Here is a 57,671-nt window from a genome sequence, read left to right on the forward strand (position 1 = left end):
AGGGGTGTGCGTCCATTTTATGGAAAGACGCAGCCAAGGCAAGTGAGGCTGCTCGAGCTATGGGGATTACTGCGGAACGAATATATGAAAATAAATTGGTTGATATGGTGATACCTGAACCCTTAGGCGGCGCACATCGTAATGTTGAAGACATGACCCAAAGATTAAAAAAGATACTCATCAGCGAACTCCAGAAATTGAAGGGTATTCCCTTGGAACAACTGATTGAAATGAGGTATCAAAAGTTTATGGCTATGGGGGCTTGTGACTAAAGCTTTATTCAACTCCAGGTGGGTTTCCCATCTGGAGCAGTATAAGAAATTAATTGTAGGGTTTAGTGGTGGACTGGACTCTACAGTGTTATTGCATGCGCTTTATTCTCAATCTTCATTACGCAATAAATTACTGGCCGTCCATATTAACCATGGCATAAGTCCAAATGCCTTATTCTGGCAAAGCCACTGCGAGGCCTTTTGTGCTCATTCCGGTATTTCATTTAAATCTGAATCAGTTGAATTCGATCGCTCTGCCAATATTGAAGAGGGAGCAAGAAATGCCCGCTATGCAGTATTTAATTCCCTGTTAACCAATCAGGATTGTTTGCTTCTGGGACACCACATGGATGATCAGGCCGAGACAGTCCTTTTACAGTTGTTTCGAGGGGCAGGAGTAGACGGACTGGCCGCGATGATGGAATCAGGACGTTTCGGTTCCGGGAGATTGGCTAGGCCATTATTAAGCTGTACTCGTCAACAACTGGAGCATTATGCCGCTCAGCATGAGTTAACCTGGATAGAAGATGAAAGCAATCAGGACGTACATTTTTCTCGTAATTACATTAGACAAGAGATAATGCCCTCTTTAATTGCCAAATGGCCGGGTGTAGTGGGTAATATTGCCAGAGCAGCCAATCATTGCCAACAGGCACGAACTAATCTGGATGAGCTCGCGTTCATGGATAGTCCCCAATTATTATCCCAATCATCCGTTTTGTGTGTTGAGTCATTAAAATCTTTAAGCATTGAACGCATTTCTAATGTGTTACGTGTTTGGCTGAAACAAAATCAAGTGCAATTGCCTTCTGCTGCTACTTTTCAGCGGTTAATCCATGAAGCAGTGTTTGCAAGTGCAGATTCTATGCCATTGATTCGCTGGGATGAAGTACAGATCCGTCGTTATAATGACTCTCTTTATATTGTGCCAGTCAATGAAATCAAATTACCTCAACGCATTGAGTGGAGTCAATTTCCTCAACCTGTACGGTTGGGGGAAACAGGCTCATTTCTGGTTGCTCAAAAAACAGAGGAAGGTATACGAGTTTCCAAAGGTGAAAAAATCCATATTCAATTCAGAACAGGCGGGGAGCTGTTCGTTTGGCATGATCAGACGAAACGATTGAAAAAATTATTCCAGGATTGGGGTATTCCCCCCTGGTTAAGACAGAATATTCCATTGCTTTATATAAATGATCAACTCGCAGCAGTTATAGGCTATGCGATAAGTGATTTATTTTTTACAAACAATCCAGAAGAGGCCTGGTCGATATCGATGAATCGATAATTTAATATGCGGTGCACTTATGTTGTTTTGCCTGTAACAACCACTGATATGCAAGACCAACACTGTTGAACAAAATAGAATCAATGGCCTTGGGGCTGTCAAAAATTTCGTTTATTACACATTCAGCAACATACCTTGTTCGGGTTTAATTAATTTCACACCCAGGTCATTTTCCTGTGATAATTCATTCATGATCTGATGTGCCGTATCTTCCTTGGAACGAGCAATGTCACTCGATTTGGGTTTGATGTGAGTCACTACGATTGCCAATCCACGTAATGAACTTCTAAAGTCTAAAGGATCAACCATTGATGCTAATTGGCGCAGTTCTGACATAAACAAGCTTGGTTTTAAATGGCCAAATAATTTGTCATTGGGTTGCGAGTTTAAAAAAGAACATTCGAGCATGATGGCATGAAGCTGTTTTTTTCTAACGAGTGGCGCAATTTCTTTCCAGATATTCTTCATATTGGACGATTGTTCAATGCCATCAGGGCCAGTATCACCAAGATATAAGATGTATTCGTTTTTATATCGAATTAAGAAAGCACTGGATGCCATTCCACTATGGCTTAAAGGGAACGTTTTTACCCGTAGATCAGTATTGGGAATCGAAATCCATTCAAGTAAGGGTATTGATTGATATTGTTGATAATTTAAATGTGGAATCGCTCCTTTATCTCCAAAATTACCCCAAACAGACCAATTAAAAATATGATTTTGCAATGCTTGTATCGTTTCATCACGCGCCATAATGGTTTGTTGCTCCCTTAATTCGGGTTGCGCTATAACAAGACCGATTAGATGATCAAGATGTGCATGAGAAATGAGGTAAGCTGGAATATATTTTTGCAGCAAATTCTCAACACTTTTGTTGTGTATGGATTGTTTTTCTATTGCAACTTTAAGCCCATTGACCAAAGTACCCCCATCAAGGGCTGTATAGTGTTCGCTCTCGATGCTCTTTAATAAATAGGCTGATAAATTTCCATCGGTTAATCCACCATAGACTCCAAGAGGGATAATTTCAAAGACGGGTGCAGAAGATGCTGAAATGGTCATTGTAAAAATAACAAGGGCTATAATAAACTGACACATGATTTTATCCTTAACATGAGTTGAGCATTTTTGCGCAATAATACACTATTCTGTTGAGCTGTAATCACCGTATTTAAAGGTAATCAAATCGTAAGTACTAATGCTTAAAGTCAGTTGATAACCGTCACATGGTTTAGCCGAACAGGGAGGTGACGGAGATCTGCATTTCAGATTGCTTTTACCCGTGCTTCAACTTTATTTATGCACTTAAATTTATTTCCATCCTTCATAATTAACTAAAAGTTAATACATGTTAATCCGTAACTATATTTATTAAGTTATATTTAATTATTAAACTCTTTATTAAGGGGCATTACTATGCTTTTTCTGGAGAGATAAAATGGTTTATTTTCATATGGTCTGGTTATTAAGTTATATTTCAATCGCTTCCTTTTCTGCGACAATAATTACACCAGCGTTGCCTGACATTCAGCAACAATTTGGCTTACAGCAAGGGCAGGTGGAATGGATGGTATCCGCTTTTTTGGTGGGCTATGTCATCGGTCAATTAATTTATGGCCCTTTGGCTAATCGCTTTGGACGCATTAGCGCATTACGCTCCGGGCTGGTGATTAATATTATAGGTATTATTACCTGCCTTCTCGGTTTAAATCATCATTCATTCTTATTATTGCTTATCGGTCGCTGGATAAGCGCATTGGGGGCGGCCAGCGGATTGGCTTGTACTTTTATGCTCATTAATGAATGGCTTCCTGCTGAGCAAAGAAAAACAGCAATGGCCTATACGATATTATCTTTTACTTTAGGCATCGGTTTAGCCGTGATTCTAGGCGGGATTATTACTGAATACAGTTATTGGAAATATTGTTTTTATCTGCTGCTCGGTCATGGAATAATCATGTTTTATGGGACCAGAGTGTTCAGTGAAACTTTGAAAACTCCACAACAATTAAACTGGAAATTGATCCTGAATGGTTACCTGGAAGCGTTATCATCAACTACATTAGTCATCTACTCTATAGCCGTGGGTCTTTGTTCTGCAATCGGATATTGCTTTTCTGCCCTGGGTCCGCAAATTGCTAATGATTTATTTCATTTGACTCCTGCTGAGTATGGTTACTGGAACCTGTTTAATATGGCTGGAATGCTTGCTGGCGGATTGCTTGCTCGCTCCTTGTTGCATCGGTCTCCTGCTGGAACAGTAGTTTTGTTTGGAATGACAGGCACTGCTTTGGGATTGGCTCAGCTATTGTTGATCCCATATGTCCAAAATCCCTCAGTTGTCTGGTTTTTTACCAGCACGTTAACAATGTATTTATTCAGTGGGTTATTATTTGCCGGTGGTTCCCTGATCGCATCAAACTCGGTTATTGATAAAGCCAGTGGAGCGGCAATGATGAGTTTTCTGAATATGGTGACAGCGACGCTTTCAGTAATATGCTCAGGATGGATCAGTAATAATCCATTGATTGGTTTTATCTCTGTATTGGGTGGATTATGGATGATAGTGTTTTTTTTATTATTCGTTCGAAGTGTTTGGAATAAGTGGCTTGTGTCCTGCCAATGACGTTAAGGATTATTGTTCATTAATTCGAATGATTTGAAAAAGAGCGTATGAGAAGCGACAACACAGACGGTTAAGTTCCTCTGTGTTGTCGCATCATGTTGATGATATTTTCAATGAGTGGAGATTTAACACTCAGGCAGATTAACCGCTAATCCCCCCATGGATGTTTCTTTATAGATGCTTTGCATGTCCATGCCAGTTTGTTTCATGGTTTTAATCACTTTATCCAATGAAATCTGATGCTGACCGTCACCGATCAGGGCCATTCGTGTTGCATTTACGGCCTTAACTGAACCCATGGCATTACGTTCAATGCAAGGTATTTGAACCAGACCAAGCACGGGATCACAGGTCATACCCAAATGATGTTCCATAGCAATTTCCGCTGCGTTTTCAACTTGGGCAACTGTACCACCTAACACAGCAGTCAAGCCAGCAGCTGCCATTGAGGACGCCACACCGACTTCGCCTTGGCATCCTACCTCTGCTCCAGAAATTGAAGCGCCTTTTTTATAAAGTATGCCTATGGCTGCTGCGGTGAGGAAATATACGTACACATCTTCATTACTCATTTTATCATGAGCCTGCTGACAATATTTCAAGACAGCTGGAATAATACCTGCTGCGCCATTGGTTGGCGCAGTGACTATGCGTCCCCCAGCGGCATTTTCTTCATTAACGGCCATCGCATAGAGATTTAGGTGATTCATTATATCGGATTGTTCGAAAACGCTTTTGACCCCTTTTTGATCCATGAGTTTTTTATAGAGATCTGGCGCTCGTCTTTTTAAATTAAGACCTCCAGGCAAGATGCCATCATGATTACAGCCACTGGTAATGCAATCATCCATTACTTTGGCAATAGCTAAAATTCCCTGTTGGATTTCTTCTGTACTGCGCCAGGTTTTTTCATTAGCCATCATTAATTCAGCTATGGTCAGATTATTGGACTGACATAAATTTAATAGCTGTTCCGCTGTAGAAAATGGATAGGGTGGTGGGTCGGTATCTTCGCTGGGTTGGTCAAATTCTTCTTCGGTAGTGATAAAGCCGCCGCCAATAGAGTAATAAACCTGACTGAACAATTCAGTTCCCTGATCATCAAAAACTGAAAATCTCATTCCGTTGGTGTGTTTGGGCAGTAATTCTTTTTGTAAAAATAATAAGTCAGTTGCTTCGTTAAATGGGATATTTTTCTTTCCTGCCAGATTAAGAGTATGGGAGCTTAGTATTTCATGCATGCGAGGTATCATGGACTCGGGTTTAACCGATTCCGGTGCTTTATTTTCCAGTCCGTTCAGAATGGCTTTATCAGTGCCATGACCTTTGCCAGTTAGAGCCAATGATCCATATAATTCAACTTTGACTCTTTGCGTTTTATCAAAAAGGTCGCGTTCTTCTAGTAACAACAAAAAAGCATTGGCAGCAGACATGGGGCCAACCGTATGTGAACTTGAAGGGCCAATTCCAATCGAAAACAAATCGAATACGCTAATGTTCATATCGTTTCTATCTCTTGCTCTAATTAGTGCCAAGTTTAGAAGGATATTATCTGTTTGTCTATTTGTAATTAATTCATTGTTTATGACTGGTATTTTTATGGGAATTTAGGCAGAATGGATGAGCTATTTTACAATGTTCTATATCTTTCTAATTCAATTAGGGAAGATATGTACTTAAGAAAGACTAAAAGGGGATTGTTTATGAAGATGAAATTGGTCACTGCGGCCGTCTTGGGGCTGGCAATGTCTAGTGCAATGGCAACCGATGCCACATCCTTACCTACAGACAAAGATAAATTGTCTTACAGTATTGGTGCTGATTTAGGAAAGAATTTCAAAAATCAAGGTATTGATGTAAACCCAGAGGCATTAGCTAAAGGTATGCAAGACGGTATGAGTGGAGCTCAATTGATCTTGACCGAACAGCAAATGAAAGATGTTCTTAATAAATTCCAAAAAGATTTAATGGCAAAGCGTACATCTGAATTTAATAAGAAAGCAGAAGAAAACAAATCAAAAGGCGAAGCGTTTTTAACTGAAAATAAAAGCAAAACTGGTGTTGTAGTATTGCCAAGTGGTTTGCAATATAAAATCATAGACGCTGGCACAGGCGCTAAACCCGGTAAAACAGATACTGTAACAGTAGAATATACCGGCCGATTGATTGACGGCACTGTTTTTGACAGTACTGAAAAAACAGGCAAACCAGCAACATTCCAGGTTTCACAAGTAATTCCTGGTTGGACTGAAGCTCTGCAATTAATGCCTGCCGGATCGACCTGGGAAATTTATGTTCCTGCATCGCTGGCTTATGGACCACGTAGTGTTGGTGGACCAATTGGACCAAATGAAACTTTGATCTTTAAAATTCATTTGATTTCAGTTAAAAAATCCGCATCCTAATCAATAGTTAATTCACCCTGAATTCATTTATTCAGGGTGAACTCTGTTCCTCATTTACTTCGCTTCGAGATATCTTAATAATGAACAAACGTCTTTTTATCGTTTTCATTTTAGGTTTTTCTTCAGGTCTTCCCTTGTCTTTAATCAGCAGTACCTTACAAGCCTGGTATGCTTACAGTGGGATGTCGGTATTGGTAACCGGTTCTTTAAGCCTGGTAAGTCTTCCTTATGCCTATCGAATTTTCTGGGGACCTATTTTAGATCGTTATTCTTTATTTAATCTGGGAAAAAGGCGCAGTTGGATTCTGACCATGCAGTTTTTATTGCTGGTTGGATTTAATCTTATGGCTTGGCTTACTCCTGAGCAGCATCCTAAATTTTTAGCGTTTCTTGCTTTGGTTTTAGCCTGTTTTTCTGCGACGCAGGATGTCGCGATTGATGCGCACCGAGCTGAGTACCTGCCTGAATCAGAACACGCATTGGGTGCGTCTCTGGCTGTATTTGGATATCGTCTGGCCTTATTACTATCTGGGGGGCTGGCTTTAATCATGGCCGGGCACTTTGGCTGGGCATTCACTTATCGATTTATGGGTTTTGTAATGATAATCGGTATGGCAGCGACCCTATTCAGTAAGGAACCTTCAGTTGAAATTCAGGAAAAATCCAATTTTGCTTTTTCTTTCGTCGCTCCGGTTAAGGAGCTTTTTGGTCGACCTAAAATTATATACCTTTTGATGTTTGTTTTTTGCTATAAATTAGGTGAAGCGTTTACCACTACAACCAGCGGAATTGTAATGCCATTTTTAATTCAGGGATTGGGTTTTTCTCTGGATACTATCGGTTATATTAATAAAATACTGGGAATAAGTTCTATTCTGCTTGGAGGATTAACAGCCGGGTTCATATTACTGCATTGTTCTCTGTATCGCTCTTTGTTATTTTTTGGACTACTGCAAGCAGTCACTAATGTGTTTTTTGTGGCGCTGGCCATGATTGGGAAAAATACAATTTTATTAGCTGTAGCGGTGGTTTCAGATAATTTCGCAGCAGGCATGGGCTCCACTGCCTTGGTTGCTTTATTCATGCGATTAGTGAATAAGCAGTTCACCGGAACGCAATTTTCAATTCTGGTTGCTTTGTCGACTTTACCAAGGATTGTATCAGGTCCTGTAGCTGCAAGTATTCAGTTGAATATTGGTTGGGTTGGCCTATATCAATTATCCATACTCTTCGCTTTAGCTTTTATACCATTCCTCATATTAATCAAAGATCAGACTAATGGTAATCAGCCGCAGCAAGTCATGTTGAATGAAGATGAGGGATTAAAGGTTGTAAGGGAATAAATCATTACAAACTATAGAATCATCTTGTCTTAATGAACTCTTTCTTCCGCACAAGGAATTTGAATACAATGCCTGTTCGCGGGAAGGGGGTTGGTGAGAAGGAGTAGGATAAAGCTCGGTTAAGACACTATGCCAAGATTTTAGGAACGATATCAACAGAAATCAGAGCACCAAATATTCATGTTATCCCGAACAACTCCCTCTCCCGCGTAAGGAATTTGAATAAAATGATAATGCCCATTCGCGGGAAGAGGGTTGGGGAGAGGGAATTGGATAAAGCTGGATTAAGACAATATGCTAAAATTTTACGAAGTAAAAGTACTGATTCAGAAAACCGCTTATGGCATTATCTTAGAGCTAAGCGGCTAGGATTTAAATTTAAACGTCAGGTTCCTATAGGATTTTACATTGTAGATTTTATGTGTTTAGAAAAACGTTTAATTATTGAACTTGATGGCGGTCAACATCTTGATAATCAAGAGTACGATATGACTCGAACAGCCTGGTTGAATGAGCGTGGATACAAAGTACTTCGGTTTTGGAACAATGATGTTCTTCAACAAACAGCGACAGTTCTCGAGGCTATTTTACGTGAATTAGCAGAGTTCTCTTGATGGTTCATAATGATTTTTTTTACTGTGCGAATATTTTGGTTTGAGGAGTGAATTCTGTCAGTGAGTTCAGCTTATAGCATTTACAAGCATCAGTAATTTTCCCTCTCCCCAACCCTCTTCCCGCGAATGGGCATTATCATTTTACTCAAATTTCTTGCGCGGGAGAGGGAGTTGATTGGGGACTAGATGAATGTTTGGTGCCTAAATTAAAATTATGTTGCAAATAAAACAGTAACTTTTCAAAACATTAGGGAAAATGATTTAGATAAAACTACATACAGACAAAGCGCAAAATTTTTAGTAAAGATACCTGCATAATCAGAGCACCAAATATTCATGTTAACCCGAACAGCTCCCTCTCTCGCGTAAGAAACTAGAATAAAATGATAATGCCCATTCGCGGGAAGAGGGTTGGGGAGAGGGAGTTGGATCATAACTAACAAAAGACTGCAAAACCTTATAAGCTTGGCTTTAGGCAAGTTGAATTATTTTTAATTACAAAGAAAATTTAATAAATAATAGAAAATTTGTTTCGGGAGATTCAGAACCAATGAGAACTGTTACAAACAGTTTTATTGGTACCGAGGGTCGGACTCGAACCGACACGATGTCACCATCACCGGATTTTGAATCCGGCGCGTCTACCAATTCCGCCACCCCGGCACGCGCGGTCATTATAACAAAGATTAAGATACTAACAATGGATTTCACAAAATTATTTGTCTGGAATTCGATTTATCTTCATTTTCTCGCCATAACTGGATTTTGTATGAACTTTATGTTTAAAAAATCATTAATTTTAAACCTGTGGTCATAGCCATTTTTGAATTGAGTTTTTTATCCAGTTTGACATTTTGAACCACTTAATTAAATAATGACCTAAAATATGAGTAATAGTTGATTTGAAGTTTGTTGAATGAGGTATGCATGAATAAGTCCAGCTCTTTTGTTTTAGGAATAACTTTGTTCACCTTTAGTGTTGCAGGGTATAGTACCCATTGCCCCGATCCCAACACGACCTCTTTAAAATGGGGGGTTCCGCCATCTCCATGGGTAGAAAATCCTTTTTCTTTGAACAGACCCCAAGGTGACGAAAACACTCGTTTCGTAAAAGCAAATATTCTTGTTGCCCGATATGGTCAGGGAGTAACCTGCACTTATAGAAACTCTGTAGGTGATTACTCGATCTGGTGGCAGGTTTTGACAAAAATTCCAGCACGCTCTGATAACAGCTGGATAGATACATTAGGTGGTTATGTCTGTACAGAAGGATTAACTCAATGCCAGTTTTATGTTGCAGACACTTCTGAACGTTAATCTCTATTGATTGATTTGTAATCACTTGAGCCTGTGGCTATACTTAACTTGGATTATCGTATCGGAATCTGAATGAGGGTATACGTCGTGGATGATATAGATGAAGGAAGCCATTTAAACCATAGTGAGCAGGACAGGTCTGATGTTGTGCAACATCGAAAGGATGAACTTTCACCAAAAGATGAGGCGTTTAAAGAACTGGTTCTTCGTAAGCTCATAGATATCAGGGATAAAGAGGTGCAACCTCAATTATATGACAAGGATCGCCCTGAACGAAATCCACACATCCAAAGTGCAAACTTTATCTACGCTTTGATATTTAAGGTTAAAGATGATTTAAAAGCGCCAGGTGATGTGATGAATTTTGTTTTGAATCTGGAAGACCAGTATCCTCTGGCGGCTCCAACAATCACTGAAGTTAAGAAAATGTTGAACTTTTTACTTGTTGAATAATGGCTCAGGAGTTCATTTGTTTTAGTCAGAACAGTAAACAGGGCATATACGTTAAGTACACACCACTGTTCCATTGTGTAAAGCGAATTGTCTGGGATTAAATTCGGTCTTCTGTAATATTAATCATCATTTCCAGGGCTTTTTTGGCATTATCTATAACCCATTGCTGATCATTGACCGGAAGTCTGTTTCGGGTTCCTGTAAATTCGTTAACAACATCTCCTGCTTTAACTTCGTTGTAAGCCATGTTTTTACCCTGGCGCAGCAAATCAACTAAAGCAACCAAATGAGGGGGATCATTGCGTGACATGGTAGCACAACCGCAGCCTATGCCTTTTTCCTCATCCTTTTTAGGTGCTTCTGCCAGATTGACTACTTCGATTCCTAAACCTTTACAATATTGTTTCAGGTTGGCGACCATGTGATTTTCTGTGCCTATGGCATAACGTTTGGTGCCCGATCTGTCATTGACGACATGATCCCAAATAAATGCCGTAGAACCTGAATATTGAGCAACTCGAATGACTGCATTACGACACTCTGGATGCACAATGGTGGTATAGTCTTTTTCCTGCCAGTATTCACACATTTCTGGCTGATAATGTGTATGCACTGCACATTCGCTGGCAAATAAAATCAACTCCGCTTTATCGAATTGATCCAGAGTTTTCTTGTCTTGCTCCGCCAAAGAATAGCGTGCACCTGCAGTTCCACCAGGCCAATAAGCAAGATTATTAATTCCTAACCAATAAGCTACGTTTTCTCCCATATGTTGATCAGGGATAAACAGTATTTTTTTGTTTTGCTTTTGTGCCCATTGGAATATTTTTTTAACGTTAGAACTGGTACACACTGCTCCTCCTTGTGCTCCAGTCATCGCCTTAACTCGACCAGACGTGTTCATATAACATACTGGTATAATGTTTTCAGCGCCATAACGTTCATTTAAATCCATAAACGCGGGTTCAACCATAAAATCTTTGGCAAGCATTTCCATGGTACATCCTGATTTTGGATTGGTAATGTACACCTGCTGTGATTTGTTGGCGAGTATGCTGATGGATTCCGCCATAAAATGGACCGCCGATTCGATGATGACTGATTTTTCTGGATGGTTTGCAGCCATAAGGGCTAACTGATAGGAGTCTCCAATTTTACCGCCGAACTGTTCGATTAATCGAACAATATCCCCACCCATATAATAATGTGCAAGAAGCAGCATTTTATCGCCGAAATGATCCTGAGCTTTCTTAATATAGGGTTTCATCCATTCCAATACTGTGGTCAGTTTACGATCTGGAAGTGCCTGATATTCTTCGGCATAGGGTATGAACTCTTCCTGATACCAATCAATTGGATAATCGCTTTGGCAAATGCTCATATCATTTCGGATGTGCATCAAGGTTGCTTCTGGTTGGTAAATAGTCGAATTTTTAAACATCAAATCTACCTCAAATGTAATTGGGGACAAACATCATGTATTCATCAAGATCGAAATGGATCCCGCAATCAAGTTGCGGGAGGTCGATGTCGAAATTGCCAATAAACTCTAGCCTAAAGAATTATCTACCGGCCCAAGCTTGGCAATGCTTTCCTGAGCTTTTATGTTTTTACCTGGAAAATCTTCTCTAAAGTGGCCTCCCCGCGATTCCCGTCGTGCTAAGGCGGCTCTGACGATTAACTCTGCATTAAGTATTATATTTCTTAACTCGATGAAGTCTCGTGTAATGGAATGCTTCCAGTAATATTCTTCAATAATTTTCTTACGTTTCATTATTAATTGTAGTAGATCCTGAAGACCTGCTTCAGTACGCACTATTCCGGCATAAGAAGTCATTTCACCTCGTAAGCCTCTCCATTGGGCATTAATTTGACTGGCACGTCTGGCGTTGACTTCCCCGGGTGAACTCCAGTTTGGCACTGCATCCATTGGCTTAATTGGGGATGCTATGTCTTTTAGAGTGCATCGTGCCGCGTTTGCACCCATGACCAACGCTTCTAACAAAGAGTTACTTGCCAGCCGATTGGCGCCATGAAGTCCGGTAAACGCTACTTCACCTATAGCATACAATCGTTTCAGGTCAGTACGGCCATCAACGTCGGTTAATACTCCACCACATTGGTAATGGGCTGCAGGAACTACAGGAATCATGTCCTGGCTCATTTCTATGCCTATAGACAATAAAGTCGAGTAAATTTGGGGAAATCGTTTTTTCAGGAACGATTTGCTTTGGTGCGTAATGTCCAGATAAACGTATCCTGCCTGGCTTTGTTCTATTTCACTAAATATTGCTCGGGCAACAACATCTCTGGTGGCAAGTTCCATGTGTTCAGGAGCATACTGCTTCATAAACCGTTCGCCTGTTTCAGGATTTTTGAGTAATGCTCCTTCGCCGCGAACAGCTTCAGAGATTAAAAAGTTATTCAGGGAGTGGTGATGAAGAAGGGTGGGGTGGAATTGATAGAATTCCATATTGCCTACGCGAGCTCCTGCTCTGTATGCCATGGCCACACCATCTCCCGTTGCAACCATAGGATTGGTTGTATAACGGTATGTTTTTCCTGCGCCGCCAGTCGCCAAAATCACGCAATTGGCCAAAAAGGTATGGATGCGATTGTGTTGGCAATCCAGAATGTAAGCGCCTAAAACCTCTCCTTGATTATCGGTTCGGTGTGGAAGGTACTGAGTGATCAAGTTGACTGCTACGTGATGCTCGAAAAAGTCAATTTGTTTGTGTTGTCGCGCTAAATGGTTCAACGTTTGAGTTATTGTTAAACCGGTTTGATCACCGCAGTTGAATATGCGTCTGTGCGAATGTCCGCCTTCTTTCGCCAGATGAAATTCTCCATTTGTGTTCTGTTTGAATTTAACGGCATACTGTCCCAGTTGTTTTATTATGTCCGGTCCCTGACGAATAATAAATTCTACAGCGGGTTGATAACATAACCCATCACCGGCTAGCAGAGTATCGGAAACATGGGATTCGAGTGAATCCTCAGGGGAAAAGGCAGCAGCAATTCCACCTTGTGCATAACGGCTATTGCATTCAATTGATTCTGCCTTGCTGATTAATGCGATTTTTAATTGGGGCTGGATTTCCAATAATTGCAGGCAATAATGTAATCCAGCTAATCCGGTACCTATAACAAGAACATCGTATGTAAAGGCTTGCCCCTGTTGTGATAAGGTATCGTTCATGAAAAGGCCTTAACTAACTGTATCGCCAGACCTGTATAGGATTCTGGAGTCAGACAAGAGAGTTGTGCTTTTGCCTCCTGGGGAATGGACAGATTATTAATAAAATGTTTCAGGCTCTCTGCATCAATACCTTGACCACGTGTCAGTGCTTTTAATTGTTCATAAGCATCCGGCACGTTATAACGTCGCATTACCGTTTGAACTGCCTCAGCCAAAACTTCCCAATTCGAATTTAAATCTTCATCGAGGGCTGTTTTATTAATTTGTAATTTATCGTTACCTTTGGTGATGGAGTAATAGGCGATTAAACTGTAAGAAAAAGCCACGCCTAAATTACGTAACACAGTAGAATCAGATAAATCCCTCTGTAAACGTGATTGGGTCAGTTTATTGGAAAAATGGATGAACAGGGCGTTGGCCAGTCCCAAATTTCCCTCGGCATTTTCAAAATCAATAGGGTTCACTTTATGAGGCATTGTTGAAGAGCCTACTTCAGCGGCAATCGTCTTTTGTTTGAAATAACCCAGAGAAATATAACTCCAGATGTCTTGGGTGTAATCCAGGAGAATATTGTTGATTCGTACCATGATTTGCGATACTTCAGCGATACCATCATGGGGTTCAATCTGGGTCGTGTAGGGATTGAACGATAATCCGAATGAGGTAACGAAATTAGCGCAATGCTTACGCCAGTCAACCTCTGGATAGGCAATGAGGTGAGCATTGTAGTTGCCCACTGCACCATTGAACTTTCCAGGGATCAGCACTTCAGCCAATTGTTGCTGAGGTCTTTTAAGTCGGGCAACGAAATTAACCAGTTCCTTACCCATAGTTGTGGGCGTTGCAGGTTGACCGTGTGTTCTGGACAACATCGCTGCATCACAATGCTGTTTGCCAAGCAAGGTGATGCTGCCCATAATTTCAGCCAGAGTAGGTTGTATAACCTGAGCAATGGCTTGTTTTACCATAAGTGCATAAGCCAGGTTATTAATGTCTTCAGAAGTGCAGGCAAAATGAATGAATCCAACGATGGATTTGAGTTGTTCATGATTCTGAAACTTATCTTTTAAATAGTACTCAATGGCTTTTACATCATGATTTGTTTGCTTTTCTAATTCTTTAATCTTTCCTGCTTCAGCTTCATCAAAATGTTCAATAAGTGCAGCAAGAAATGCTTTTGAGTTCGCGTTTAATGGAGGTACTTCAGTAATTGTCTCATTTGCTGCCAAAGATTCAAGCCAGCGAATTTCAACCATCAAACGAAAATAAGTTAACGCAAATTCACTAAAATAAGGACTTAAGGACCTTGTTTTATTGATATAACGACCATCTATGGGGGAGATTGCGTTTAAAGCTGAAAGTGTCATAGGTAGCCTACCCAAATAAGAAAGCATATATAATATTAGATGCGAGGCAAGATGTGAATTAAAGTGAGAAATTTTATATCATAATTAACACATTTTTGTTCCATGTGCGTATAATAGTCGCAATTTCTAATAAGTTGGTTCCATTTTTATGAAAACTATTATCGAGTCCTACCAGGCTGGGTTATTCCAAAAAAAATATTGGCTACAAAATATTGTTTCTGGATTAATCGTTGGCGTGGTTGCTTTGCCCCTTGCCATGGCGTTTGCCATCGCTTCAGGAGCCAAACCGGAACAAGGTTTGTACACCGCTATAATTGCTGGATTGGTTGTTTCGATAATGGGGGGAAGCCGGTTGCAAATTGCTGGCCCCACTGGCGCATTTATCGTAGTGCTTGCCGGGATTACTGCCAAATACGGAATATCAGGATTGCAAATTGCCACATTAATGGCTGGTTTTATGTTGTTGTTTTTTGGTCTTGCACGCCTGGGCGGCATAATCAAGTTCATACCCAGCCCAGTCATTATAGGCTTTACCTCGGGGATTGCTGTCGTGATTTGGGTAGGGCAGTGGCAATATTTTTTGGGATTACCCCCAACAACCGGTGCACATTTTCATGAAAAATTGTGGTACCTGATCCAATCGTTTCCGCAATTAAACATACCTACCGCACTATTGGGGTTATGTTCATTATTCATGGTTATTTTTTCCAACAGAATCCCCGGATTAAAACGTGTCCCAGGCCCATTGATTGCTTTGGTAGTCGCAACGGTTTTTCAATCTGTATTTCATTTTGAAAGTGTTGCTACCATAGGTACTATGTTTGGCGGGATTCCCCAGGGTTTGCCTACTTTTGAATTACCTTCCATAAATCTGGATCGCATTATTGAACTGGTTGGTCCAGCTTTTACCATTGCCATGCTTGGCGCAATTGAATCTTTACTATCTGCTGTTGTGGCTGATGGTATGTCTGGTACGCAACATAATTCCAATAGAGAGTTGGTTGGGCAAGGATTAGCAAACATCCTGACCCCTTTGTTTGGCGGATTTGCTGCAACTGGTGCGATCGCGCGTACAGCAACCAATATCCGTAATGGCGGAAACAGCCCATTAGCTGGAATAATTCATGCTGTGACGTTAATCTTGATTATTTTATTTTTAGCGCCTTTAGCCGTAAATGTTCCGCTTGCTGCGCTTGCCGCTATTTTATTTGTAGTTGCCTGGAATATGAGCGAAGTTCATCATTTCGTTAAAATCATCAAATTGGCGCCAAGAGCGGATGTGGCGATTTTACTGGTAACTTTCTGCTTAACTGTTTTTGTCGATTTGGTTGTGGCTGTAAATATCGGGGTGATTATTGCCATCCTTTTGTTTATGCGTCAAATGACCTTAGGTGTGGAAGTACAGCAAATGTCACAGGCCGAACTTTCTCAGGAATTGTCACAACAAAACCTGGATGAATTACCTCCTGGCGTGTTGGTGTATGCCATTGAAGGTCCATTTTTCTTTGGGGCGGTAGAAATTTTTCAGAGGGCATTGGCATTCACCCATACAGACCCACGAATCTTGATTATTAGAATGCGATGGGTGCCCTTCATGGATGTCACCGGACTGCAAACTCTGGAGGAAGTGATTGCCGGACTGCACCAACGTGGAGTGCGCGTTCTTTTAAGTGGCGCTAATGATTCAGTTGAGAAAAAATTACGTAAAATAGGAATCCTCGCTATGATTGGTGAATCAAATTTCTTTAAAGATTTTTCCAAGGCTCTCGCTGCGTGCCATACGGATATAACTGGCTCAATAAAACAGGACAAATTTGAGGGTTCGGGTAATAATCCCGAAGTCGGTATAGGGATCTAGAAACGCTAAGACCATCTATTCTATTGATAAGGGCGCTTTCCGCCCTTATTGTTTAGTCATCCATAGATTTGAACTGATGGATTATATTCCCTGCGAGATGCTGGTAGGAATTTAAAGATAAACTGCTTTTTAATTCATTAAAGTTAATGTCGTTTATGGGAATCATTCTGATATTGGCTTCATTGATGCTACGGAAATAGATGGTTTTTGTACCGAGATCAAAAACCATACTCAATTGTGTAGGCGAAGAAGTTCCTGGCGCCTGTGCGACCTGTCCCAAGCTATTGAAGGCATAAGCTATATGTTCTTCATTCGCTACATAACCAGGCAATTTTTTGAGATAATGTGCGGCTCTTACAAAACGTGATTTGGAATCATATCCTCCGGGAAGAGGTTTATTGCCCCCGAACCCTCCATACTCATCAAGAACAGCCAGTGCTGAGGCATAGTCTATATTGGTTAGCACCGGAGGTATTAGATTATCCTGAGTGTGAATGACCAATTCGCCATTTAAATATTCAAGAACGGCGGATTTGCCTTCTGCATCGTTGATCATCAGGTGAAGATTCATACCCACATTACGGTAAGTATTGGGGAGCAATTGATAATTGGAACTGTCATCAAGTACTTCCTGTACATTTTGGAAATTATCCAGAACATACTGTACCCATTCAGACGTGCTTAATGCAGGTTTATCGCTACTGATTGAATAACGAGAAGAACTCAGGATAAGAGCTGAAGCGGTGAGTCCTTTTTCATTCATTCCATCTGCGGCAGGTCCTGATTTAAAGCGGTTTCCACCATGAAACACCACACTTCCGTAACGGCTCTTCCAAATGAGCGGGTGATATTGATGACTGTCAACATTGGAAACCATCAGAGTATCGCGTGGATGAATCACTACGGTACCTTCCCTGTATTTCCAGTCTAAATTGACTGCAACAGTTGCAGGCTTGTTTTTATTAAAAACCAAGGCAGAACAGGCTACGCTTGAAAAGGAGATCGTATTTAAAGATAAGGCAACAGAAATGAGTGCTATACGTTTAAACATGGTAACGTCCTTGTGATAATTGAACTTTTGAATAGGCTTAAGTGCACCTGTTCATCCTGAAAATTTACAGCAATTTATAGTAACGCACAATTAAGCTGTATTGACAATTCCGATTTCAAAATCACATTTTGTACGATTTCAACCGAAGAAGGAGCGGGGCGCGTTATTATTGTTGTCATGGGGCTGTTGACAATTCAAGTTTCGACGTCCCGCGACTTGTTCGCGGGATCCAATTCAATCTTTACAGGCGCAATATATTCTTGTTTTGAGCAAGATCTATCGATTCCGCGAACAAGTCGCGGAAAGTAGGCTTGAATATAATGAAATGTCAACAGCCCCATGTTTATTTGTCTTCAGTTAGAGCAACTTTCAAAGACATTGAAGGTTCTAATTCCAATAGGCTGACAATTTAAGTAGAATGGCTATCATTTTATGAATTTGGGGTTGATATGACGGTTAAACTACATACTATCGATTTGGCGCAACTTGGAATGCGGGACCTGGAGCAAGTAGGCGGTAAAAATTCTTCTCTAGGTGAAATGATCAGTCATTTATCCTCAGCTGGTGTTTCTGTGCCCGGTGGATTTGCAACTACTGCGGATTCTTTTCGGGAATTCTTATCTCGTGATGGCCTTGATAAGAAAATCTATGAACAATTATCTTCCCTGGACACAGATGATGTGTGTCAACTGGCTGAAGTAGGTAAACACATTCGAGAGTTGATAGTAAATACACCCTTTACCCCCGAATTTGAACAAGCTGTTCGTGCATCCTATAACGAGTTGGCCGATCGAATCGGTCATGATGATTTTAGCGTTGCAGTCCGATCCTCAGCGACAGCCGAAGATTTACCCGATGCATCTTTTGCAGGCCAACAGGAAACATTTTTAAATGTTAAAGGGATAGATGCTGTTTTAGATTCGATTAAACATGTTTTTGCGTCACTGTTCAATGACAGAGCTATAGCGTATCGTGTTCATCATAATTTTGCACATAGTGATGTGGCGCTATCGGCCGGGATACAACAAATGATACGCAGTGATATGGCTGTCAGTGGTGTTATGTTCACCATGGATACTGAATCAGGCTTTGATCAGGTTGTCTTTATCACTTCCTCTTACGGGTTAGGGGAAATGGTTGTTCAAGGAGCAGTAAACCCTGATGAGTTTTATGTACACAAACCGGGTATTATTGCAGGACGCCCAGCTGTGATTCGCCGTAATCTGGGCAGTAAAGCATTAAAAATGATTTATTGTGATGATCCCTCTTTGGAGAGACGAGTTAAAACTGTAGAAGTTGATCCGGCAGAGCAATTACTTTTTTCTTTAAATGCTGAAGAAGTTGAGCAATTAGCCCGACAGGCATTAATAATTGAAAAGCATTACGGACGTCCTATGGATATCGAATGGGCCAAGGATGGTAAAGATGGAAAATTGTACATCTTGCAGGCACGTCCTGAAACCGTAAAAAGCAGAGACAGCAAACAGGTTTTGGAGCGTTATACCTTACTGAAAAAAGGGGCCGTCTTGAGTGAAGGCCGCAGCATAGGGCAACGTATTGGTCAGGGCAAGGCAAAAATCATTAAAGACATTAGCGAAATGCATAAGGTGCAGCCCGGGGATGTTCTGGTTTCTGATATGACTGATCCTGATTGGGAGCCGGTGATGAAGCGTGCTTCTGCAATTGTGACCAATCGAGGAGGAAGAACCTGTCATGCGGCTATTATTGCACGTGAATTAGGAATTCCTGCAGTAGTGGGATGTGGGGATGCCACGAAAACCATTACTGACGGAGATGAGGTCACGGTCAGTTGTGCAGAAGGGGATACGGGAATTGTTTATGCTGGTCTCTTACCTTTTGAGCAAGTTCGACTCGATGTAGAAACTATGCCTGAATTACCGATGAAGGTGATGTTGAATGTGGGTAATCCTGATCGGGCATTTGCCTTTCAATCAATACCTAATTCCGGAGTCGGTTTGGCTCGGTTGGAATTTTTGATTTCCAATACAATAGGAATTCATCCCAGGGCTTTACTTGATTTTGACAGCTTGCAGGACAAAGAACTTAAGAAATTTATCTCTGAGAAAACTGTCGCCTATTCCTCACCTGTAGAATATTATATTGAACGGTTAAAAGAAGGGATAGCTACTATAGCTGCAGCGTTCTATCCCAAGCCAGTGATCGTTCGGTTATCTGATTTTAAATCCAATGAGTATGCTAATCTTGTTGGCGGCAAGTTGTATGAACCGCATGAAGAAAATCCAATGTTGGGCTTCAGAGGTGCATCACGCTATGTCTCCTCACAATTTGCCGAGTGCTTCGCTTTGGAATGTAAGGCAGTCAGACGAGTCCGGGAGGACATGGGGTTAACCAATGTTGAGGTCATGATTCCATTTGTAAGAACCGTTTCTGAAGCCAGTGATGTCATTCAGGTTTTAAAGCAACATGGATTAGAGCGTGGTAAACATGGTTTGCGGGTTATTATGATGTGTGAACTGCCATCTAATGCCTTATTGGCCAGTGAATTTTTAGAGCATTTTGATGGTTTTTCAATTGGCTCTAACGATCTGACGCAATTAACTTTAGGGTTGGATAGAGATTCGGGTTTGGTAGCCGGTCAATTTGATGAGCGCAACGATGCAGTCAAAGCGCTGTTGCATATGGCAATTGTTGCTTGTAAAAATGCAGGTAAATATATAGGAATTTGTGGACAGGGCCCCTCAGATCATCAGGATTTTGCTCAATGGCTTATGAAAGAAGGAATAGAGAGTGTCTCTTTAAATCCCGATTCTGTTTTGGAAACCTGTCTGTTTTTGGCTAAACAGTAGAGGCAGTATCTATGTCATCCCCGCATTGGCGGGGAGGCATGAAAAAATGGGGTACGACAATCTTATAAAATTGCAAATTAAGATGTATCAATGGGTGAGATTAAAAATAAGGATAGTTCAAACCTTTTAGGGGCTGTTGACAGTTCATTCTTTTCAGGCCTTTTTTTCGCGACTTGTTCGCGGAACCTCGAAATCTGAATTGTCAACAGACTCTGGTTGAATACGGATATCATCAATTACATGAAAGGGGGCCAGAATTATGCGCAGTTCTAAATGGTGGTTTTTTGCAGTAAGCATCTGCCCGATGATTGCATTTGCCGCAGGCTCTGAAGATCATGCTGATCCAGTAGCCTCAGTTTTGCTCGGTGTAACGTGCATTTTGTTCTTTGCCATCATGGGCAGATATATTGCTCGACTCTTTCATCAACCCGGAGTACTTGGTGAATTATTGATGGGTGTTATTGTAGGGAATGTGAGTTATTTTTTTGGCAACCAACTCATTGTTATTCTGCGAGAGGGCTCTTCAATTTTTAATGTAATGAAGGAAGTTTTAAATGGGGTTTCTATCGGACAAGCTGTCAGTTCAGTGATACCGAATCCATTTTATGCGCAGCAAATCACGCAGGCATTAAGCGGTGCTGAGGGAACGGAGTATCTTAAAATAGCCTACATAGTGGATATTTTTTCTCGCCTCGGTGTTATTTTTCTCTTGTTTATGGTCGGATTGGAAAGTTCCCTGGAGGAACTAAAGCATACTGGAAAAGAATCCATTTTAGTTGCTCTTATTGGGGTTCTGGCACCAATGATTTTGGGATTTCTGGCTGCTTATTTTTTAATACCCGCGTCACATGCTCAGGCAGATTTATTTATCGCAGCAACGTTGAGCGCGACCAGTATTGGTATCACCGCGAGAGTGCTCAAAGAAATGAATAAGCTTCGCACACGAGAAGCACGAACAATTCTTGGCGCTGCCATGTTGGATGATATTTTAGGATTGATTTTATTGGCCGTGGTTAGTAGCGTGGTAATTAGTAATGCTGTTGATTTTGGAGTGGTAGTACGAATTATTATATCTTCTCTACTGTTCTTTGCTGGTACTTTGGTCTTAGGGCCAATATTTTTACGTAAATCAGTTCATTTATTGCGTCGTCTTGAGCCCTGGGAATCAAAGCTGTTTATATCGTTCATTTTTGTGATGGCTCTTTCCTGGTTGGCTTCGTTTGTGCACTTGGCCGCTATTATTGGTGCTTTCGCAGCAGGAGTAATTATTCACGATGATTATTTTAAAACACAAGAATCCCATCAATCAGAGAATCGAAGCATTCATCATTTAATTTCTCCACTAGAGTCCATTTTGGCCCCTATGTTTTTTATGGTGATAGGTCTTCAGGTAAAATTAGAAACATTCTGCAGCTGGAACGTCATTATTTTATCCAGCGGTTTGATTCTTGCTGCAATCATTGGAAAATTACTCAGTGGATTAGGTGCGAATCGTAAAGATGACCGCCTGTTGATTGGTATTGGCATGCTGCCCCGTGGTGAGGTAGGACTGGTGTTTGCGTCCATTGGACGAACATTAGGCGTGATTTCTGATGAATTGTTTTCATCAATCGTGTTGATGGTTTTAGTAACTACTTTTATTGCGCCTCCCTTATTAAAAGCGCGATTTGCTAACAAGAACAAGGAACTAAAGGTTTGAAAATAGATTCGTTACAGGTAGCCTCCGATGTAAAGCGTGCTTTACTTGAGGATATAGGAACAGGTGATGTAACAGCAGCGCTGTTGCCTTCTCACCTTATCGTTGAAGCAGAGATTATTTCCAGAGAACCGATGTTAGTCTGCGGGCAACCCTGGGTTAATGAGGTTTTTGCTCAGATTGACGATAAAATTGAGATTGAATGGCTGGTTTCCGAAGGTGATTGGTTAGCCGCGCCTGCTTCTTTGTGCATTCTTCACGGTACTGCGAGCAGTATTTTAACTGCGGAGCGTACGGCATTAAATTTTTTGCAGACTCTTTCTGCCACAGCAACACAAACTCATCATTATGTAGAGAAACTTCGCGGAACTAAGACGCGATTGCTGGACACTCGTAAAACGATACCAGGCCTAAGATTGGCTCAGAAATATGCGGTTCATTGTGGTGGTGGAGTAAATCATCGTATGGGACTCTACGATGCCTTTTTAATCAAAGAAAATCATATCAAAGCGTGTGGGACTATAGCTCAAGCGATAAACCTGGCCAGAAAAACGAACAAACATTTATTAGTTGAGATTGAAGTGGAAACGCTCGACGAATTGCGTGAGGCTTTTGATGCTCATCCCGACAGGATACTGTTGGATAATTTTAGTCTGGAGATGCTTGTCCAGGCGGTACAAATGAATCAGCCTAAGTACTGTGAGTTAGAAGCTTCAGGTGGGATCAATAGTGATAATATTGCTGAAGTAGCACGCTGCGGTGTAGATTTTATTTCTGTTGGGGCTATCACCAAATCAGTCAACGCAATTGACTTAAGTTTATTAGTTAGGGAAGTATTATGAGCCAGAGTATTGTATTTACTGGAGGAGGCACAGCCGGACATGTCACTCCCAATATGGCATTAATTAAAGAATTTAAAGCAGAAGGATGGGAAATCAATTACATCGGTTCTGATGAGGGTATTGAAAAGGGAATGATCAAGAATCTGGGAATCCCTTTTCATGCGGTAAGTAGTGGAAAATTGCGTCGTTACTTTAGTCTGAAAAATGTGCTTGATCCTTTTAAAATAGTGATTGGAATTATTCAATCGTTTTGCTTGTTTCACAAATTAAAACCGGATGTAGTGTTTTCTAAAGGTGGGTTTGTTGCCTTTCCGGTAGTTATCGGTGCCTGGTTAAATAGAATTCCTGTGGTAGCCCATGAATCAGATATGACTCCAGGATTGGCTAATCGACTTTCTTTTCCGTTTGTGAATAAAATTTGCCTCACCTTTGATGCCGGTAAAAAGCACTTCAAAAATCAGGACAAGATTGAAGTAACTGGCACTCCGATTCGTGAACAATTATTTGCTGGCTCCAGGGCGAAAGGTCTGGAGTTGTGTGGTTTTAATAGCGAAAAGCCGTGTTTGCTGTTTATTGGGGGTAGTTTAGGCGCTGGATCTATCAATCAGAGTGTGAGGGCTTCTCTTGGGCAATTAACCCAACGATTTCAAGTCATTCATTTATGCGGCAAGGGGAAAATAGATCCTGCCTTGAATGAGATTGAAGGTTATTGTCAGTTTGAATATGCCAATGAAGAGCTTGCAGATTTGTTTGCGGCTGCTTCAGTTGTCATTTCCCGAGCAGGGGCAAATTCTTTATATGAAATACTTGCTTTAGGAAAACCGCATATCCTCATTCCAATATCTGCAACGGTGAGTCGAGGTGATCAGATACAAAATGCGCGTTATTTTCAGGGATTGGGTATCAGTGTAGTGATTCAGGATCACGCTTTGAATGCAGAAACGTTATTAGCTGCTCTCCAGGAAGTGACCAATAAGGCTAGTGATATTGATGATAAAATCAAAGCATTAAAAATTGAGTCTGCTACAGATAAAATTGTAGGAATAATCAAGGAGCAAGCACATGTTCAATCCCCAAGAACTGTATGATTATGTCAGTAAGCAATGGCAGGAAGAAATAATACCCAGTTTATGTGACTATATTAAAATTCCTAATAAATCACCTCACTTTGATTCCCTGTGGCAAGAACATGGTTATATGGATAAAGCCGTTGCTCATATCGCTCAGTGGTGTACCGCTCATGCGCCCAAAGGAATGAAACTGGACATTTTGCGATTGGAGAATAGAACTCCTTTAATTTTTATAGAGATCCCAGGCCAGATAGATGAAACCGTTTTACTTTATGGTCATTTGGACAAGCAACCGGAAATGTCTGGATGGCATGAGGACTTGGGCCCATGGAAACCTGTACTGAAAAATGGTCTTCTTTATGGGAGAGGGGGTGCTGATGATGGTTATTCTGCTTATGCCTCATTAACCGCGATTCGAGCTTTGGAAGAACAGAATATTCCTTATCCTCGCTGTGTATTGATTATTGAAGCTTGTGAGGAAAGCGGCAGTTACGATTTGCCTTATTACATTGAGCTGTTAAAAGAACGGATTGGCAAACCTTCTCTGGTTATCTGTCTTGATTCGGGTGCAGGTAATTACGAACAACTTTGGATGACTACTTCTTTGCGGGGAAATGTTGTTGGCGAGTTGACGGTTGAACTGATCAATGAAGGAGTACATTCTGGTAATGCCAGTGGTATTGTTGCCGACAGTTTTAGAGTAGCACGACAATTAATCAGTCGAATTGAAGATGAAACAACAGGTGAAATTAAACTCCCACAATTATATTGCGATATTCCTGCAGAGCGAATCAATCAGGCCAAAGATTGTGCACTGGTGCTTGGTAATCAGGTGTATACTGAATTTCCCTGGCATGATGAGGTGCAACCGGTCAGGCTTGAACAACCTGAATTAATCCTGAATCGAACCTGGCGACCTGCATTGACAGTAACGGGTGCAGACGGTTTTCCTGCTATAGCAGATGCTGGGAATGTCATGCGCTCTAAAACCGCGCTAAAACTATCCATGCGCCTGCCTCCGTTGGTCAATCCCAAAGAAGCATCCCAGGTTTTGCTGGAAACTTTAACGGTAAATCCACCGTATAATGCCAAAGTCAGTTTTCGGGTCGATGATGGGTCTAAGGGATGGAATGCTCCATCGCTTTCTGATTGGTTAGCTGAATCGGCTGATGAAGCTTCATTGACTTATTATGGTAAACCCGCTGCATACATGGGAGAGGGTGGCACTATTCCCTTTATGGGGATGCTTGGGGAGCAATTTCCAAATGCCCAATTTATGATTACCGGTGTATTGGGTCCTCACTCTAATGCTCATGGCCCTAATGAATTTCTTCATCTGGATATGGTTAAGAAATTGACATCATGCGTCTCATATGTTCTTTACAGTTTTTCTCAACAAAAATAATTAAAAATGTTCTCGACACTTAAATAAAATATTGGGATACTTTGCAGCGGCTCTGGAACGAGCCGCTTAGTCCAACAATTAGGAGAACATTATGAAAGCAAGATTCATTGCTATGTTATTGTCATTATTCGTTGTAACCCTTCCTGCTCAAGCAGATACAGTTCCTAAAAAACAACCAGAGCACCATGCTCCTTCAGCAAGCAAAATAGATCTGAATCATGCAGATCTGGCTGCGCTTACCGGTTCCTTTAAAGGTATTGGAAAGAAACGTGCTGAAGCAATCATTGCTTACAGAGACAGCCATAAGGGGTTTAAATCCATTGAAGAACTCGCTGAAGTTAAAGGCTTTGGGCAACGTTTCATGAATACTAATCGTGATAAATTAAAAGAAGTTTTTGTTATCAATTAAGTGCTTGGGGCAAGCCCCAGGATCCTTGGCATTTAGGATTAAATGTTTTGGATACTCGGGGCTTGAAATTATTATGCCATTTCCTGAGCGGTAAGAGGATTACTAAATGCAGGCACAGAGTCGAGTTAAGAAGATTTCTCACTGCAAACAGGATGACGTGCTCCAATGATATGGAGCATCCAATTCAGTTGAGGATGATTGTGCCGAACCGGATGAGGCATTCTTTCATGACTGGATCACTGATAAAATGGAAAAGCCCCCAGAGACCTGACTCAACTTGATTTTTGCAACGTTGTCTTAACCTCAAAATTTACGCAATTATTTAAATTTCTTACAATTCAACTGTCGATTTTTACTCAAATATAGGATAAAGTAGCATCCAAAAAGAAGAACGGGATCTTACTGCATATGTTCAGAAAATTAAGGGGGGTGTTCTCTAACGATTTGTCAATCGATTTAGGAACAGCAAATACATTGATTTATGTTCGGGATAAGGGCATTGTACTTAACGAGCCTTCCGTGGTTGCCTTGCGTAATGAATCAGGCCAAAAGCGAGTAGCTGCCGTAGGTATTGAAGCAAAACGCATGTTAGGAAGAACTCCCGGTAACATAAACGCCATTCGGCCGATGAAAGACGGTGTCATTGCGGATTTTTTTGTCACTGAGAAAATGCTCCAGCATTTCATCCACAAAGTTCATGAAAATAAATTTCTCAGACCAAGCCCAAGAGTTCTTGTTTGTGTTCCTTGTGGTTCTACTCAGGTTGAGCGGCGAGCGATTCGTGAATCAGCTATGGGTGCCGGAGCACGGGAAGTGTTTCTTATTGAAGAACCTATGGCTGCTGCTCTGGGTTCCGGAATGCCAGTTGAAGAAGCTAGCGGATCCATGGTTGTAGATATTGGTGGTGGAACTACTGAAGTGGCCATTATCTCCCTGAGCGGTATTGTGTATCATCAATCCGTACGGATAGGCGGTGACAAATTTGATGACGCTATTGTCTCTTATGTTCGTCGTAATTACGGTACGTTGATTGGTGAAACGACAGCAGAGCGCATTAAACATGAAATCGGTTCTGCATTTCCAAGTCGTGATTTGTTTGAGATTGAAGTGCGTGGAAGAAATCTCGCTGAAGGAGTCCCACGTAGTTTTACTTTGACAAGTGCAGAAATTCTCGAGGCATTACAAGAACCTTTATCAGGAATAGTAGGTGCGGTTCGAGCAGCATTAGAGCTGGCTCCACCAGAGTTGGCAGCGGATATAGCTGAACGTGGTATGGTTTTAACCGGGGGTGGTGCCTTGTTGAAAAACATAGACACTTTACTGATGGAAGAAACAGGGTTACCTGTATTAATTGCTGAAGATCCATTGACCTGTGTAGCACGTGGTGGTGGTAAAGCTTTAGAAACCATGGATTTGCGCGGCGGTGATTTCCTCTCAACAGAATAGCAAACACAGTAGATTATTTATTAAGGGCGGGCACAGTTCTATTGGATTTGTGTTGGCCCTTGTTTTTTCTATTTTTATGATGATTTCTGATTATCATTATCATTACCTGGATAATGTTCGAAGTGGTTTTTCTTTAGTTGTTTCTCCTTTACAGTATGCTGTTGATTACCCGGTTCGGGTTGTTGGCTGGGTCCAATCTTTAGTCAGTGCCAAAAAAGCATTAATCGATGAAAACATGCAGTTACGTTATCAGCAAACCATGCTGGAAGCTGAGTTGCAAAAATTATTAGTGATCCAGAAGGAAAACTCACAATTAAAAGAATTATTATTGACCTCGTCCCAGGCTGATATGCGGGCTATGGCCGCACAAATTCTTGCAGTCGATACCAGCAATTCTCGGCAAATAGTGGTTTTAAACAAGGGAAAGCGAGATGGGGTTTATTCTGGGCAACCGGTGCTTGATGCAAAAGGCGTCATGGGGCAGGTAATCGATGTAGGGCCAATGACCAGTACGGTATTATTAATATCCGATTCCAAGAGTGCAGTACCGGTAAGAAATAATCGAACTGGTGAGCGGGCGATACTCGTTGGTAATAACAGTATTGATCAATTGTCTCTAATTAATCTACCGAAAATATCATCCATTCATCCTGGTGATGTTTTGGTGACATCGGGTTTAGGGCGACGATATCCGGAAGGGTATCCAGTGGGGCGTGTTGAGCGGGTCAATAGTATTCCTGGTGAAGATTTTGTAAAAGTAATGGTAAGTCCTGTTGCTCTGCTGAATCGTAATCGTTTGGTACTTTTAATTTGGCCCGATCTGGAGCAAGAAGAATTAACTTCTCAAATCAATGAGCGATTGAATGCTGAGGAATCTGTCTGATGAAGAATCTTTATCTGCGATTAGGGGTAGGATTTCTTGGGGCTTTGGTATTATCGATTTTGCCAATTCCTGATTTTTTGTCTGCTTTTCGTCCGCCCTGGGTTTTGTTATTAGTTTTGTACATTGAGTATTATTTGCCTGGGAACTTCAGGTTGACCACTCTATTATTTACGGGTCTTTTATTGGATGTGCTTCTTTCTACAGTAATCGGAGAACATTCATTTGCATTACTGTTGGTGACCTGGATTGCTTCCAGCAAATCAAGACGATTTCAATTTTTCTCCATGATACAGCAAATATGCCTTATAGGATTCTTTTGCCTTTTATATCAATCCGTCATTTCGTTTATCGATGCGATGTTAGGTTTTCACTACAGCCTGCTTATGCCGCTTGCAAGTGCGGTATTGGGAATGTTTTTTTGGCCCTGGATCAGATTATTGGGCGATGGATCATTATTAAGCCGATTGGCTTATCGATGATTGGCACTTTGATCTGGTTGAGTTTTTATTCGATTCATAACGCGCATCTTGCGAGACTTTCCCGTTTCATTCAGCATTTACGTCAAAGCTTCTCATTTTTGAATGAGTGTATATTCACCGGGTTGTAAATCTCCTAAATGCCAGTCACCTATCCGATGCCTTACCAATCTTAATGTAGGGAAGCCAATGGCGGCAGTCATTTTTCGAATTTGATGATTTTTACCCTCTTTCAGGATGATTTCAATCCAGCTGGTCGGAATGCTTTTTCGTTCTCGTATTGGCGGGTTTCGTGGCCAAAGCAGAGGTTCAGCAATCTGACGAACCTGAGCGGGTAAAAATCTACATTCTTTAATGGTTAATCCTTCTCGCAATGGTTTTAAATCATCATCGCTAGGAATACCTTCTACTTGTACCCAGTAATACTTGTTTTTTTCAAATTTGGGATGGGTCAATCGATGTTGAAGAGCGCCATCGTTAGTTAATAAAAGCAAGCCTTCGCTGTTTTTATCTAATCGTCCTGCCGCATAAAAATCTGGAACCTTGATATATGCTGCCAAGGTCTGTTCATATAGTTCCCCTGTAAACTGCGTTACAACACCATAGGGTTTATTGAAGAGAATGATTGGAGGCATAGAGTCATAATGATTAAAAATGGTCAGGATGGTAATGTTAGATTTATTCTTCATCCCAGGCAACTGCTCAATGTATGATTTAAATCAATTCATGGCCGCTATTTGATTGTTTTTTCATTTTCATCACTATACAATGGTGTAAATTTACTCTTAATGGTGAAATTTGTTCATGAAATGGATACTGCTTGCTTTATTGGTTTTAGCGCAAACGGGATGTGCGATTAATCATAAAGTGATGGTTGGGGATGAACGTGTTGTCATCCAGCAAACTGTTGGTAAGGGCAAAAAAACCTACGTACACGTACATCACAATGAACAAACCGCTTTGAAAGCAGCGAAAAGAGTCATCCGTAAAGACAATGGCAGTTTGATTACCTTAGTCCACTCAGGTGGGCGAAATATCGTTTTTCATTTAAACAACAAACGCTATGAATTTGATCCCAATAGAATTTATACGGATAATGGAATCAAAAAAACATTGGCTCAGTACAGTTCCTATTCACCAGAAGCTCATAGAGAAGTTAAAAAGCTGGCAAATAAAATTAAAGAATTGTTGCCCAATGGCAAAATTATTGCCGTACATAATAATTCTTCATATTCTTTAAAAGACTACTTACCGGGCCATCAATTGGCTAAAGATGCCAAAGCGGTACATATGAGTGCTGATAATTATTTCAGAAACTTTTATTTAGTAACCAAATTCAGTGATTATATTCGCTTAAAACTCCAGGGATTTAATGGAATATTACAAAAGCCTTCTGCTACAGATGATGGATCATTATCTGTATATTTGGCTAAAAGCGAGTATATTAATGTTGAAGCGGGTTATGATCAGCTGTATGAACAAATAAAAATGCTGGAGTATGCATAATGCGAGCATTGGATTTTGGGTGGAACGATCAGAATCACCCCACAGGAGGTTAACTTTATAATGGCTCATACACTCTATTCATAAATAAATTGTGATTTTATTTTTGTTTGTGAATTAGGGCCAATATAGAGTTCAAACGCTCCAGGTTCAGATGCATAATTCAGACGTGCATTATAAAAACGAAGCATCGGTTCAGTGATAGTGAAGATAACGCGTTTGGACTCTCCTTTTTTCAAAAATATTTTTTTAAAGCCCTTGAGTACTCGTTCCGGTTGTGTTGATGATGCTATTTTGTCATGGAGGTATAGTTGTACGATTTCGTGACCATCATACGCTCCGTTATTTGTAACAATAATTGACGCAGTAATTGGCGTATTTTTGTGTAATGTCGATCTGTTTAATTGCAGATCATGATATTGAAACCTGGTGTAACTCAAGCCATAACCGAAGGGATATCTTGGTAGATTGGATTCATCAATGTACTTGCTCTTATATTTTTCAGCGAATTGTTGGCTGTGCTGACGGTAAGGCCGTCCAGTAGGTTTGGCATTATAATAGATCGGGATTTGGCCAACATGACGGGGAAAGGTCATGGTTAATTTACCTGATGGATTGTAGCGTCCAAATAAAACATCAGAAACAGCTGTACCTGCTTGGCTGCCACCGTACCAGGCTTCTACAATAGCATCGACATGACGATGCGGCCATTCAATGGTTAAAGGTCGTCCATTCATTAATACCAGTACGATGGGTTTATTGAGCTTTTTGAGGGCTTTTAATAATTTTAACTGATTGGGTAATAGCCCAATTCGGGTACGACTGGCAGCTTCACCGCTCATTCCAAAAGGCTCCCCTAAAACAGCGACCAGAACATCACTTTGATTGGCAACAGATAATGCTTCGTTTAATAATTTTTGAGGATCATCATTTTGTATGGTACCGCCATGTTGGTTCAAATAGGCTACCAACTCCTTATTATCAGAAAAATTACAGCCTTTTGCATAAAGAATATCAGCTGCGTACTGATTTTTTTTCAAAGCTTGCCACAGGCTCGTCGCCTCTTCAGGTCGGCCAATGGCTCGCCATTCTCCGAGCTGTTGATTTGCATCTTTTACGAATGGGCCGATAAAGGCTATTTTTTGTTTGGGATTAAGTGGGAGTACCTTGTTGGTATTTTTTAATAAAACAATACTTTCAAGAGCCGCCTCAAGAGCTAAAATTTGATGCTCCTTTTTATCATAGGCTAGTTGATCCATTTGATGATAGGGATGTTCAAACAAACCTAAATCCCATTTCACGCTGAGTACTCTTTTTACTGCTTCATTTATTTGTTCTATTGTAATTTGTTTGTCGTTCAATAAAGCAGGTAATTGATTGACATACATCTCTCCAACCATGTCCATATCTGTGGTTGCATTCATGGCCAAACGAGTTACTTCTTTGGCATCACCTACACCATGATCCATCATTTCATTGATGGCAGTGTAATCGGTAACCAGCAGGCCATCAAATTGGTATGTATCACGTAATAGTTCTTTCATTAACCAGTAATTGCCCGTTGCCGGGATGCCATTGATTTCATTAAAGGAGGTCATCACACTTCTGGCTTTAGCTTTAATGGCTGCGACGTATGGCGGCAAATAGTCGTTATGCATTCGCGCCTGGCTCATATCAACAGTGTTGTAATCACGGCCTGCTTCAGCTCCTCCATAGAGGGCAAAATGTTTGACACAAGCCATAATTGATGAAGGTTGGGATAAATCAGTTCCTTGATAGCCTGTAACCATTGCTTGCCCTATTTTTGATGCCAGGAAGGGGTCTTCTCCAGCAGATTCCATCACTCTGCCCCAGCGCGGATCTCTCACAATATCGACCATGGGACTAAAGGTCCAATGAAGCCCATCTTGTGCTGCTTCAATTGCTGATGCATGGGCTAGCTTCTGGATCAGATCCGGGTTCCAGCTTGAAGCTTGGGCTAGCGGAGTGGGGAAGATGGTGCGATAACCATGAATCACATCAAAACCAAATAACAGGGGTATTTTTAAGCGTGATTTTTTTATTGCTAGGTCCTGCAACTCTTTGACAACTTTTGGGGAATAAGCATTCATCAGAGCACCGACTTGGCCCTTTTTGATTTTAGAATCGATTTCCTGATTGCTGACCGGTCCGGTTTCGGTTAATCCGACGGTTAGTAAATTCAATTGGCCAATTTTTTCAGCCGTAGTCATGCGTGCTAACAGCGTCTCAATGAATGCTTCTTTGGGCTCGTCTGGCTGGGCATGTGCTAATGAGACCATACCGCATAGCGCCAAACAACAGAGTTTATAGTGGGTCATATCAATTGATCCTGGGTGAATGAAACCCAATATTTTTTAGTCCTCGCTGCACATCAGGATGAGACATAAATAACCGCCAGAGCAATTGCGTCCGGTAGTTTTCAATCATTACAATTATTGGTCCCTGATCAATGGCCAAAGACCCTTCAGCTACCCAACCGGTTGTTGGATTGTAGGCATCTTTAAATCCCAGAGTACTCCATAAGTTGGGATGGTTGATGAAGCATTTTAGTGCCTTCATGGATTCATTCGGCGTATAGGGAAACGATGAAAGTGCTGCTGTGGGTGTTAAAACGCCAACGTCCTGAGTCGGGGATTGAGCACCATAGCCATTATCGATATCGGACGCAGTCAATCCCCAACAGCTGTCACTATATCCCTGATAACCTTTGGGATTATCCGCACAATAAGCATGATTGATTTTAGTGTGAGCGACAGCTTGATCATAATAGTTAATTGTTCCATCGGTTAATCCATTAGGATCAAGACCAAGGAAAGAATAATGTGACCAGAATAAGGGGCCGCCAAAAGGTACTCCTAGCGGCAATTTCACCCCATAATATTCATTTCCATTATAATAAGTTGGCGAATTTTTATAACAATTTTCATAAACTTCTTTGGAAATTGGATGGGTCGGTGAACTTGCGGCTAATACATAGGTAATCAAGGTTTCATCCCATCCCCGAATTTTATGGTTCATATGCCATTCATAATTTGGTGACCAATGCCAATAGAGAGTGTCATTTGTACCATTTGTATGCCAATTCCAGTTTGCATTCCGCCATAATCTATCAATGGTTTGCCGTAATTCCTGTTCTTTAGGAGTGTTACGGTCAAAATATTGATGAACAGTTAATAAGCCTTGAAATAAAAATGCCGATTCAACCAGATCGCTTCCATCATCATACTGCCAAAGAGCAAATGTTTTACCGGTGTCTCCATTCATCCAATGGGGAAATAATCCATGAAACTTATCTGCCTGAGTATCCAGAAAGCGAACTGCTTTAAGCAGATGATCAACTCCTTGTTCTCTGCTAATAAAATTCCGTTCAACAGCAACAATGGTTGCCATAAAGCCAAATCCTGAACCACCGGTGGTGATAGTGACCCCTGGATCATAATCAGGATAGGTTTGATTACTCCGTTCTCGCGCCATACCGCTTGATGGGTGAGCAAAATCATAAAAATAATGATAAGTCTGTTTTTGCACTTGAGTCAGTAATTGATCTTCTGTTTTTGTGAAAGCGAAACTTGCTTGAGTGATGCAAAATAATAAAAATAAACTGATTATTGCGTTCATGTAAATTGATAATTCCCTTTAAGTTAGATGGATGCCACGTTATTCAGAACTTCATTGGTTGCTCAATTTCATTTTAAAATGAATTGACAATAGACCAAACCAGTTATTTTAAAACATATGTTCTGATGAGATGAACCTGGGTTATTACTTAAGTGATAGCAGTATTAACTGAACGTAGACTCCTATCTGGACTTACATTTGGATAACCCCATATTCGCTAGCATCTATTCTGGCTGTAAGCAGTGAAGCATCACATAAATAAATGATGTTTTCAACATGCTTATCAATTAGAGAGTGTTGACAAGTGGTCTCGAAATCTTCTAGCCCATTCGTTTTTTGGTATCCCCGAGAATGTACAACATGTCTATCGCAACAGTAGCCCCTACGAGTGCTGTGGTTTGAGCCACGTCATATGGTGGAGATACCTCGACAACATCGCCTCCAATCATGTTCAATCCAACCAGACCCCATAAAATTTCACGTTGCATTGCGGATGACAGCCCTCCTGGCATGGGTGTTCCTGTACCGGGTGTAAATGCCGGATCCATGCAATCTACATCAAGGCTGATATAGCATTTTTGGGTGCCTACTACTGTTCTTATCATGTCTACTACTTGTTTAACTCCCATCTCGAAACATTGATTGGCGGTGATGACATGTAATTTTGGGGTTTCAGGTACACTGGTACGTATTCCTATCTGAATGGATTTTTCAGGATCGATTAATCCTTCTTTGACGGCATAGTAAAACATACTTCCATGAGTCAGGTGCGGCATGTGAACAGTATCTGTATGAGCATCAAAGTGAATAAGCGATAAAGGCCCGTGTTGGTGAGCGAGCGCTTTTATTGCTGGATAGGCAACCAGATGATCTCCACCTAATCCCAGAGTAAGAATACCGTGTGAGCTCAGCTCTTTAACCGTTGCTTCTGCGTTTTGCAGCATGTTTTCAGTTTGGCCCGGAAAAAAGCCAATGTCACCAAAATCGATAATTTTGAATTCATGATCAATGCGATAGGTATGCGGCCAACATGTACCCAATATACTTAAGTAACATGAAAGATCGCGAATACTTCGCGGCCCGAAACGGGCTCCTGATCGATTAAATGTACTGAGATCAAAAGGAATACCATATACCGCAAGATCAACGCCTTTCAGGTTACGGGTATATTCTGCCCGTAAAAAGGTAGGTATGCCCTCGTAAGGAACTGACTTTGTAAGAACAGGTTTCTGTGGTTCTGCATCAAAATCTGACATGATGTGCATACTCCATGTAATGTAAATTAGTACGGATTCCAATGGCGACAACTAAAAAAGAATTATGTTCATTATAGTTTAATTTTGTACATTTATAATTTAGGCTGTAACTTCCTACCAAGTCATCCCTTACCTTTGGCTGCAATCGGGTTCGGGATAACGTAGCAGGAAGTTACTTTAGGCTTTTTATGGCAAATTTAAACCTGATATCTATTTTTTAAAATCACTGAACACAGATTGAAAAATTATATAAATTCATATTTGGGATTCGGTGTTATCACATGCTATGATTTATCTCTCTAAAATTTACGGAGTGGTCAATGACATACGATAAAATAAAAGTACCTGCACAAGGTGAAGCCATTACAGTGGCAGCTGATCTTTCTCTTCGTGTACCCAATAATCCCATAATTCCCTTTATAGAAGGTGATGGTATCGGGGTTGATGTGACACCTCCGATGATTCGTGTTGTTGATGCTGCTGTTGAGAAAGCATATGGCAATAAGAGAAAAATTGCCTGGATGGAAGTGTATGCTGGTGAGAAGGCCACTCAAGTTTATGGCAGTGATCAATGGTTACCGAAAGAAACTATAGACGCACTGAAAAAATATGTGGTCTCGATTAAAGGTCCTTTAACTACGCCTGTTGGTGGTGGTATACGCTCTTTGAACGTTGCTATTCGTCAGGATATGGATCTTTATACCTGTTTACGTCCTGTCCGTTATTTTAAAGGTGTTCCAAGCCCAGTCAGAGAGCCTTGGAAAACAGATATGGTCATCTTCCGTGAAAATGCTGAAGATATCTATGCTGGAATTGAATGGTCCGCTGATTCTCCAGAAGCTAAAAAAGTAATTCAGTTTTTGCAAACTGAAATGGGTGTTAAAAAGATTCGCTTCCCTGAACATTGCGGTATTGGTATCAAACCGGTATCTAAAGAAGGTACTACCCGTTTGGTGAAAGCTGCGATTCAGTATGCTATTGATAATGATCGTCAGATTGTTACTTTGGTCCATAAAGGCAACATTATGAAGTTTACTGAAGGTGCATTTAAGGATTGGGGATATCAGGTGGCTCGTGATACATTTGGCGCCAAGGAATATCAAGGTGGCCCCTGGATGGAGTTTAAAAACCCCAAGACGGGCAAGCAAATTATCATAAACGATGTCATTGCTGATGCATTTTTACAACAAATCTTACTAAGACCTGAAGAGTACAGTGTCATCGCCACCCTGAACTTGAATGGTGATTACATTTCCGATGCTTTAGCTGCTCAGGTTGGCGGTATAGGAATAGCACCCGGGGCTAATATGAGTGATGATGTTGCAGTGTTTGAAGCTACTCATGGCACCGCACCAAAATATGCCGGTCAGAATAAGGTGAACCCAGGTTCTATTATTCTTTCTGCTGAAATGATGTTACGACATATGGGTTGGACTGAAGCTGCTGATTTGATTATTAAAGGCATGGAAGGTGCAATTGAAGCGAAAACAGTGACTTATGATTTCGAACGCGGTATGTCCGGTGCTACATTAGTAAGTAGTTCGGGCTTTGCTGATGAAATGATAAAACACATGTAAGCAGGCTGTGTTGACAATTCATCAAGCGATTGTAAAGTTCCCGCGACGCGTTCGCGGGGTGTTTAAGTTCGGATTGTCAACACTTGCTGGTATTAAGTATTCAACGATGCGTGAATCTATGGATGGCTTTAAACTATGAAACGTTACGAGTTGACGTTATGGTTTAATCCATTATACCAATCAAGTACTTTGTTGATTGGGGGGGGTAAATCTTGGCTCCATACAGTTCAGAGTGCTTTTTTTGTAAAAGAAGCATCAACTTATAAGATAACCAATATTCAGTGATATTTTTTATTAGGGTATTGGTGTTAAATTGATACGATAAATTTACAATTGAGTGAGTTCTTACTAGCCAATATGCTGTTGATTATTTCAAAGGCTAAATATTTAATTAAAATTAGCTAAATTTACTGGCCAAATGTGTGTAGGGAGTCTATAAAAATAGTATGAGGTTGTAAGTTATGAGCGGGCAAAATTTAGAGGAATATGTTAGGCACGAGATAGCTGATACTGAATCAAGTACAGAAGTTAAGCTGCCTAGAAAGTATAAAGTTGTATTGCTCAATGATGACTATACACCAATGGATTTTGTGGTAGAAGTACTGAAATGCTTTTTTCATTTAAGTGAAGAAATTGCAATTCAGGTGATGTTACAGGTTCATATGCAAGGGAAGGGCGTATGTGGCGTGTTTACAAGAGATATAGCAGAAACAAAAGTCGCCCTAGTAAATGAATACGCCAGAATGAATCAACATCCATTGCTATCTAGCATGGAACCCGAATGACTGGTGGTGGGCTGGAAAGGAGCAACGACAATGTTAAATAAAGAACTAGAATTCACCTTGAATCTAGCCTTCAAGGAAGCAAAAGAAAAGCGTCATGAATTTATGACTGTTGAACATTTGCTGTTGTCCTTGCTTGATAACCCAGCAGCAGGTAATGTGTTGCAGGCATGTGACGCAAACATCGAGGCTCTTCGCCGAGATTTAGTTGAATTTATTGATGAAACAACGCCAAGAATTCCTGAAGATGAACTCGACAGGGAAACTCAGCCAACTTTGGGTTTTCAGCGAGTATTACAACGCGCAGTGTTTCATGTGCAATCCGCTGGAAAAACAGAAGTAACCGGCGCCAATGTGCTGGCTGCTATATTTAGTGAACAAGAAAGTCAGGCAGTATATTTTCTTAGAAGAGAAAATATTACCAGACTTGATGTCATTAATTACATTTCACATGGTGTTTCAAAATATCAAAATAACGAGATGCAAGATAACATGAACTCTTCTATGGATGAGGACATGATGTCACCCGAGGGTAATGAATCTCCTCTGGACAGTTACTGTACGAATCTTAATCGACGTGCCAAACAAGGTAAAATTGATCCGTTAATTGGCCGGCATGAAGAAATTCAGCGTACTATCCAGGTTCTGTGCAGACGCCGCAAAAATAACCCATTGCTCGTCGGTGAAGCTGGAGTAGGTAAAACCGCTATTGCAGAAGGATTAGCCCGTCGCATCGTGGACGGAGAGATACCTGATGCTATTCGTGGTTGCGTTGTTTATTCACTCGATTTGGGGGCTTTATTAGCTGGAACCAAATATCGTGGTGATTTTGAGAAGCGTTTGAAAGCGGTTCTTAAACAATTGGGGCAACAAGAGGGCGCTGTTTTATTTATAGATGAAATTCATACCATTATCGGCGCCGGTGCTGCCTCAGGTGGAGTTATGGATGCATCCAACTTGATAAAGCCGTTGTTGGCCAATGGTGAATTAAAATGTATTGGATCGACAACTTATCAGGAATACCGTGGCATTTTTGAAAAAGACAGAGCTTTGGCTAGACGTTTTCAAAAAATAGATATCTCCGAACCGACGGTTGATGAAACTTTTGAAATACTGAAAGGATTGAAGGGGCGTCTGGAAGAACATCACGGCGTTAAATTCACTATACCTTCATTAAAAGCAGCAGCCGAATTAGCAGCGAAATACATTAATGATCGATTTTTACCTGATAAAGCAATTGACGTGGTGGATGAAGCTGGCGCTTACCAGAACCTGTTAACTGCTAACAAACGTAAAAAAATTATTAGCGTCACCGAAATTGAAAGTGTTGTTGCTAAAATTGCCCGTATACCCATCAAGAAAGTCTCTGCTCGAGATAAAGATACATTACGTAATTTAGAGCGTGACCTGAAATTACTGGTTTATGGACAAGATCAGGCGATTACCGCGCTTGCATCAGCGATTAAATTAGGTCGGTCAGGACTCCGTGAACCACAAAAACCTGTTGGATGCTTCCTGTTTGCAGGACCTACGGGAGTTGGTAAAACAGAGGTCACACGACAATTGGCTAATGTTCTGGGAATTGAGTTGCTGCGATTTGATATGTCTGAGTACATGGAAAAGCATACAGTGTCACGTTTAATCGGTGCTCCTCCTGGATATGTTGGTTATGATCAAGGCGGGCTTTTGACTGAAGCTGTGACTAAAAACCCCCATGCTGTTTTATTACTGGATGAAATTGAAAAAGCCCATCCCGATGTCTTTAATTTGCTATTACAGATTATGGACCACGGTACTTTGACGGATACAAACGGCAGACAGGCTGATTTCAGACACATCATTTTAGTGATGACCAGTAATGCTGGTGCCAGTGAGATTGTGCGTAACTCAATAGGATTCTCCAGACAGGATAATGCTAACGATGGATTGGAAGTAATTAAGAAACAATTTAGTCCTGAATTTAGAAACAGACTGGATGCGATTATCAATTTTGCCCCATTAGATTCACTAACTATTGGTTTGGTTGTTGATAAATTTATCATGGAGCTTGATGAGCAACTCAGTCACAAAGGTGTTACGTTTACTGTTGATAAATCAGCTCGTGAATGGTTAATTGAGCATGGTTACGATAAAGCGATGGGTGCTCGTCCCATGGCGCGTTTGATACAGGAAAATGTGAAAAAACCATTAGCAGATGAACTTTTATTCGGTAAATTGATGCATGGTGGTCATGTTACGCTTAGAGTAAAAGATGGTAAGTTGCATTTTGACAGTCAGGACCATCGTGAAGGTGTCTTTTAATATTCAGAAAAAGTGCTTTTTAAATACCTCTGGAAGCTAATCATTTCTTAAATCCTGCGGCTTGCCGCAGGATCTTATCGAAGCTCAAAAATCCTGTTTGCTTGCAAACAGGCTACTACTTGCTACGTTATGGGACTTTCAGACATTGACATCAACACCAATTACGTTGCATGCAGAATTTTAGATGACCAAATCAATTGAACAGTACAAATTTCACCTCAGCCAGTGCTTGGGATTATTTGATAAACATGGCTGTCCCATTAAAAATATGACGTCTTTCCGAGCGTAGCGAGGAATCTCCTGCAAATTGGCACAATCTGAATTAATACATTAATTATCGTTACCTTTTAAACTTTTTTTTTACAAGGAATTTAATGTTGTCATCAGAAGATGTACCTGGATTTTTATATCATTTCGACACGCTCGAAGATCCAAGAGTTGATAGAAAGAAATTGTATCCTTTAACGGAACTATTATTTGTTGTTATCTGCGCTAACCTATGTGGAGCTCAGAGTTGGTGTGATTTAAAAACCGTTATTATGCTTGAATCACGTGTTTCTTCCGGTGGACATACATCCATAGAACAGCGCTACTTTATCAGCAGCTTGGCTGCAAATGCGAAACAAATTGCTCAGACTATTCGTAGTCACTGGGCTGTTGAGAACAGTCTACATTGGGTCTTGAACGTTACATTACGTGAAGATGATTCTCGCGTACGCAACGATCATGCTCCTGAAAATAGGTCGATGGTTCGGCATATTATTTTGAACAGGTTACAAAATACCAAAAAGAAATTTAAGGATATGAGCATTAGGCGCCTGCAGAAAAAGGCTGGCTGGGGAGACTCAACTCTTGATATGATTTTAATGGCCGCATTTTAATGGGATCGTGCAACCTTACAGGAGATTCCTCGCTACGCTCGGAAAGACGTCATATTTTTAATGGGACAGCCGTGATTTGATAAACCGTGCCAGTTACAATCCTGATTAATTCTGGATATAATGTTCCTTTTTCTGCTTATTTCATTGGCCATGCTCACAGTAATTATTATAACTAAAAATGAAGAGTCTAACATTCGACGATGTTTGGAGTCTGTACGTTTTGCTGATGAAATTATAGTTGTTGATTCAGGTAGTACTGACAATACTGTAGCAATTACTCGTGAATATACCGATAAGGTGTTTCAGACGGACTGGCAGGGGTACGGAATTCAAAAGCAACGAGCATTGGCAAAAGCAACTGGTGATTGGGTTTTGAACCTTGATGCAGATGAGTCTGTGAGTAGTGCGTTGCAGGAAGAAATCATGAAAGTCATTTCATCTGATTCAGCTGACGCATTTCGTGTGCCCATTCAAATGTTTTTTTACAATAAGCTTTTAAAACATTCAGCATCGCCCAAAAGACATATTCGGTTGTTTAAACGTGCTAACGCTAATTACAGCAATGACATTGTTCATGAAAAAATACTGGTATCAGCAACGGCACGTATTGGCAAATTAAAAAATGCCATACAGCATCACTCGTATAGAGATTTAAGTCATGTCTTGTATAAGCTTAATAAATATTCATCATATTCCGCAAAAATTCGAATTGAATCCAATAAAAAAATGAGCTTCATTCGGGTTTTAGCGAGTACAAGCTGGATGTTTAGCCGATGTTTTATTTTACAGCGTGGATTTTTAGATGGTAAGCTTGGATTTTTATTTGCCGTTATTAGCGCGCAAGGAACTTTTTATCGTGGAGTAAAACAGATTTATAGAGACCGTAATATCAATGAATTACCTTGTATAACAAATACCGATAAGGATGAAATGTGAGACTACCATTGCTGGAAGGAAAGGGTATATTGGTAACTTCAATATTATTTGTCTTGTTTATGTTTTTTATTCCAATTAGCCCCACCTTTAAATCGATTTTTTTTGCTTGTGCGGTGGGTGCCGTATTACTGACCCCGCAATACAGTCAATACATTCCGTATGCATTTAATTCATTATGGGGGCTATCCGCTTTAGCCTTATTGTTATTTTCCGTAATTGCTTGTCTTTGGAGTCCTGCACCTTTTTCCATGCAATTGACCGTAGTTGGTAAATATTCAAAATTAATTTATCTACCAGTGCTTGCTGTTGCATTTGTAAATCCCAAAATAAGAACGATGACGCTGAACAGTTATTTGGCAGCCATGCTGTTAACCTGCATTATTTCAATACTTAAAGCTGAGAATATTTTGACGCAAGGTGACCCTGGCGAAGTTTTTTATAATCATATTATAACCGGGTTTATGATGGGTTTTGCTGCTTATATAGCAGGTCTTTATGCTTTTAGATACACAGGCTGGTTGAGAGGGATATACTCCTTCCTTGTCGGATTAATGAGTTATCAGGTACTTTTCATCAACACGGGTAGAACCGGTTATGTTGTCTATTTTATTTTAATGGCTTTTCTCATTATTCAAAAACTCAGTATTAAAAAAGCATTAGTGGGAGTGCTATTGTTTAGCAGCCTGGTAGGATTGGTTTATCATGAAAGTCCAATCATGTATGCCCGAGTTCATGATTTAATCTCGGACATTAAGGCTTTAAAACAGAACAACCAAAATACATCACTGGGGTATAGAATACAGTTCCATAATTATGCTCAATCCTTATGGGATAAACACCCGATTTTTGGCATTGGTACAGGTGGTTTTAAATACAGTTTCGCACAAGATAATCCAGTGCCCAGTTGGGGGCCAGAGCTGACTGATCCTCACAGTCAATATTGGATGACTCTATCAGAACAGGGATTGGCAGGCTTGGTGTTATTAATCATCTTTTTAGGCAGTTTATTGATTACTTCATTTCAATTAACTGAAACGAAACCGATCCTTTTAGGAATACTTATTTCATTCTGCATCGGCTCTTTCTCAGATACTATTTTGTGCTATTCAACAGCAGGTTATTTATTAGTGGTAATGAGCGCTTTATGTTTTGGCGAGCTTATTGAGCAACGCAAGATGAAAAGCGTCAATGAATCTAATCTGACTTCTGCTGATGATGCAATGAAGCTAAGCCCGGTTGTATAGAGAGAGTTGGCCACACATGGTAGAAGTGATGAACAGGGCCATTACCAAAACCTACAGAGGTCTCTTTAGCCGCTTCAATGGCATGAGTTAAATAGTTTTTTGCAAAGCTGCAGGCTTGATTTAAATTCATATTTTGAGCAAGACATGCTGCAATTGCCGCAGATAAGGTGCAACCGGTTCCATGTGTGTTCTTCGAGTCAATCCTGGTATTTTTGTACCATGCTATTGATCCGTCAACTCCATAAAGTAAATCATTGGATTCTGCAGATTGCAGATGCCCACCTTTTAGTAATACATGTTTAGGGCCTAAGCCAATGATTTTCTGAGCTACAGATATCATGTCCTCCTCCGAGGAAGCATTGATGCCTGTAAAAGCGTACGCTTCAGGAATATTGGGCGTGATTAATGTTGTTAGAGGCATGAGTACCGAGGTTAATGTATCGATTGCTTCGGGCAATAATAAGGCATCACCACTTTTGGCGACGGTCACCGGATCCAGGACAATTGGAATATCGGTCGCTCTTTTTTTAAGAATACAAGCAACAAGCTCAATAATCTCACTTTTAAACAACATACCAATTTTAATGCTGTCGGGTCTTATATCATCAAAAATGGCATTGAGTTGATCTTCAATTGCTTGCAGCGGGATTTCATAACAGGTTCTTACACCACAGGTATTCTGCACTGGCAGTGCGGTTAGAACGGTCATTCCATAACAGCCTAAAGCGGAAAACGTTTTAAGATCTGCCTGTATTCCAGCACCTCCAGAACCATCAAAACCTGCTATGGATAAAGCTTTATATTGCATTAGATGTTTACTCTTGAGTGTTTAATTACTTCAGTAAAAAAATTCCAGTCCGGATCGTATAAATTATCAATAAAGGCTTGCCTGAATGTACCCGGTTTTTGTGTTTGTTGATGGGTTAATTGGCCACATAAACCAAAATAAGCCGAAGCATGTGAACTTGCTTGAAAGTGATTGGGATTAACAGCGGCAAATGCGCTAAGAACCGCGGTCATAGTGCATCCCATTCCGGTGATTAGAGGCATGAGATCCGAGCCAAAAGGAAGTAATTGTTTTTGGGTACCATCGGTTATAAAGTCTTCTGGCCCACTGATCACTATGATGCTATTGTGAGCATGAGCCAAGGACATTGCCCCATCCATTGCATTCTCGACTTGATGAGTCGTTTCAACTCCTTTGGTTAATCCATGCATTCCGGTTAAAGAAATGATTTCACTGGCATTACCTCTGATAATATCTGCCAAGGACAGGATTTTGAGGGAAGCAGACGTTCTTAATTTACTGGCTCCAGAACCCACCGGATCCAATATGACTGGTTTATTCAAAGAACGAGCCAGGTCCGCGGCATAAAGGGCTCGTTCAATAAAGGCATCATTTAAGGTACCTGTATTGATGTATACAGCCTGACAAATATTCACTAACTCTGCCAATTCGGAACTATCCTCTGACATCAGCGGCGCTGCGCCAAGTGCAAGCAGGCTGTTTGCCATAAAGTCCATAGTGACGTAATTGGTTAAACACAGTATTAATGGCTTTATTTTCCTGATTTGGAGGAAAGAGTTTTTTATGTCGTTGAACATCTATTAAAAACTCCTGCGGTCAATTATTTTTCGGAGTGTTAATGTCGTATCTGCCGGATGCTTTGCTAGATGCAGCGCGCCTATTACAGCTACTCCTTGTGCGCCAGCCTGAAGGACGTCGATTAAATTGTCCTCGTTGATTCCTCCAATACCAATCAGAGGGTGTTTGGATTGGTTGGACAGATGAGTTACTCCCTCCAGGCCCCATATTTTTTTCAGATTATTTTTATGATGGCTTGGAAAAACCGCGCTTGCGGCAACATAATTTAGTTCTGAGCGATTGGCTTGAGTTAATTCATCCTCCGACTCTATTGAAAGACCAATGAATTTATTAATGCCCAATAGATTTCTGGCTTTCAATGGACAGGTATCTGATTGCCCAAGATGTACGCCATCCGCGTGCACCTGCATGGCAAGATGAACATCATCATTAATAATCAGGGGAATTTGATAAGCGCTCAGAAGGTGTTTTAATTCCAGAGCAAATTCTAATTTAAAGGATTCATCTGCATTTTTTTCTCTCAATTGAACGGATGTGACTCCTGATGAGATGCACTGTTTTATAAAATTCAGGTATTGAGGAATAGGAGTAGTCTGTCGATGAGTAATCAACATTAATTTATAAAATTCGACGCTCATAACAACCTGTTTCACCCATATTTCATCATCTGTATGGGGCAATTTTTAGTACGTCAATACTAACTGAACAACCGTATTTTGTCTAATAGATCAGGGTTAGAGCATCTGCTACAAGGCTTGCTTCATAATTCATATGTTTCGTTTTTAGGGGTACACAAATCAGCACGAAAATCATCCAATGCTTCGTACTTGCAATGTAAGATCAAAATGTCGTAATTCTTTTTCAAATCAAAATAGTCATCTACTTGCGGTTTCACAGGGAGAGACATATTAACTCACTATACTTTATTGTAATTTATCTATTATTGCTAAAGCATTCTTCAATAGTATTGGTGATAGGATTTGACGGGATGACAGTGGTTCACTCAAATCGTATCATTAGTCCCCATTATATTGTTAATCTTGATGTTTTATAGATTTCTCCCTTCTGTAATTCAAATACATATGTTTTATAATTTCTTCGCGTTGAACTTCTTCTGTTCCGCCGCCAATTGATGATGCTATTGAGGATGCTAGTAAATAATCGTAGCGATCTTTCTGTACGCCATAACTACCAAAAATCTTGATAATATGCATAATCGCATCCGTCGCTAAATTAGCACCATAGAATTTTGATATCGATGCTAATAGGGAGGATTCTTGTCCATTCATAAATTTTTCAATAGCCTGGTAGGCAAGCAATTTTGAAATTTCGTAATTGCATTTAATGTCAGTCAACCTTTTGCGGATGTATTGATGCTCAATGATTTTTTTATTAAAAACGATGCGTGTATCGGTATATTCTATGGTTTCTTCCATGATTCGCTCCAGAACACCGATATTAACAAAACCTACTAATAATCGCTCTCTAGAAAAAATTGAGTGTAAAATAGTATACCCATCTCCGATTTTTCCAAGAATAAACTCTGGTGGAACTTGAACATTGCTAAAATCAATTTGACCGGTCGCAGAATCTTCAACGCCAGATGCACATAAAGAATGTGTGTTATCAACCCCATTCCATGAAGAATCGACTGCTACAATAACGGGCTGGTGAGTATCCATTATTTCCGCAGTCACCAACATTAAATTTGCAATCGATCCATTAGTTATAGACCATTTAGTTCCATTCAGGATAAATCCTTTATCATTTGGAATTAATTTTGTTTGTATTAATTTGGATTCTGAACCGCCATGTAATTCTGATCCTGCTTGTGCGGTGATTAATTTTCCAGAGATCAGTGAGTCCCAATATTTGTTTTTCAATGTGTCAGAACCAAATTGATTTATCATTGGCATAACAACACCGGCTTGGATTATCAATGACGAGCATGAACCGGGACATCGCATTCCATAAGACAATCCCTCAAGTGCAGCGGCTAAAAAATGAAGACCATCTTCGTTATTATATTGAATTGAATTAATAAAAAAATGTTCATCACTAAGCCTTTCCCATAGTCCTTCGGGTAAACACCCTTTTTTGCGAGCTTCCTGACAGGCATTCTCGAATTTTTTGCCAATATCTGCATAGTGATTTTTTATATCTAAAAATAATGTGCTATCCATAAAGAAATACCTTATTTAATGTGTATTTTTTTGTCCGGAAATAATGCTGTTTGCAAGGTCTTGAACGGTCTGAATAGAGGCCAGGGATTCATCGGAAAGTGTACAATGAAATTCATCTTCAATATCACATACTAATTCAGTGAGTTGCATTGAAGATACACCAAGATCATAGTTTAAGTTGGTGTTGGGCTTTACTTGCATTTGGTCGATATGCAGAGATTTCGAAATAACGCCGATTAGCTTTTCATAGATTTCTGTATTAGAAGAGTTGCTTTTCATAGCTTTGGCTCCAAAATTTAATGTTCATTTTCTTTCCATTCATGCATAATCTCGAGCTTTTTACTGATCAGGAGTTCTTTTGTTTCAAATCGTTTTAATTTACCACTGGTTGTTCTAGGTAAGGATTTAGGGCTTATTAAGGCAATCCAAAACACAGGCAACTCATGTTCAATTTGTACTCTATGTTTTATTGCATCAATTATTTGCGGCCCTTCATTTTTGATGTCTTGTGCGTTGGTTTCACAAACGATCACTAACCGTTCATTATTGTTATGATCAATTGCAAAGCAAGCACACTGGTTTAGACGTATTAATGGGTGTGCGGTAGAAACTGTATGTTCGATATCGTGAGAGTAGTGATTGACACCATTGACTATTATTAGATCTTTAATTCGGCCGGTAACAAACAATTCCCCATCTTCTGATAAAAATCCTAAGTCACCTGTTTTCAAATATAATTTATCGTTATTAACACCTCTATAGGAAGAAAAAAATTCTTTATCGTTATTTTTGGTGTAATTCCAATAACCCTTTGACACACTTTGGCTTGAAAAACATATCTCACCGATTACATTGGGTTGACATGGCAGGTTGGTACTATTTGAAATAATAACCAGGTCATCAATAGGTAATCCGCAACTAATCAGTTTTTTAGTCTTTCCTTTAGCCGAATTGATTTTAACGCTGCTATCTTGTTTAAGACTGTCCCTGGATACTTCGATAACTTTTGGTTTTGATCCTGGTGAATGAGATGTAACAACTAAAGTCGACTCAGCTAATCCGTAGCTAGGGCATAAGGCATTTTCTGTAAACCCATGGGGTTTAAAAGCCGAAATAAAAGATTCTATAGTCTCATATCTAATTGGCTCAGCGCCACTCCAGGCTGCAAACCAATTGGAAAGATCGAGTTTATTACGAACTTCTAAAGGTATTTTCTTGACACAATAATCGTATGAAAAATTAGGACCGCCACTATACACTCTTTGTTTCATATTGCTAATGGTAGTAAGCCACTTAGCAGGATGCTTAAGAAATGTTATAGGACTCATCAGATTGGTTTCTGTACCACTGTATATAGGTTCAAGTATACCGCCAATTAATCCCATATCATGGTAGGGAGGCAACCAGGATACAAAGACATCATCATTTTTGATACAAAAGGCATGATTGATTTTTTCAAGATTATGTATAATGTTTTTATGGGATATCATTACCCCCTTGGGTACGCCAGTTGAGCCTGATGTGTATTGGAGAAATGCTAACATATCTCCTTGAATATCGGGTTTACTCCATTTTGTCTCAAAGGTAATGGGGATTGTATCAGTTGCAATCCATTTTAACTGGTCCAGGCTCCAGTTTGTAAGTTGGACGTTATAAGGAATTAGTTTATTTGTAAGATAATTGACTAGGGGTACTCCGTTAATCCATTTTAGCCTTCTAAGAATTTTTAATTTCTTTAAAATCACTTCTGTTGAAAGCAAGACGGATGGATTTGAGTTTTTTATTATATTTTGTAATTTGTGGACTAATTTGGGATTGTGAGGAGGGTAAACGAGTATAGGTATTAAGCCGGCATACATTGCCCCAAAAAATGCACTGATTAGATCCAACCCGGGTTGATAAATTAAAATAGCCCGTTCGCCTGCCTTGAATTGTTTATTTTGTAAAAGAGCTGCAATTTTCCGTGAATTTATATCAAGCTCTTTATAAGACAACGTCTGGATTTGTTCCTCACCGTTATTATCCACTGTCATGAAGCGGCAGGCAATCTTATTATTGTTTTGGATAGCTTGAAACTCTAATAGATCAACAAGAGTGGAGCCAGAAAATTTGGACGTTTTGGAGTTTTCCATGTTAATTACTTGCTTTTTTTTAGTTTAACATGATTTCAGATTAGACGGTTTTTATGTAATTCGCAAATTGCTGTAACCACATACTTATTCGTTTAATCAAATCCAATATTTTCGACAGAGCAGACGATATAAATTTTGAATACTCAAAAGCTTTTATTAAACTCAATCAGGCTTATGATAGGCAGCATCCAGAGGATCCTTGCTATAGATCCTCAATGTATGAAGCATATGAAGCGTGAAGAGTCGATTTTTTTGAGTTTATAACATTCGTACAGATTACCAGGTTGCGATGCTTTGTTGAGGGTTTTGTAAAGAGCATTCTTCTGATATTGAGCCGTCATTACATACAACCAGGCCAGATGCAATATAATCTGGAGAAACTCCTCCTTGCCATAAGCAACACCCTTTTAGTAGTTGCAAATCCATCACTGCATGGCGATCACAGTAGCAGGTTGAGTAAAACCCATTATTACAGACTAAACGGCCGGCAGATGAATCGCAGTAGTTTGTCCCACCCATTTTCTCGCAGCATCCACCAGCGAACACTGGTGAGAAAACCATGCTTAACATAATTGATATCAATAGAGTTTTAAGTGATGGCATTTTCTGTCTCTTAATATTCTTTATTTTTAGGATAGCACAGAGTAAGAAAGAATATTAGAGGATGCACATCAATTCCCGAACGGTCATTAGTGAAACGGTAGAAATGAATCTTATGAGAGGATTTTAGTGGTTAAAACGAGTTGATTTGTATCGTGTGTAACCAAATAACTGGTTGCTAAACCCGCGAGTAATCCAAACAAATGTCCTTCCCAGGATACTCCTTTTTTTCTTGGGAAAATTCCAAAAAAAATACCAGCAAAATAATACAGACTGACTAAACCCAGAATTACTGTAGTTAATGTACCTTGTTGATAAATGTTACAAATCAGAAATCCCCAGTATCCCGTTATTAATGCACTGGCACCGATATGTAAACCAGGTTTTGCGAAGCACCAGATTGCCAGACCACTCAAAACAGTTATTAATAAAGTCACTGTCAGATAATAATTAAGGCCATTGATTAGAATGAAATTACTTAATACAAGCAAAGGAATTGAGTTAAAAAATATATGATTAAAGTTGGCATGGAGTAGTGGGGTACAAATAATTCCAGGTAGTCCTCGAAGGTGCCTCGGAATGATACCCAATAACAGAATTCGTTTGGTAACAAATTGACTAATAAAAAAAATGGACCAGGGGAGCAGCAAAATAACTCCAAGAACTTTGAAGTTATTTTGCGTTTGCAGGATGATTAAATTAAGGCTGCTGCCGAGTTCATTAATCATGATTTGACCATGGACGGCTCTTCGTTTTTAACCGTTTTTTTGGGTTGTACCGGTGGTGTTGCAATATTGCGAACAGGTACAAAGAGCAGGGGTTCAACCAACGTTTGATTCACTATCATCGACCAATGAAGATGAGGACCTGTTACTCTACCTGTCATTCCTACAAGGCCGAGTTCTTGTCCCTGTTTCACCGGTTCGCCGGATTTTACGAGAATTTTGCTCAGGTGAGCATACAGAGAGAATACACCCATGCCATGATCAATAATCACCGTATTTCCAGTAAAAAAATAATCTCCAGTCTCTACAACCATACCGTCATTTACTGCATGAATTGGCTCACCTTCTGGTGTTGCGATATCCAGTCCTGAGTGAGGATCTCTGGGTTGTTTGTTATAAACTCTTTTCAAGCCAAACAAACTGCTGATAGGTCCTCGTAGAGGCGCTGCAAATTGTTGTTTGAATGGATTGGCATTGGAATAGTTTGCGTAGATTTGGGCTAGTTTGCGGGTTTCCTTTTCAATACGAACTAAATCCTGAGGTTGTGGATCAACCTTGCTGATGTCTTTGATATTTAAAAATTGTGTTGTGTACAATTTATCACTGACTTGAAATGGAATGGTGGTTTTTATGGGTTTTGTAAGATCCAGGTATTGAATCGGTTCATTATTAGCTAAAGGTATGGCCACGATAAGCAACCACTGATTCGGTTTGGAGCTGGGAACGACCGGGATTTTTTTCCCTTGATAAAAAGCTTCAGGTTGTTTGTTAATGTCAATGGGGATAATCGTTAATCCGCCATTTACTGCATGATTTTCAGGTAAGGCTAGCGCAAAAAGGTGAGCAGACAGACTCCATAAAAATACAGTGACGCTAAGAATTAATTTATTCATGATTGTTATTAGTCCTTAATGTAAGTAACTTCACAGGCGATTTGGCCTTCTGCCAAACGCACATTGATTGCATCTCCAATACGTACTTGTTGTGTCGAAAAAATCACTTTATTGTCTATAGTAGCAATGGCATATCCTCTGTCTAGTGTAGCCAAGGGACTTACTGCGTGCAAAGTTGATAAATTATTTGCCAATTGATGCCTTAATTGGGTGACTTTACTTTTGGCTTGTAGGATTAATTGCGCCACAATCTGATTCATGTGCAGTTGGGTTTGTTCAATCTTTGTCTTGGGATTGTTAGCCTGCAGCAGAGATAGAAAGCGAGATACATCATGTTTTTTTCGGTTAATCCATTGTGACTGGTTTGAAATTAATTGGCGTTCAAGATAGTCAATTGTTTGCCAGTAAGCACTGATGGCTTGCCGTGGTGAGGAGATTTTGTCTAATAAGTGCTTCACTTTTATCTGATGATTCTGCATGAGTCTGTTCTGGGCAGTTTGTAAACGGGCAATGGCGTGATGAATACGATTGAATAGCTCAATACAGTTTGGGGTTACGGCATTAGCAGCCGCAGTGGGCGTTTCGGCTCGGAGATCCGCTACAAAATCCGCAATGGTGAAATCGGTTTCATGCCCTACACCCGATACAATAGGAATGGTACTGGCGGCAATTTCACGGGCTAACTGTTCGTTATTGAATGCCCATAAATCCTCTATACTTCCGCCGCCGCGAGCCAGTATCAGTACATCGCAGCGAGGGTGAGCATTTGCAAATTGCAACGCTTTAATCAGTTGCTGTGGGGCTGTAGCACCTTGGACTTCGCTCGGGTAGATGATGATTTTTGCCAAGGGAAAACGTCGCGCCAGGGTAGATAAAATATCACGAAGTGCTGCACCACTGGATGAGGTGATAATACCTATGGTCTTTGGTATTTCAGGTATCTTTTTTTTCCTGGCTGGATTAAAGAGGCCCTCAGCTGCAAGTTTTTTTTTCAACTCCTCGAATCGCTGGTAGAGTTCGCCTAAGCCCGCGTCTGTTATTTCGTCGACAATGAGTTGATAATCTCCCCGTGCTTCGTAAAGACTCAATGTACCACTGGCCACGATTTGTTTCCCGTCACCAAGTTCTCTTGCAGAAGATCCAAAATGTCGATTTTTAAAAAATACGCACCGTATTTGAGCCGAGTTATCTTTCAGCGTAAAATAAAGATGTCCTGATGAGGGTTTGCTCAAATTTGAAATTTCCCCTTCAACATGAACGACCCCCAATTCATTTTCAAGATAGGATTTTACTTGTCTGTTAAGCTGGCTAACCGAGACAACTGAAAAATTACCAGTCATAATGAAAAAATATCCAACATATCAATCATTTGCTTATACTAACAGATATAAAAAGAATTCAAAATCTATTGAAGCATGTCCCTACATGAACTAACTTATTAGATTACGGTAAGTTTATCATTTAATTTTTTGATGGAATAAGGACGTGGCATGAGACATGCGATTTTATTGGTTGCTATTTTTACTTCATCGTATGCGACAGCGGATTCTTTATATGATGCTGTTCAACATGGCATGATTTCAAATCCGGATGTTTTGTCTAATACAGCAAAAGGATTGTCGGCCAAACAAGGAATAGACAAAGCCAAGGGAGCTTATTATCCTACTATTGATGTAACAGGTGGTTTCGGACGAGAGAGAAGTTTAAACCCGACAACTACTGCGATTGATGATACTAATGTTGCCATATTAGACCGTACCGAATCTGCAGTTGAGTTCAAGCAGAATTTATTTTCAGGCGGCGGGATTGTTAATGAGGTCAAGCGGAATCAATATTTAACTCAGGGACAAAAGTGGAGAACCCAGGGTGTTGCTGAGGATTTGGCTCTGGATATCACTAAAGCTTATCTGGCTGTGCTAATGAATGAGCGCTTGTATGCTTATTCCATAAGTAACCTCGAGGCTCATAAAGCTGTTTTTAAGATGATTAAAGAACGGGCTGATGCAGGAATTTCGCGCGAAGCTGAAGTGGATCAGGCTGTTGCACGGCTTGCTCTTGCTGAATCCAATAAAATCAGTGCAGAGGCCAACCTTCAGGAAGTGCGAATCAACTACGCAAAACTGGTAGGAAAATGGCCTGAACATTTAACATGGCCACACATACCGACCGATAAGGAATTGCCAAGCACTCTGGCAATAGCGCTTGAAAAAGGTTTGGATAATCATCCTACTGTTAAATCCAGTTATGCTGACATTAAGCAAGCTAAAGCTCAGTATGAGGTAGCCAGAGCAGCATATTATCCTAAAGTTGATTTGGTGTTGAGTGCTTCCAAAAACAGAAACCTTAGCGGTTTGGTTGGCCCCAATAATTCGGATCTTGCTGCAATTCGAATGAACTATAATGCGTTTCGTGGTGGCGCAGACGAGGCTTTTGTGCGTCAGACAGCTTATCAGGTACAGGAAGCATATGAAGTAAAAAATCGCAGTTTGCTTCAATTGAAAGAAGCAATCCGTTTGTCCTGGAATGCTTATACTTCGGCAGCGCTTAGAATAAAGCCTCTAAAAACTCACGTCGTTGCTTCAAAAAAGACACGTGCTGCATATCAGGATGAGTTTAAGGTAGGAAAAAGAACCTTGCTCGACTTGCTGGATTCCCAGAATGAGTATTATCAATCAGAAATTGAGCTGGCTCGGGGCCAAAATGACGAGATGCTGTCTCGCTTTAGAATTCTGAATGGTATGGGTAAATTATTGAATTATTTAAAATTAAGATTGCCTGTCAATGTGGTAAATAACGATGTATTTAGCTCAGCTCAGACGCATATCCTGTTAAATAAAAAGATGGATGAGATACCTTATCCTAATGATACGGATCGCCCCATGCTTTTAGCTCAGCCTGTTAAAAATATGGAAACGACTCCAATTAATAAGGCGATAATCGATAAGAACACTACTTATCCTCAGCAAGTAACCCCTAAATTATGGTATGTTTCAGCGGGTGTGTTTGATGTGAAAAGTAATGCTGTTGCTTTGGTAAATCGCTTGCAAGGACTTGGTTTTTCAGCCTTCATGACTGAGTGTGATAATCGCCTGACTGTACTTGTAGGGCCTTATGAATATCGCGGGCATGCGGGGAATGGAATGGAACGATTAAAGGAACTGGCTCATGTACAAGGGGTACTTGTTACATTCAAAAATAAGCCCCAAAAAGCATAATCGAACGCTAGGTACATTTTTTTTGATGTGCCTGGCTTTTTTTTATTTAACCAGCTCCTGTCTTCATGCTTCAGCACCCGTAACTATTGAAAAAATTCACCAAATGGAGCTTAAATCCCAAGGTGATATTAAAAAAAGATTTCGAGCCTGGGTTAATTTAATAAAAGATCTTGAGAATAAATCTGAAGACATCAAGTTAGAGAAAGTAAATTCTTTTTTTAATCAATTCAATTATGAATCCGATCTGCAATCCCAGGGTGTGGAAGATTATTGGAAATCTCCTGAGGAATTCATTATCGATGGCGGGGGGGATTGCGAAGATTTTGCGATAATTAAATATTTCACTTTAATTGCCCTGGGAGTGCCAACAGAGCGGTTAAGAATTACTTATGTTACATCCCTTAAATTAAATCAGGCACATATGGTTTTGTCTTACTATCCAACTCCTGAAGCAGAGCCTCTTATATTAGACAGTTTGGAGCCTGACATCATGCGGGCATCCAAGCGTAAAGATCTCAAACCAATATACAGTTTTAATGGTGAAGGTTTATGGCTGGCCAAACAACGGGGTCAAAGTTCCTTTATGGGGCAATCCAACGGTTTGGGCAAATGGGATGAATTAATGAAGCGTATGCACTAAAAGGTGAAAGACCATGACACTGAACAAGAAAATGGCATTATGTGTTTTAATGATGTTACTCCTCGTTTTTATTGGCACTTATTTCATAACGATGAATAATGCCCGCAACTTTTTTATCCAGCAACTGGAGAGCAATGCTCAGGATACGGCTACCTCATTAGGATTGTCGTTATCTCAATCATTATTAAATCATGATCTGCCAACTGTGAATTCCATGGTTCAAGCAGTATTTGATAGAGGCTATTTTTCTTTTATTCAGGTAAAAGACATCAAGGGTAAAGTCATCGTGACCAAACAATTTGTGTCGCCGCACAATAACATACCTCAGTGGTTTGTCCATTTGATCCAATGGCCCTTAACTAAAAAGAACTCATTGGTTATGGATGGATGGATGCAGGCAGGGGAGGTATCTGTGATCAGTGATCCCAATAATGTCTATTCTTCTTTGTGGCGAAACGCTGTTGAAATGGTTAAGGCATATTTTGTATTTGCTTTAGCTGCCTTGCTCTTAACTTATGGGTTCATTCAGTTATTGATGAGACCCTTAAAAAGAGTCACTTCACAGGCTTTAGCAATCTCAGAGCATGAGTTTCCCATCGAAACGCACATACCTCGTACTCCAGAGTTGAAGCAGGTGACCCTTGCAATGAATCAGATGGTGTTAAAAATTAAATCATTATTTGAAGACCAATTACAGCAAGCCGAACTATTGCGGGTACAGGTTTATCAGGATCCTCTGACTGGATTAAGTAACCGGCGTTATTTTTTACAGCAATTATCTGCAATTTTAGATAATGAGGATGAGTATATTCCCGGTTATGTCTTAATGATCGTTATTGATGGTCTGGATGAGCTGAATCATAAACAGGGTTATCAGCAGGGTGATAACCTGGTTTTACTCGTTGCAAAAATATGCAAGGAATTCTGGAGTGACTCTTCGGTCAGTTCAATTGCACGAATTAGTGGAAGTACCTTTGCTTTAATTAGCCATGAACTCGATCCTGAGATATTTGATAACCAATGTATGGAGTTTGAAAGTAGCTTAAGGCAGGCAATCAGTGACATTAAATTGTGTCAGGCTCATATGGGAGCTTCTGGTTATTTTGCTCATCAAAGTGTATCCAATTTATTATCCATGGTTGATTTGTCGGTTAAAAAAGCCCGGGAACAGCAGGTTTTTTATTGTCAAAAAGAACATGATACCTTTAAGTATCGACGGTTAATTACCCGTGATGATGTGGTTACATTCTTAAACCAAAAAAGGATACATTTATATGCGCAAGGGGTGACCAACGGTAAAGAATATTTACACAAAGAAATCTTCGTAAGAATTCTCGATCTGAATAATGATCAGTTGGGTGCTGGTTATTTTATGCCGGCAGCTGAAAAAATGGGATTGGCATATCTGATTGACCAGTACGTTCTTAACGAGTTGGCTGCCAAAAAAATTGCTTCCAATGAGTGTTTTGCGTTGAATGTATCTGAAGATACTTTAGTGAATAATGAGCATCGAGATGCTTATTTACATCAATTAAAAAAAATACCCCAGGCTGTATTAAAAAATCTGTCATTAGAAATAAGCGAGAGTAAAGTTCTTGAATCATTCACAGAAGTGAAATTATTTGCAAAACAAGTGCAAAAATTGGGTGTAAAGATTGGTGTGGATCGAGTTGGAATTCATTTTTCTCCTTTGCATTATTTAAGTGAGCTTCATGTTGATTACTTAAAATTGCATGGAAGTCTGGTGCAGGATATTGATGAAAATGAAAGTAAGCAGTTTTTTATACACTATTTTAACGAGATGGCAAAAACACTCGATATTCAGGTCATTGCTACGCAGGTAGAACAGGAAGCTCAATGGCATGCACTGGAGCTGGTCCACGTTTCCTGGGGGCAAGGGCGTTACCTTGATCCCATTGTTTTATTAGATTAATGGATGTTGCTTCACGCTACCTTCCCAACCGGTAAGAGGAAAGGTTGATCTCTCATTACATTCGGAATAATGTTGCATGGGGGGGTAGAGAAGTTATTATTTGAAGAGCTAAGCCTCTGTAAAATAAATCAAGAATACGTTATGATGAGGCTTCGATAAATCACAATAAAAATAATATGAACTCTTATCGCACCCGGAAAACGTATTTTTTCATACCATTCTTATTGTTGTTAACGAGTATTATTTTAACTGGATGTGTTGATTTATCCGGTTCCCGAAGTGCTTATAGAAAAAAAGTGACACATCATACAAGCACTGGGCAAAATAATACGTCAAAAGTGAATTCAGCACCTGCTAAAAAGGGCGAAGTGCATACCATGCGCGGTGGATTAGGTATTTTCAGCAAGGGAATGAATCAATTAAGAGATACTGTAGCGGACAAATATCATATCTCTTCCCGAAGTACCATGTGGTATAACGCCGGTGAAGTCAGTCGAAACATCATCACTCGCTATTACAAACAAAAAGATCACAGGCCTATAATTTTAGTTGGCCATTCATTAGGAGCCAACGAGCAGATTAAGGTTGCGCGTAATCTTAATGGAGCGGGTGTACCCGTTGCTCTGTTAGTTACCGTTGATGCCGTATCTCAAACCATAGTACCTCCAAATGTAAAACAGGTGCTAAATGTTTATAAACCCGGTTACGTTCCCATGTTTAGTGGCCTGAAGCTAAGGGCGGTGAATCCTGAAGCAACACACATTGAAAATGTTAATG

The 57,671-nt window shown here is 40.2% G+C and carries 50 protein-coding genes and 1 tRNA gene (2 of these 51 only partly in view); 29 read left to right on the forward strand and 22 right to left on the reverse strand.

Annotation, left to right across the window (positions count from 1 at the left end):
* A protein-coding gene (locus tag G543_RS0114085; protein WP_028385085.1) for an acetyl-CoA carboxylase carboxyltransferase subunit alpha crosses the window boundary here: on the forward strand, positions 1–272 show its end. It extends 682 nt beyond the left edge of the window; only the last 272 of its 954 coding nucleotides appear in the window; its start codon lies beyond the left edge, outside the window; its stop codon occupies positions 270–272.
* The gene (gene tilS / locus G543_RS0114090; protein ID WP_028385086.1) at positions 265–1,560 is read left to right on the forward strand and encodes a tRNA lysidine(34) synthetase TilS; all 1,296 of its coding nucleotides are present in this window, start codon (positions 265–267) and stop codon (positions 1,558–1,560) included. The genes G543_RS0114085 and tilS overlap by 8 nt, the downstream gene beginning before the upstream one ends.
* Before the next feature lie 114 nt (positions 1,561–1,674).
* Here the strand turns inward: tilS and G543_RS0114095 are convergent, their stop codons facing one another.
* Positions 1,675–2,658: an MBL fold metallo-hydrolase gene (locus G543_RS0114095; RefSeq protein ID WP_028385087.1), complete on the reverse strand. Its 984-nt coding sequence runs from the start codon at positions 2,656–2,658 to the stop codon at positions 1,675–1,677.
* 340 nt (positions 2,659–2,998) lie between these two features.
* Here G543_RS0114095 and G543_RS0114100 point away from each other — a divergent pair, with 340 nt between their 5' ends.
* Positions 2,999–4,186: an MFS transporter gene (locus G543_RS0114100; protein WP_028385088.1), complete on the forward strand. Its 1,188-nt coding sequence runs from the start codon at positions 2,999–3,001 to the stop codon at positions 4,184–4,186.
* A 125-nt stretch (positions 4,187–4,311) separates the two neighbouring features.
* Here the strand turns inward: G543_RS0114100 and G543_RS0114105 are convergent, their stop codons facing one another.
* On the reverse strand, positions 4,312–5,688 hold the full coding sequence (locus tag G543_RS0114105) for an L-serine ammonia-lyase (protein ID WP_028385089.1): 1,377 nt from the start codon (positions 5,686–5,688) through the stop codon (positions 4,312–4,314).
* A 201-nt stretch (positions 5,689–5,889) separates the two neighbouring features.
* Here G543_RS0114105 and bamJ point away from each other — a divergent pair, with 201 nt between their 5' ends.
* From bamJ to G543_RS0114120, 3 genes are all read left to right on the forward strand, one after another.
* Positions 5,890–6,591, forward strand: coding sequence for a BamJ family beta-barrel-assembly machinery protein (gene bamJ, locus G543_RS0114110; protein WP_028385090.1), 702 nt, complete (start codon positions 5,890–5,892; stop codon positions 6,589–6,591).
* A gap of 80 nt (positions 6,592–6,671) precedes the next feature.
* Positions 6,672–7,934, forward strand: a complete 1,263-nt coding sequence (locus G543_RS0114115) for an AmpG family muropeptide MFS transporter (protein ID WP_028385091.1) — start codon at positions 6,672–6,674, stop codon at positions 7,932–7,934.
* Positions 7,935–8,203: 269 nt separating this feature from the next.
* Complete coding sequence (locus tag G543_RS0114120) at positions 8,204–8,548, forward strand: endonuclease domain-containing protein (RefSeq protein WP_028385092.1); 345 nt, start codon at positions 8,204–8,206, stop codon at positions 8,546–8,548.
* Positions 8,549–9,124: 576 nt separating this feature from the next.
* On the opposite strand, the gene G543_RS0114125 is transcribed toward G543_RS0114120, so the two are convergent.
* A tRNA-Leu gene (locus G543_RS0114125) sits at positions 9,125–9,211 on the reverse strand.
* A 264-nt stretch (positions 9,212–9,475) separates the two neighbouring features.
* On the opposite strand from G543_RS0114125, the gene G543_RS0114130 reads away from it, so the two are divergent.
* Positions 9,476–9,865 carry a DUF3757 domain-containing protein gene (locus G543_RS0114130; protein ID WP_028385093.1) on the forward strand — a complete coding sequence of 130 codons (390 nt, stop codon included), beginning with the start codon at positions 9,476–9,478 and terminating at the stop codon, positions 9,863–9,865.
* A gap of 72 nt (positions 9,866–9,937) precedes the next feature.
* Positions 9,938–10,318, forward strand: a complete 381-nt coding sequence (locus G543_RS0114135; RefSeq protein WP_133141336.1) for a hypothetical protein — start codon at positions 9,938–9,940, stop codon at positions 10,316–10,318.
* Between the two features lie 97 nt (positions 10,319–10,415).
* On the opposite strand, the gene nadA is transcribed toward G543_RS0114135, so the two are convergent.
* The 3 genes from nadA to purB all read right to left on the reverse strand — a co-directional run bounded on the left by nadA (position 10,416) and on the right by purB (position 14,884).
* Positions 10,416–11,759 carry a quinolinate synthase NadA gene (gene nadA, locus G543_RS0114140; RefSeq protein ID WP_028385095.1) on the reverse strand — a complete coding sequence of 448 codons (1,344 nt, stop codon included), beginning with the start codon at positions 11,757–11,759 and terminating at the stop codon, positions 10,416–10,418.
* Positions 11,760–11,867: 108 nt separating this feature from the next.
* Complete coding sequence (nadB, locus tag G543_RS0114145; protein WP_028385096.1) at positions 11,868–13,517, reverse strand: L-aspartate oxidase; 1,650 nt, start codon at positions 13,515–13,517, stop codon at positions 11,868–11,870.
* On the reverse strand, positions 13,514–14,884 hold the full coding sequence (gene purB / locus G543_RS0114150; protein WP_028385097.1) for an adenylosuccinate lyase: 1,371 nt from the start codon (positions 14,882–14,884) through the stop codon (positions 13,514–13,516). The genes nadB and purB overlap by 4 nt, the downstream gene beginning before the upstream one ends.
* Positions 14,885–15,032: 148 nt before the next feature.
* Here purB and G543_RS18080 point away from each other — a divergent pair, with 148 nt between their 5' ends.
* Positions 15,033–16,742, forward strand: coding sequence for a SulP family inorganic anion transporter (locus tag G543_RS18080; RefSeq protein ID WP_081675689.1), 1,710 nt, complete (start codon positions 15,033–15,035; stop codon positions 16,740–16,742).
* 52 nt (positions 16,743–16,794) lie between these two features.
* Here the strand turns inward: G543_RS18080 and G543_RS0114160 are convergent, their stop codons facing one another.
* Positions 16,795–17,793 carry a linear amide C-N hydrolase gene (locus tag G543_RS0114160; RefSeq protein WP_028385098.1) on the reverse strand — a complete coding sequence of 333 codons (999 nt, stop codon included), beginning with the start codon at positions 17,791–17,793 and terminating at the stop codon, positions 16,795–16,797.
* Positions 17,794–18,242: 449 nt separating this feature from the next.
* Here G543_RS0114160 and ppsA point away from each other — a divergent pair, with 449 nt between their 5' ends.
* From ppsA to mreD, 9 genes are all read left to right on the forward strand, one after another.
* Positions 18,243–20,621, forward strand: a complete 2,379-nt coding sequence (gene ppsA / locus G543_RS0114165) for a phosphoenolpyruvate synthase (protein ID WP_028385099.1) — start codon at positions 18,243–18,245, stop codon at positions 20,619–20,621.
* A 259-nt stretch (positions 20,622–20,880) separates the two neighbouring features.
* Positions 20,881–22,320 (forward strand): cation:proton antiporter, encoded by a 1,440-nt coding sequence (locus G543_RS0114170; RefSeq protein WP_028385100.1) that lies wholly within the window; start codon positions 20,881–20,883, stop codon positions 22,318–22,320.
* A 2-nt stretch (positions 22,321–22,322) separates the two neighbouring features.
* On the forward strand, positions 22,323–23,159 hold the full coding sequence (gene nadC, locus G543_RS0114175; protein WP_028385101.1) for a carboxylating nicotinate-nucleotide diphosphorylase: 837 nt from the start codon (positions 22,323–22,325) through the stop codon (positions 23,157–23,159).
* On the forward strand, positions 23,156–24,247 hold the full coding sequence (locus tag G543_RS0114180) for an undecaprenyldiphospho-muramoylpentapeptide beta-N-acetylglucosaminyltransferase (RefSeq protein WP_028385102.1): 1,092 nt from the start codon (positions 23,156–23,158) through the stop codon (positions 24,245–24,247). The genes nadC and G543_RS0114180 overlap by 4 nt, the downstream gene beginning before the upstream one ends.
* Complete coding sequence (locus G543_RS0114185) at positions 24,222–25,634, forward strand: M20 family metallopeptidase (protein WP_028385103.1); 1,413 nt, start codon at positions 24,222–24,224, stop codon at positions 25,632–25,634. Before G543_RS0114180 ends, G543_RS0114185 begins: the two co-directional genes overlap by 26 nt.
* Before the next feature lie 91 nt (positions 25,635–25,725).
* On the forward strand, positions 25,726–26,043 hold the full coding sequence (locus G543_RS0114190; RefSeq protein ID WP_028385104.1) for a ComEA family DNA-binding protein: 318 nt from the start codon (positions 25,726–25,728) through the stop codon (positions 26,041–26,043).
* A 408-nt stretch (positions 26,044–26,451) separates the two neighbouring features.
* Positions 26,452–27,489, forward strand: a complete 1,038-nt coding sequence (locus G543_RS0114195) for a rod shape-determining protein (protein ID WP_018577556.1) — start codon at positions 26,452–26,454, stop codon at positions 27,487–27,489.
* A complete protein-coding gene (mreC, locus tag G543_RS0114200) occupies positions 27,467–28,372 on the forward strand; it encodes a rod shape-determining protein MreC (RefSeq protein ID WP_028385105.1) in 906 nt (301 codons plus the stop codon). The genes G543_RS0114195 and mreC overlap by 23 nt, the downstream gene beginning before the upstream one ends.
* A complete protein-coding gene (gene mreD / locus G543_RS0114205) occupies positions 28,372–28,851 on the forward strand; it encodes a rod shape-determining protein MreD (RefSeq protein ID WP_028385106.1) in 480 nt (159 codons plus the stop codon). The genes mreC and mreD overlap by 1 nt, the downstream gene beginning before the upstream one ends.
* A 92-nt stretch (positions 28,852–28,943) precedes the next feature.
* Here the strand turns inward: mreD and G543_RS0114210 are convergent, their stop codons facing one another.
* Positions 28,944–29,483, reverse strand: a complete 540-nt coding sequence (locus G543_RS0114210) for a pseudouridine synthase (protein ID WP_028385107.1) — start codon at positions 29,481–29,483, stop codon at positions 28,944–28,946.
* Positions 29,484–29,652: 169 nt separating this feature from the next.
* Between G543_RS0114210 and G543_RS0114215 the strand changes: the two genes are divergently transcribed.
* Positions 29,653–30,354 carry a hypothetical protein gene (locus G543_RS0114215; RefSeq protein WP_028385108.1) on the forward strand — a complete coding sequence of 234 codons (702 nt, stop codon included), beginning with the start codon at positions 29,653–29,655 and terminating at the stop codon, positions 30,352–30,354.
* A 74-nt stretch (positions 30,355–30,428) separates the two neighbouring features.
* Here G543_RS0114215 and bglX read toward each other — a convergent pair whose 3' ends face one another.
* From bglX to speB, 3 genes are all read right to left on the reverse strand, one after another.
* Complete coding sequence (bglX, locus tag G543_RS0114220) at positions 30,429–32,690, reverse strand: beta-glucosidase BglX (protein ID WP_035922429.1); 2,262 nt, start codon at positions 32,688–32,690, stop codon at positions 30,429–30,431.
* 1 nt (position 32,691) lies between these two features.
* Positions 32,692–33,990 (reverse strand): glucoamylase family protein, encoded by a 1,299-nt coding sequence (locus G543_RS0114225; protein WP_028385110.1) that lies wholly within the window; start codon positions 33,988–33,990, stop codon positions 32,692–32,694.
* Between the two features lie 320 nt (positions 33,991–34,310).
* Positions 34,311–35,246: an agmatinase gene (gene speB / locus G543_RS0114230; RefSeq protein ID WP_051190732.1), complete on the reverse strand. Its 936-nt coding sequence runs from the start codon at positions 35,244–35,246 to the stop codon at positions 34,311–34,313.
* A gap of 320 nt (positions 35,247–35,566) precedes the next feature.
* Here speB and icd point away from each other — a divergent pair, with 320 nt between their 5' ends.
* The 6 genes from icd (at position 35,567) to G543_RS0114265 (ending at position 42,967) form a co-directional block, all read left to right on the forward strand.
* Positions 35,567–36,823: an NADP-dependent isocitrate dehydrogenase gene (icd, locus tag G543_RS0114235; RefSeq protein ID WP_028385112.1), complete on the forward strand. Its 1,257-nt coding sequence runs from the start codon at positions 35,567–35,569 to the stop codon at positions 36,821–36,823.
* A 461-nt stretch (positions 36,824–37,284) separates the two neighbouring features.
* Positions 37,285–37,608: an ATP-dependent Clp protease adapter ClpS gene (gene clpS / locus G543_RS0114245; RefSeq protein WP_028385113.1), complete on the forward strand. Its 324-nt coding sequence runs from the start codon at positions 37,285–37,287 to the stop codon at positions 37,606–37,608.
* Between the two features lie 30 nt (positions 37,609–37,638).
* Positions 37,639–39,906, forward strand: coding sequence for an ATP-dependent Clp protease ATP-binding subunit ClpA (gene clpA, locus G543_RS0114250; protein WP_028385114.1), 2,268 nt, complete (start codon positions 37,639–37,641; stop codon positions 39,904–39,906).
* 374 nt (positions 39,907–40,280) lie between these two features.
* Complete coding sequence (locus G543_RS0114255) at positions 40,281–40,787, forward strand: ISAs1 family transposase (protein ID WP_028385115.1); 507 nt, start codon at positions 40,281–40,283, stop codon at positions 40,785–40,787.
* A gap of 150 nt (positions 40,788–40,937) precedes the next feature.
* Positions 40,938–41,723 carry a glycosyltransferase family 2 protein gene (locus G543_RS0114260; protein WP_028385116.1) on the forward strand — a complete coding sequence of 262 codons (786 nt, stop codon included), beginning with the start codon at positions 40,938–40,940 and terminating at the stop codon, positions 41,721–41,723.
* Entirely contained in the window at positions 41,720–42,967 is a 1,248-nt protein-coding gene (locus G543_RS0114265) for an O-antigen ligase family protein (RefSeq protein WP_028385117.1), read from the forward strand. The genes G543_RS0114260 and G543_RS0114265 overlap by 4 nt, the downstream gene beginning before the upstream one ends.
* Here the strand turns inward: G543_RS0114265 and thiD are convergent.
* From thiD to xseA, 11 genes are all read right to left on the reverse strand, one after another.
* The gene (thiD, locus tag G543_RS18085; RefSeq protein WP_051190733.1) at positions 42,918–43,775 is read right to left on the reverse strand and encodes a bifunctional hydroxymethylpyrimidine kinase/phosphomethylpyrimidine kinase; all 858 of its coding nucleotides are present in this window, start codon (positions 43,773–43,775) and stop codon (positions 42,918–42,920) included. The two genes, G543_RS0114265 and thiD, sit on opposite strands and share 50 nt — an antisense overlap.
* Positions 43,775–44,572, reverse strand: coding sequence for a hydroxyethylthiazole kinase (thiM, locus tag G543_RS0114275; protein WP_028385118.1), 798 nt, complete (start codon positions 44,570–44,572; stop codon positions 43,775–43,777). Before thiM ends, thiD begins: the two co-directional genes overlap by 1 nt.
* A gap of 3 nt (positions 44,573–44,575) precedes the next feature.
* Complete coding sequence (gene thiE / locus G543_RS0114280; protein ID WP_028385119.1) at positions 44,576–45,211, reverse strand: thiamine phosphate synthase; 636 nt, start codon at positions 45,209–45,211, stop codon at positions 44,576–44,578.
* A gap of 122 nt (positions 45,212–45,333) precedes the next feature.
* Complete coding sequence (locus G543_RS19050; RefSeq protein WP_155824940.1) at positions 45,334–45,480, reverse strand: hypothetical protein; 147 nt, start codon at positions 45,478–45,480, stop codon at positions 45,334–45,336.
* Positions 45,481–45,607: 127 nt separating this feature from the next.
* Positions 45,608–46,756 carry an acyl-CoA dehydrogenase family protein gene (locus G543_RS0114290; RefSeq protein WP_028385120.1) on the reverse strand — a complete coding sequence of 383 codons (1,149 nt, stop codon included), beginning with the start codon at positions 46,754–46,756 and terminating at the stop codon, positions 45,608–45,610.
* A 15-nt stretch (positions 46,757–46,771) separates the two neighbouring features.
* Positions 46,772–47,035 (reverse strand): acyl carrier protein, encoded by a 264-nt coding sequence (locus G543_RS0114295; RefSeq protein WP_035922431.1) that lies wholly within the window; start codon positions 47,033–47,035, stop codon positions 46,772–46,774.
* A gap of 17 nt (positions 47,036–47,052) precedes the next feature.
* Entirely contained in the window at positions 47,053–48,888 is a 1,836-nt protein-coding gene (locus G543_RS18090) for a fatty acyl-AMP ligase (protein WP_051190735.1), read from the reverse strand.
* A gap of 276 nt (positions 48,889–49,164) precedes the next feature.
* Positions 49,165–49,491 (reverse strand): hypothetical protein, encoded by a 327-nt coding sequence (locus G543_RS0114305; RefSeq protein WP_028385122.1) that lies wholly within the window; start codon positions 49,489–49,491, stop codon positions 49,165–49,167.
* 110 nt (positions 49,492–49,601) lie between these two features.
* A complete protein-coding gene (locus G543_RS0114310; RefSeq protein ID WP_028385123.1) occupies positions 49,602–50,216 on the reverse strand; it encodes a rhomboid family intramembrane serine protease in 615 nt (204 codons plus the stop codon).
* On the reverse strand, positions 50,213–51,106 hold the full coding sequence (locus G543_RS0114315; protein ID WP_028385124.1) for a M23 family metallopeptidase: 894 nt from the start codon (positions 51,104–51,106) through the stop codon (positions 50,213–50,215). Before G543_RS0114315 ends, G543_RS0114310 begins: the two co-directional genes overlap by 4 nt.
* Before the next feature lie 8 nt (positions 51,107–51,114).
* Complete coding sequence (xseA, locus tag G543_RS0114320) at positions 51,115–52,446, reverse strand: exodeoxyribonuclease VII large subunit (RefSeq protein WP_028385125.1); 1,332 nt, start codon at positions 52,444–52,446, stop codon at positions 51,115–51,117.
* A gap of 150 nt (positions 52,447–52,596) precedes the next feature.
* Here xseA and G543_RS0114325 point away from each other — a divergent pair, with 150 nt between their 5' ends.
* The 4 genes from G543_RS0114325 to G543_RS0114340 form a co-directional block, all read left to right on the forward strand.
* Positions 52,597–54,321 carry a TolC family outer membrane protein gene (locus G543_RS0114325; RefSeq protein WP_028385126.1) on the forward strand — a complete coding sequence of 575 codons (1,725 nt, stop codon included), beginning with the start codon at positions 52,597–52,599 and terminating at the stop codon, positions 54,319–54,321.
* Positions 54,272–54,961, forward strand: coding sequence for a transglutaminase-like cysteine peptidase (locus G543_RS0114330; protein ID WP_028385127.1), 690 nt, complete (start codon positions 54,272–54,274; stop codon positions 54,959–54,961). The genes G543_RS0114325 and G543_RS0114330 overlap by 50 nt, the downstream gene beginning before the upstream one ends.
* A 13-nt stretch (positions 54,962–54,974) precedes the next feature.
* Complete coding sequence (locus tag G543_RS0114335) at positions 54,975–56,894, forward strand: bifunctional diguanylate cyclase/phosphodiesterase (protein ID WP_028385128.1); 1,920 nt, start codon at positions 54,975–54,977, stop codon at positions 56,892–56,894.
* A gap of 176 nt (positions 56,895–57,070) precedes the next feature.
* Positions 57,071–57,671 carry the 5' portion of a hypothetical protein gene (locus tag G543_RS0114340; RefSeq protein WP_028385129.1) on the forward strand. Its footprint extends 122 nt past the window's final position, so the window shows 601 of its 723 coding nt (coding positions 1–601); it begins with the start codon at positions 57,071–57,073; its stop codon lies beyond the right edge, outside the window.

This window comes from Legionella moravica DSM 19234 (genome assembly GCF_000423305.1).
Classification (GTDB): domain Bacteria; phylum Pseudomonadota; class Gammaproteobacteria; order Legionellales; family Legionellaceae; genus Legionella; species Legionella moravica.

Coding starts and splice junctions, on each gene's coding strand:
- G543_RS0114095 (WP_028385087.1), bottom strand. CDS start 2,658: ATGTGTCAGTTTATTATAGCCCTTGTTATTTTTACAATGACCATTTCA.
- G543_RS0114100 (WP_028385088.1), top strand. CDS start 2,999: ATGGTTTATTTTCATATGGTCTGGTTATTAAGTTATATTTCAATCGCT.
- G543_RS0114105 (WP_028385089.1), bottom strand. CDS start 5,688: ATGAACATTAGCGTATTCGATTTGTTTTCGATTGGAATTGGCCCTTCA.
- bamJ (WP_028385090.1), top strand. CDS start 5,890: ATGAAGATGAAATTGGTCACTGCGGCCGTCTTGGGGCTGGCAATGTCT.
- G543_RS0114115 (WP_028385091.1), top strand. CDS start 6,672: ATGAACAAACGTCTTTTTATCGTTTTCATTTTAGGTTTTTCTTCAGGT.
- G543_RS0114130 (WP_028385093.1), top strand. CDS start 9,476: ATGAATAAGTCCAGCTCTTTTGTTTTAGGAATAACTTTGTTCACCTTT.
- G543_RS0114135 (WP_133141336.1), top strand. CDS start 9,938: ATGAGGGTATACGTCGTGGATGATATAGATGAAGGAAGCCATTTAAAC.
- nadA (WP_028385095.1), bottom strand. CDS start 11,759: ATGTTTAAAAATTCGACTATTTACCAACCAGAAGCAACCTTGATGCAC.
- nadB (WP_028385096.1), bottom strand. CDS start 13,517: ATGAACGATACCTTATCACAACAGGGGCAAGCCTTTACATACGATGTT.
- purB (WP_028385097.1), bottom strand. CDS start 14,884: ATGACACTTTCAGCTTTAAACGCAATCTCCCCCATAGATGGTCGTTAT.
- G543_RS18080 (WP_081675689.1), top strand. CDS start 15,033: ATGAAAACTATTATCGAGTCCTACCAGGCTGGGTTATTCCAAAAAAAA.
- G543_RS0114160 (WP_028385098.1), bottom strand. CDS start 17,793: ATGTTTAAACGTATAGCACTCATTTCTGTTGCCTTATCTTTAAATACG.
- ppsA (WP_028385099.1), top strand. CDS start 18,243: ATGACGGTTAAACTACATACTATCGATTTGGCGCAACTTGGAATGCGG.
- G543_RS0114170 (WP_028385100.1), top strand. CDS start 20,881: ATGCGCAGTTCTAAATGGTGGTTTTTTGCAGTAAGCATCTGCCCGATG.
- G543_RS0114180 (WP_028385102.1), top strand. CDS start 23,156: ATGAGCCAGAGTATTGTATTTACTGGAGGAGGCACAGCCGGACATGTC.
- G543_RS0114185 (WP_028385103.1), top strand. CDS start 24,222: ATGTTCAATCCCCAAGAACTGTATGATTATGTCAGTAAGCAATGGCAG.
- G543_RS0114190 (WP_028385104.1), top strand. CDS start 25,726: ATGAAAGCAAGATTCATTGCTATGTTATTGTCATTATTCGTTGTAACC.
- G543_RS0114195 (WP_018577556.1), top strand. CDS start 26,452: ATGTTCAGAAAATTAAGGGGGGTGTTCTCTAACGATTTGTCAATCGAT.
- mreD (WP_028385106.1), top strand. CDS start 28,372: ATGAAGAATCTTTATCTGCGATTAGGGGTAGGATTTCTTGGGGCTTTG.
- G543_RS0114210 (WP_028385107.1), bottom strand. CDS start 29,483: ATGCCTCCAATCATTCTCTTCAATAAACCCTATGGTGTTGTAACGCAG.
- G543_RS0114215 (WP_028385108.1), top strand. CDS start 29,653: ATGAAATGGATACTGCTTGCTTTATTGGTTTTAGCGCAAACGGGATGT.
- bglX (WP_035922429.1), bottom strand. CDS start 32,690: ATGACCCACTATAAACTCTGTTGTTTGGCGCTATGCGGTATGGTCTCA.
- G543_RS0114225 (WP_028385110.1), bottom strand. CDS start 33,990: ATGAACGCAATAATCAGTTTATTTTTATTATTTTGCATCACTCAAGCA.
- speB (WP_051190732.1), bottom strand. CDS start 35,246: ATGTCAGATTTTGATGCAGAACCACAGAAACCTGTTCTTACAAAGTCA.
- icd (WP_028385112.1), top strand. CDS start 35,567: ATGACATACGATAAAATAAAAGTACCTGCACAAGGTGAAGCCATTACA.
- clpS (WP_028385113.1), top strand. CDS start 37,285: ATGAGCGGGCAAAATTTAGAGGAATATGTTAGGCACGAGATAGCTGAT.
- clpA (WP_028385114.1), top strand. CDS start 37,639: ATGTTAAATAAAGAACTAGAATTCACCTTGAATCTAGCCTTCAAGGAA.
- G543_RS0114255 (WP_028385115.1), top strand. CDS start 40,281: ATGTTGTCATCAGAAGATGTACCTGGATTTTTATATCATTTCGACACG.
- G543_RS0114260 (WP_028385116.1), top strand. CDS start 40,938: ATGCTCACAGTAATTATTATAACTAAAAATGAAGAGTCTAACATTCGA.
- thiD (WP_051190733.1), bottom strand. CDS start 43,775: ATGCAATATAAAGCTTTATCCATAGCAGGTTTTGATGGTTCTGGAGGT.
- thiM (WP_028385118.1), bottom strand. CDS start 44,572: ATGTTCAACGACATAAAAAACTCTTTCCTCCAAATCAGGAAAATAAAG.
- thiE (WP_028385119.1), bottom strand. CDS start 45,211: ATGAGCGTCGAATTTTATAAATTAATGTTGATTACTCATCGACAGACT.
- G543_RS19050 (WP_155824940.1), bottom strand. CDS start 45,480: ATGTCTCTCCCTGTGAAACCGCAAGTAGATGACTATTTTGATTTGAAA.
- G543_RS0114290 (WP_028385120.1), bottom strand. CDS start 46,756: ATGGATAGCACATTATTTTTAGATATAAAAAATCACTATGCAGATATT.
- G543_RS0114295 (WP_035922431.1), bottom strand. CDS start 47,035: ATGAAAAGCAACTCTTCTAATACAGAAATCTATGAAAAGCTAATCGGC.
- G543_RS18090 (WP_051190735.1), bottom strand. CDS start 48,888: ATGGAAAACTCCAAAACGTCCAAATTTTCTGGCTCCACTCTTGTTGAT.
- G543_RS0114305 (WP_028385122.1), bottom strand. CDS start 49,491: ATGCCATCACTTAAAACTCTATTGATATCAATTATGTTAAGCATGGTT.
- G543_RS0114310 (WP_028385123.1), bottom strand. CDS start 50,216: ATGATTAATGAACTCGGCAGCAGCCTTAATTTAATCATCCTGCAAACG.
- G543_RS0114315 (WP_028385124.1), bottom strand. CDS start 51,106: ATGAATAAATTAATTCTTAGCGTCACTGTATTTTTATGGAGTCTGTCT.
- xseA (WP_028385125.1), bottom strand. CDS start 52,446: ATGACTGGTAATTTTTCAGTTGTCTCGGTTAGCCAGCTTAACAGACAA.
- G543_RS0114325 (WP_028385126.1), top strand. CDS start 52,597: ATGAGACATGCGATTTTATTGGTTGCTATTTTTACTTCATCGTATGCG.
- G543_RS0114330 (WP_028385127.1), top strand. CDS start 54,272: ATGTACAAGGGGTACTTGTTACATTCAAAAATAAGCCCCAAAAAGCAT.
- G543_RS0114335 (WP_028385128.1), top strand. CDS start 54,975: ATGACACTGAACAAGAAAATGGCATTATGTGTTTTAATGATGTTACTC.